This is a genomic window from Planobacterium oryzisoli (assembly GCF_015354315.1).
In the GTDB taxonomy this organism is placed as follows: Bacteria; Bacteroidota; Bacteroidia; order Flavobacteriales; family Weeksellaceae; genus Planobacterium_A; species Planobacterium_A oryzisoli.
On sequence record NZ_JADKYY010000006.1, the window covers coordinates 1 to 56,619 of the forward strand.

Consider the following 56,619-nt stretch of genomic DNA (forward strand, 5'->3'; position numbering starts at 1 on the left):
AACTGTCCTTTAATTGGTAGCTTGTTTTTGGAAATCAGTAAAAATTAAAAATTAATAAACTGATATGCAATAAGATAAAAAATAAATAATCTATAACTTAATGTTTATCGGACGAGGATGATTTCTTTTATAAAAAATAATTTCTGTCATTAGTAGTGTTAGAGCTACGAGTAAGCAAAAGAATAATGCATTCTTTAAATTGCCATAAAAAATATTTTCAACCATCACTTGATATTTTATTAATTAGTTTTTTAGATAAGTTTCAATTCCGGTATCATTTCGGCCGCTTCTTTCATTTTTGCATCTACAATTTTTGCATAAATAGCAGTGGTTCGTATCTCTCTGTGTCCAAGTCTTTTCGAAACTGTATAAATATCAGCTCCATTTTCTAATAATAAAACAGCATTGGTATGCCTTGCAGAGTGAAAAGTAATATGTTTAGGTACGCCAGCTCTATTACACCAGCGAACTAATTCGGTATTGTAAGTCATTCCGTATTTCAAACCTCTAAAAACTCGATCTTGAGGACGTTGTCGTTCTCCAAGCAATTCCCTCGCTTGTTTTGAAATATATAAATACTCAACTCCATTAGTTTTTTCTTGTCGAAAATTAACTTTGGTAAAATCTCCTTCATCTCGAACTTCACTCCATACCAATGTATTTATATCAGACCAACGAAGACCAGATAAACACGAAAAAATAAAAGCTGATTTTAGCATTGGATATTTACATTCCGCTTTTGCTAAAGATTGCAGTTCATCAAAAGTTAAATATTCTCTTTGACTTTCAGCTTGTTCAAAAGATTTTACTTTAGAGGCATAATTAACCGTGAGATAACCATCTTCAAAAGCTTTTCGGATGGACGCTTTAAATTTATTGAAATATGAATATTTCGAATTTTGTGATAATGGAAGATTGCTTTTAGTTAAGGCTTCACTTTCAAAATAATTTTTCACTCGCTTTATAAAATTTTCGTCAATTTCCTCAAAAGCAAAATTAGGTGAAACTATTTTTTTCAAATGTTGAAACGTAGAAAACCAGTTGCCGTAATTATTCGAAGACTCCTGCTTCATTTTTTCATCCGTTAATTCAGAAAAGAAAGCCAGAAAGGTTCGTTTAGATTTCGTTCTATTTTTTAAGTCAAACTTACCTTGTAAATATTCAGCTTTTCGTATTGCTAGCACACTTTCAGCAAAAGTAAATCCCTCTTTATTGTGCTTTTTCTCAGCTGGATTTTTGGGATCTGAAAAGAGATAGGTATCTAGGTTCTCAAAACTTCGTAAATGTCTTCTTTTACCTTCAGCATTAATTTCTGATCCACGATAGTATTCAATGGAAAGGCTTATTCTTCCATCTTTCAATTTTCTTTTATTAATTGAGATTTTCATAAGTTTGCATTTGTACTATTTTGTACTACTTTAACAGTATTTACAGTTTAAAGTAGTACATATTTGGTAACAAAAGTACAAACAAAGTCTTATAAACGAAAATAAAGTTTACATAAAATACTGTAAATCAAACAACGGAATACAAAAGAAACTAAAGGAAAACAAATTTATTTCCCGATACAAAACTTCGAAAATATATTTCCCAACACCTCATCATTTGTAAACTCTCCAGAAATTTCCCCCAAAGACTCAAGTGCATTTCGAAGCTCATACGCTAGTAGTTCCGTCGTCTGAGTTTCCTCGATAGACTCTCGTACAGATTTTACAGATAATAATGATTTCTGCAGTGATTCGTGATGCCTTTGACTTGTGATAACTACATTATCTTCATCACTTTTCAAATTATTAACATAAGCATCTAGGCTTCCTTTCAGAATATCTATTCCAGTCTTTTCTCTAGCAGATAATTTAATAATTTCAAAATCTGTTGAATCACCTATTAAATTCTTAACTGAATTGTCAAATATATCAGAATCATCACCCGTCAAATCAATCTTATTATGAAGTAAAATTATCTTTAAATCCTCCCGATAAACTTCCTTGACAAACTGTGCTATTTCCTCTGGAGTATTTTCTAATTCATCGTAGAGATAAAGAAGGATTCGGGCAGAAGCTATCTTTTCCTTTGCTTTTTTTACTCCTATCGCTTCAATAGTATCGGTAGTTTCTCTTAGGCCTGCAGTATCTATAAACCTAAATGCAGTGCCGTTTATATGAAGCACTTCCTCAATAGTATCTCTAGTAGTTCCAGCAATATCACTTACAATGGCGCGCTCTTCCTTTAAAAGTGCGTTTAGAAGCGTAGATTTACCCGCATTGGGTTTCCCGATAATTGCTACCTCTACTCCATTTTTAACTGCATTTCCGTAGGTGAAGCTCTCAATCAGATCCTTAAGTTTTGCTTCTATACGATCCAGTAGCATTAAGAGCGCTGTTCGGTCGGCAAACTCCACGTCCTCCTCGGCGAAATCCAGTTCCAATTCTACTAAGGAGGTGAAATTCAAAAGATCTGCTCTTAGCGCCTTAATCTCCATAGAGATTCCGCCTTTTAGTTGATTAAGCGCAAGTTTTCTAGAAGCCTCGTTTTCACTGGCAATAATGTCGGCGATTGCTTCAGCTTGCGAGAGATCAATACGGCCGTTAAGGAACGCGCGCATAGTAAACTCTCCGGCTTTGGCCATTCGGGCGCCGTTTTTTATTAGGACCTCTAAAATTTTCTTTGCAATGTGCGGGGAACCATGAAAAGATATCTCCACGGAATTCTCCGTAGTAAAGGTTCTGGGCGAATGGAACACACTTACCATTACTTCATCGATGGTTTCTACTCCGTCCATGATAAATCCATAGTGCACCGTATGGGAAGTGGCTTTCGAAAGGTTCGTCCCTTTAAATACCTTACCCACTACTTTGAAAGAGTTTTCTCCCGAAACACGTATAATTCCAATGGCACCGACCCCATTAGCGGTGGCAAGTGCGCAGATTGTATCTTGATTCATAGAAAGCAAAAGTACAAAATCTCTCTCTGGCTTTACCTCCCGTAATAAAAAAGGCAGGAACCTTAAAAAAAGATTCCTGCCTTGAAAAAAAAGTATTCTTCTAACTAGAAGATCTCTCTACCAGAAAAATGGAAAGAAGCCTCGATTGCTGCATTCTCATCGGAATCGGATCCGTGAACTGCATTTTCTCCAACGCTTCTTGCAAATTCCTTACGGATAGTACCTTCTGCAGCTTCCGCTGGATTAGTAGCACCGATGAGTTTTCTAAAGTCTTCCACTGCGTTCTCTTTCTCAAGCACAGCAGCTACGATTGGACCTGAAGACATGAACTCCACTAGTTCCCCGTAGAAAGGTCTCTCTGCATGTACTTCGTAGAATTTCTTAGCATCAGAAACCGTTAGCTGCGTAAGTTTCATAGCTTTGATTTTGAAACCTGCCCCAGAAATTTTTCCTATGATGGCTCCTATGTGTCCGTCCGCTACTGCGTCAGGCTTAATCATTGTGAATGTGATATTTGACATCTATTTAAATTTTAGAGCGGCAAAGTTACAAAAATCTCCCTATATTTGCCCCGTAAATTCAATGCATTGAGAGCGTTTCTGTTTTGGCACAGATGTTGTTAATTTAGATTCGATTCTCATGTTTAATTTGAGTTTTCATGGTTATTAGTTTTTACCCAGCTTCGGCTGGGTTTTTCTTTTTTACCATGCATTCTCCTCCTCGGCTTCTTCCATGAGCTTAAGGTAGGTAACGTACCGTGATTCCTCGATTTCGCCCTCATCAATGGCACCTAGTACTGCGCATTTGGGCTCGTTGATATGCATGCAGTTGTGGAACTTGCATTCCCTTCCTTTCTTAAAGATCTCTGGAAAATAATGCTGTAGTTCTTCTTTCTCCACATCAATCATTGCAAACTCCCTAACTCCAGGCGTATCTATAACGCTTCCTCCGAATTCCCAAAAATGCATCTGGGCAAACGTGGTGGTATGCTTTCCTTTTAGATGCGTCTGGGATATTTCTGCAGTCTTTAAATCGAGCGATGGTTGCAGGGCATTAACGAGCGTAGATTTTCCACTTCCGGAGTGTCCAAAGAATACGCTGGTCTTATCCTTAATCAGCAATTTAAGGGTCTCTAAATTAAGTCCGCTGTAGGAAGATATCTCCAGGGACTCATAGCCGATTTCAGCATAAATGGCTTTAATCTCTTCAATGATATCTATCTCCTCAGTGCTAAGCACATCCATCTTACTGAAAAGAATCACAGGAGTAATCCCATAGGCCTCACAACACGCTAAAAACCTATCCAAAAAACCCAGGGAAGTTTCCGGATGCTTCAGCGTAAAGATAAAACAGGCCAAATCAATATTGGAAGCTATGATATGGGCCTCCTTCGAGAGGTTTACTGATTTTCGGATCAGATAGTTTCGCCTGGGCTCAATCTTGGTAATCCAGGCGATATCGTCCTGCTCCAATTGAAACTCCACTCGGTCTCCCACGGCCAGAGGATTGGTGAGTCGGGTCTTTATAAGCTTAAATTTCCCTCGAATCCGCGCCTCGTACACCGTAAGAGACTCCTGCTCCTGCACCTGGTACCAGCTTCCCGTAGATTTTATTATAAGACCTTTGTTACTCAAGTTAAGATAGTAGTATTTACTTATTGATCATTACTCCGTTTTGAATCTCAATAGACTCTTCGTGTATAGCTTTGAACAGCTTCTCTACGAAATCACGATTCATTCCGGTTTCTGAGGCCTTCTGCGTAGCGTATTCCGTGATGGTCTTCCAGCGCTCAGGCTGAAAAATAGCCAGGTTGTTCTCCTTTTTCACCGCACCGATCTTCTCTGAGAGCTTCATGCGCTGGGAAAGCAGTTCAATAAGCTGCATATCGATATCGGAGATGACCCTCCGGTGGCTCTCCATAACTCCTTCATAGCCTTCGATTCCCGTAGTTCGGGTCTCGAGCTTGGCAATCATCTCGGCCAGGGTCTCCGGTGTGATCTGTTGGGCCGCATCGCTCCAAGCTTCGTCCGGATTCTCGTGCGTTTCAATCATTGCCCCGTGGTACCCCACATTTAGTGCTTCCTGCGCTACGGAAAAAAGACCCGTGCGGTTCCCACAGATATGGGAAGGATCCACAATCATCGGGATACTCGGATACTCATTCTTAAAGTCCAGGGCTATCTGCCAGTTAGGCGTGTTTCGGTATTTAGTTTTTTGGTAAGTTGAGAAACCACGGTGAATAACCCCGAGGTTTTCTATTCCCTGTCCTAAGAGCCTCTCGAGCGCTCCAATCCAAAGGGCAAGATCTGGATTCACCGGATTCTTCACCAGAACTATTTTCTTTGTGCCTTTTAGGGCCTCGGCAATCTCCTGTACGGTAAAAGGATTTACTGTGGAGCGCGCTCCAATCCATAGGATATCCACATCCGCCTCTAGGGCCGCCTGTACATGCAGCGCGTTAGCCACTTCAGTGGCCGTAAGAAACCCGTAGTTTTCCTTTACTTTCTTAAGCCATCCAAGGCCAATCACTCCTACCCCTTCAAAGCCGTTGGGTTTTGTCCTAGGCTTCCATATTCCGGCTCTAAATACCGGCACCGTGGCACCGGAATTCTTAATGCGCTCTGCGGTCTGGAGCATTTGGGTCTCACTTTCCGCAGAACAGGGTCCTGCGATAATCAGTGGACTCTCAAACTGCTGGATCCACTCGTTTTTTAATTCTTTCAGATTCATTGTCGTTGGGCCCTTAAAAAAGGGTCGTTATTGGCGTAAAGGTAAAATTTAGCTACAAATAAAGTTAATAATCACGAGAAATCAAACTTGAATGCCTCATGAAGCTTCAGAAGGGAAGGATTTATCTCAGCCATTTGCTCAAAGATTTTCCTGGAAGTAAGGATTTCCTGTTTAAGGGCAATATCCATACGGTACTCAATCTCTAGTTTAAAATGGTTCACTTTATGTCTAAAATGATTAAAGAACGTACCCTGCACCTTTTCAAACTCACTGCGCGCCGTCTCGGAAGGATAATGGATAAGAATCTCGTTCTCACCTTGTTTGACAAGTTTAAATCCGTTGATCGCATTATAGAGAAGTACGTTCTCCCCACGCTGCTGCTTTAAAAACAGTTCCCACTCGCGGTCCAGATCCGTCTGGGTAAAATGGCTCTGAGGAAGGGCCGAAGTATCTTCTTCTATCACTACTTCTTCCTCCTTCTCCTTCTGCTGCAAGGCCTCTGTGATACTGAACCTGCTTTTTCTTATGGGGGTACCAAGCGGCTTACTGGTGATGGGAAGTGGCGCTGGCTTTGGCTGATCAGGCTTTGCCGCGGTTTCCTTAGGTGCAGCAGGCGTAGCTTCAGTAATTGTAACGGAAGCAGCATTCTCATTAGTTGGCATGGAGGCCGGATCAGCCACTTCGCCCGAGCCTTTTTTAAGTGCTGAGGGTGGGAGTATTAAGAACTTTTTTTTTTAAGGGATGCTGCAGCACCCAGCGAGCATAACTGCATCAGAGCTATTTCCACCGTAAGACGTGGATTCTTGGAATTCTTATAGTTGATATCCGCCTGGTTGCAGATTTCAATGGCATCAATAAGTTGTTGCGGGCTCCACTGCGTACTCTGGTTCTCAAATTTCCCGCGGGTATTTTCCCCTACTTCAATTAAAGAAAGCGTGGAAGGGCTTTGCGCCATCATAAGATCGCGGAAATGATTGCCAAGACCTGCAATGAACAGGTGCGCATCGAACCCACGCTTGATGATTTCATTAAAGCCACTTAAAACTTCGCTCATCTTTCCTTTCTTAGCCTGATCGGCTATCTGAAGGTAGTATTCGTAGTCCAGAACATTAAGCACCTCGGCTGCTTTGGAAAGGGTAATGTTTTTTTGGGTAAAGGTACTTAAGCGGTCAAATATTGAAAGGGCATCCCTCAGGGCACCGTCCGCTTTCTGAGCAATAAGATACAGGGCATCGTCTTCGTAGGTGATTCCCTCCTTCTTAGCAATGCCGCGAAGATGGCTCTGGATGTCCTCAATGGAGATTCTCTTGAAATCGTAAATCTGGCACCGGGAGAGAATCGTAGGAATGATCTTGTGTTTCTCGGTGGTAGCCAAGATGAAGATGGCATGGGCCGGGGGCTCCTCCAGAGTCTTTAAAAACGCGTTGAAGGCGCTCGAAGAGAGCATATGCACCTCATCGATAATATATACCTTATAGGTTCCGGTTTGGGGGGCAAAACGTACCTGATCTATAAGAGCGCGGATATCGTCCACCGAATTGTTGGAAGCCGCATCGAGTTCATAGATATTATAGGAAAATCCGTCCTCTGAGGTAGATCCGTCCCGTTCGTTTATCTTTCGCGCCAGAATCCGTGCGCAGGTGGTTTTCCCTACGCCTCTGGGCCCGCAGAAAAGCAGCGCCTGGGCCAGTTGGTTATTGGAAATGGCATGTTCCAGCGTATCGGTTACATGGGCCTGTCCTACCACAGAGTCGAACTCCTGGGGGCGGTATTTCCTGGCCGATACAATGAAATTTTCCATAGCCCAAAAATAGACTTTTTACGCCAAAAAAAAAACTTTGCCTAGGAAATCTCTTCCCGGGCAAAGTCTTAATTATTTGAAAGAAGGTACGTCCTCTTTTAGAGCCTTAGCACGCGCACCTCAATCCTGCGGTTCATCGCCTTACACTCCTCGGTATCGTTTGCCTCACAAAGCGGATACTGCGATCCGTAGCCTTCCACTTCAATGCGGTCGGCAGCGATTCCCATTTCCAGAAGCTTAAGTTTTGCCATCTCGGCGCGAAGCTTGGAAAGATTCACGTTGTTCAGTTCGTTTCCGGTATTGTCCGTGTAGCCCCCTAGTTTAACCCTAAGGTTTGGATACGCATTCATAATCTCAGCCAGATTCACTAGACTCTGCTCGGAGCCCGGCTGTATGTCCGCGCTGGAGCTTCCGTAAAATACGTTTTCAAGAGTATACCATCTGCTCTCATCAAGCAAGGACTTGTCCTGAATGCGAATCTTATCGTAGAATTCTCTAAGCTGTGAATTTGCTCCCAGTGCAATTACTTTCTGGTTGGAAAGCTGAATTTCCTGTAGTTCTCCAGTCTCATAGACAAATTCTCCGTCTTCGTTAAGCGCTCCCACAACCTCTGTGGTATTGACCGGCATAGCGGCGTCATAAGATGGATTCAGTGGATCTACTACGATCGGAGTTCCCTGCATCTTTTCCGTTAAGGTTTGATAGTCCGCAGCGCGGTCCGCTGCAATCTTCTCGGCATGCATGGAAGCAAGGGTTGGTGCAATAACCAGTGATACGATACTCATAAGCTTAATGAGAATGTTCATGGATGGCCCCGAGGTATCCTTGAAAGGATCTCCCACAGTATCTCCCGTAACGGAGGCTTTGTGTGGCTCGGATCCTTTATAGAAAGTCTGCCCATTAATGTCCACTCCCTTTTCAAAGGATTTCTTGGCGTTGTCCCAAGCTCCTCCGGCATTGTTCTGGAACATTCCCATAAGTACCCCCGATACGGTAGCTCCAGCAAGGAATCCACCCAATACTTCCGGTCCCCAGATAAATCCAACCAGTAGCGGAGAAATTAGGGCTACGGCGCCAGGAAGAAGCATCTTTCTAATGGAGGCGTCGGTAGAGATCTCTACGCATTTTTCGTACTCCGGCTCAGCTTTTCCTTCCAGAATCCCTGGAATTTCACGGAACTGGCGGCGCACTTCCTCTACCATGGCCATCGCGGCCTCTCCTACCGCGCGAATGGCAAGAGAAGAAAAGATAAAAGGAATCATGGCTCCTACCAATAGACCTGCCAGTACATCGGCTTTATAGATATCAATACCGTCGATTCCTGCAATTCCTACAAAGGCCGCAAAAAGAGCTAGGGCTGTAAGGGCCGCCGAAGCGATGGCAAAACCTTTACCGGTTGCTGCCGTTGTGTTTCCAACCGCATCTAAAATGTCGGTACGTTCACGCACTTCCTTCGGAAGTTCACTCATCTCTGCGATCCCTCCCGCATTGTCTGCAATCGGACCAAAAGCGTCGATAGCGAGCTGCATGGCTGTGGTGGCCATCATACCGGCTGCTGCGATTGCTACACCATAGAGTCCTGCGCACAGGTACGATCCCCAGATACCTCCCGCCAAAACAAGGATAGGAAGAAGTGTGGATTCCATACCCATGGAAAGTCCCCCGATGATATTGGTGGCGTGTCCCGTGCTGGATTGCTTTACGATGCTTTTTACTGGACGCTTACCCATCGCGGTATAGTACTCGGTAATAATACTCATTAAAGTACCTACGACCAGTCCTACCATTACCGCCCCAAATACACCCATTTTGGTGAATTCAAATCCCCGGAGCACCATCGTGTCCGGTAGTAAGAAATTAGTTAAGAAATAAGTAACGATCGCGGTAAGTACTATACTTCCCCAATTACCGAAGTTCAGTGCATTCTGCACCTTATGGGTGGACTCTTCCCCGTCGTCGCTGATGCGCACAAAGAAGGTTCCTACAATGGAAAAAATGATTCCGATTCCGGCAATAAGCATTGGAAGAAGGATCGGTGCGTACCCACCGTACGCATCATTGGAAAGGGTTTCCCGTCCCAGGACCATCGTAGCAAGTACAGTAGCTACATAGGATCCGAAAAGGTCGGCGCCCATTCCGGCTACATCCCCCACGTTATCCCCCACGTTATCTGCAATGGTAGCAGGATTCCTTGGGTCGTCCTCAGGAATTCCGGCCTCGACCTTACCTACCAGGTCGGCCCCGACGTCAGCGGCCTTGGTATAGATACCTCCACCCACGCGCGCAAAAAGCGCAATGGACTCTGCTCCGAGGGAGAATCCAGTAAGGATTTCGAGCGTACGCTCCATCTCTACCGAGTCGGTAGCTGCGCCAGGGGCAAAGATTTGCTTTATTATAAGATAGATGGCGCCAAGACCCAGTACCGCAAGACCTGCTACGCCCATACCCATCACCGAGCCTCCTGCAAAGGATACATGCAGCGCTTTGGAAAGAGAAGTACGGGCCGCCTCTGCGGTCCGAACGTTGGCCTTGGTGGCGATCTTCATACCGATATACCCGGCCGCCGCACTAAAGATGGCTCCCGCAATGAAGGAAATCCCGATGCTCCAGTGGGATTTTTCATGACTGAAACCCATGATAGCCAAAAGGATGGCTACAATGACTACGAAGTACGCCAGAATACGGTATTCCGCCTTTAAGAAAGCCATAGCGCCGTCAGCGATGTGTCCGCTGATAGAGCGCATTTTTTCATTTCCTGCATCCTGCCTACTCACCCAGTTGCTCTGAACAAATGTGTAGACAAGTGCAATCACCCCAAAGAGGGGGACCAACATGAATAGATCCATAAAATCAAGTTTTTTTGTTAATTAAGTGTTAAATATAACAAAAAAGTCTTGGGATACAGGCTCTACTCTAAGAGTTTTTTTGACAAAAAAAAGACTTCCCTGAAAAGGAAGTCTAGTATACTATATAGCCGTGGGAGCGATTATCCGCCAAATTTACTAGCGTAATCCCTCTTGGAGGCTTCAATTACTTCGCGGGCATGCGCAGCTCCGTATACATCGTCGATGCGGCATTTTGCAGGCTCGTCCGGAAGGTTTTTATACGTTAGGAAATAATGCTTCAGACGCTTTACCTCTGCGTCCGGAAGCTCCGAAATATCCCGTACGTGTCCAAAGGCGTGGTCTCCTACCATTACCGCTACGATCTTATCGTCGGCCTCTCCCTTGTCGATCATCTTGAATCCCCCGATAGGAATAGCCTCCATCACAAGACCTCCTCCATGGATATTATGGGAAGAGAGCACCAGGATATCCAGGGGATCCAAATCTCCGGTCTCCACATCGGTGGAACCGTTGTCAATGGCCAGCTGCATCACCTCGTCGTGGCAGTAGGTACGTGGGATAAATCCGTAAAGTGCGGGGATGATATTGGAAAACTGCTGCGGACGGTCTACTTTCAGGTAGCCGCTCTTTTTGTCAATTTCGTATTTGATGGTATCGGAAGGTACTATTTCAATAAATACATTCACGACTTGTGGAGAGTTCTCTCCGGCAGAAATACCGTGCCAAGGATGCGCTTTAAAATTTGGAATCATTGCGTCTTTTATTTCGTTCTCTTGTTTAAGTTAGGTTCCTCTTTGTTAAAAACGAAACGAAAAAAGAAAATCCTTCCACCAGAGGAGAAAGACTTTTGAAGTGTCCCCTGCCAAAAAATAGCAAGGTGGTTGCTTTCGGTTTTAACCGTGCAAAATTACTAAATAATTGCAAGAAATCCCCTAAAAAGTTTTCTTTGAAATTTTGGGGGTTTTAGGACGGGTTCTGGGTTGGGATTTTTCGGGTATTCTCTTAATTCAATGGGCTCTTAAGCAAAAAGCTCCAAGCGCGGTATTAAAGAATAAGACCGTCTTTCATTACCAATTTGCGGTCGGTAATCTCTGCCAGCTTGGGGTTATGGGTCACGATCACAAAGGTCTGGTTGTACTTATCGCGCAAATCGAAAAACAGCTGGTGCAGATCGTCCGCATTCTTAGAATCTAGGTTTCCCGTAGGCTCATCGGCGTAGATGATTTTAGGCGAGTTGATAAGGGCTCTTGCTACGGCAGCCCTCTGGGCTTCTCCACCGGACATCTCGCTTGGTTTATGATGTATTCTTTCGGCAATATTAAGATCTTCAAACAGACGGTAGGCCTTCTCAAGGCTTTCCTTTTCGCTTTTGCCGGCAATCCGCGTAGGAAGAAGCACATTCTCCAGAGCCGTAAACTCGGGCAGTAGCTGGTGGTACTGGAACACAAATCCAATATTCTGGTTGCGGAACCTGGAAAGTTGCCTATCGTTCATGCTTAGAAACGACTGCCCGTCCAAAGCGATGGTGGTACCGTACTTACTGATTCCCGAAGGACGGTCCAGGGTACCTAAGATCTGAAGCAAAGTGGATTTACCGGCGCCGGATTCTCCGACAATCGATACTACTTCTCCTTCCTTAATATGTAGGTCTACCCCTTTGAGTACTTCCAAATCCCCATAGGACTTGTGGATATTGCTCGCTCTAATCATAGGTTCAAAAATATTAATATTTTTCTACATAGGAGATAAAAAAAAGACCCTTCCGCACTTTGGTAGCTGGGAAGGGTCCTAAAATATAATCTAAAGCACCTGCTTAGAGAAGTAGCGTTAGAGGCTGCTCTAGATAGGTTCTTAAAGTTTGTAGGAATTCTGCTCCGGTGGCTCCGTCAATCACCCTATGGTCACAGGCCATGGAGAGCTTCATGGTATTTCCAACCACGATCTGTCCGTCTTTTACAACCGGTTTCTCTACGATGGCCCCTACGGAGAGGATCGCGGAGTTTGGCTGGTTGATGATGGAAGTAAACGTCTCAATTCCAAACATCCCCAGGTTGGATATGGAGAATGTAGATCCTTCCATTTCGTTGGCTTTAAGACCTTTGGACTTGGCTCTAGAGGCCATATCCTTCACTGCTGCAGAAATCTGCGTGTATTTCATATAGTCCGTGTTCTTAAGTACCGGTACTACCAGACCGTCCGGAATGGCTACCGCCACGCCCACGTTGATGTCTCCGTGGTGGATGATCTTATCCCCTGCCCAGGAAGAATTCACCTGAGGGTGTTTTCTAAGGGCCATGGCAGTGGCTTTAATGATCATATCATTGAAAGACACCTTGGTATCAGGAAGGGAGTTTATCTCCTTGCGCGCTGCGATGGCTTTGTCCATATTTACCTCTACAATAAGATAGTAATGCGGCGCAGAGAATTTACTCTCAGAAAGGCGCTTGGCAATGATGTTACGCACCTGCGAGTTCGGAGTCTCGGTGGTTTCTCCACTTACTACGGCCTGAGCGAACTGCGCCGCCGATGGCGCTGCAGTAGTTTTGGCTTCTGCTCCAGAAGGGGATTTTGCCGCCGAAGGAGTAAATCCTTCAATATCTTTTCTTACGATGCGTCCGTTCTCTCCCGAGCCTTTCACCTGCGTAATATCGATTCCTTTCTCCTTGGCCATTTTGCGTGCCAATGGGGAAATTGCAATCCTTGCCTCGTTGGAGCTTTCGCCTTTTGATTCTTCAGCGGTTGCTGTAGGAGCCTGCTGCGAAGTGGATTCAGTAGGAGCTGCTGCTGGCGCTTTATTTTCCTGTTTTTTAGGTGCTCCAGAAGTAAGGCCCGAAACATCGGTTCCTTCCGGACCAATGATGGCAAGGACGGAATCCACTGCGGACCCTTCGCCTTCTTTCACGCCTTGGTAGAGAAGCGTCCCGTTTACCTCGGCTTCAAAATCCTGAACCGCCTTATCGGTCTCGATCTCTGCAAGAATGTCTCCTTCCTTTACGCTGTCGCCTACATTCTTATGCCATTTAGCTACCTTCCCCTCGGTCATTGTATCGGAAAGCCGCGGCATGGTAATTACCTCCACTCCTTTAGGAACTTCTACGCTGGAGGATTCTTTTTCTACGGGCTCTGTGGTTTCTACAGGGGTTACATTCCCTTCTGTTTTGGTTTCTTCAGGAAGACCTTCTGCAGCGCCTGTGGTTCCACCCGAAGTAAGGGAAGAAATATCTTCGCCTTCTTTTCCAATGATTGCTAGAATGGAATCTACCGGTGCGCCCTCACCTTCCGCTACGCCTACATACAGTAAGGTACCCTTCACTTCGGATTCAAAATCCTGAACGGCTTTATCGGTTTCAATTTCAGCGAGCACGTCTCCTTCGTTGACGGCATCCCCTACTTTCTTGTGCCATTTTGCCACTTTACCTTCCGTCATAGTATCGGACAGGCGGGGCATTGTAATTACTTCAGCCATATGTTTATTGTATTTGATTTAAAACAGGGTCCCTTATCCAAAGACCCCGAGATAAATGAAAGGTTTATCAATTAGTTATTTTCAAGCTTGTCCAGGAATGGATAGTCCTCCTGTGCGTACACATATTCATAGATTTTCTCTGGATCCGGGTACGGAGACTGCTCCATGAATTCCACGCACTCCTCCACAAAGTCTCTGGAAGCCTGGTCTTTTTGCTCCAGTTCTTCTTCACTTGCCCATCCGTTGGAAAGGATACGTTCTTTAAGGAGTTGGATCGGATCGTCCTGCTTGCGCATTTCCACCTCTTCCTTGGTTCTGTACGGTTCTGCATCCGACATAGAGTGTCCTCTATAACGGTAGGTACGCGCTTCGATGAAGGTTGGACCGTCGCCTCTTCGGGCGCGTTCTATGGCCTCGTAGGCAGCCTCGGCTACTTTCTCTGGATCCATGGCATCCACTGCAAGACAAGGCATCTCATATCCTAGTCCTAGTTTATAGATGTCTTCGTGGTTAGCGGTACGTTTCACGGAAGTACCCATTGCGTATTGGTTGTTTTCAACTACGAATACTACCGGAAGTTTCCAGTTCATGGCCATATTGAAGGTCTCGTGCAAAGAGCCCTGACGGGCAGCCCCGTCGCCAAAGAAACAGATGTTCACCGCTTTGCGGTCAAAATACTTATCTGCAAAGGCTATACCCGCACCTAGTGGAATCTGTCCACCGACAATACCGTGTCCACCGTAAAAACGGTGTTCCTTGGAGAATATGTGCATAGAGCCACCCATACCTCCGGAAGTTCCTGTGGCTTTACCGCAGAGTTCTGCCATGATACGTTTTGGGTCCACTCCCATAGCCATCGGATGGATATGGCAGCGGTACGCTGTAATCATGCTGTCCTTGGTCATGTCCATGGCATGCACAAAACCGGCGGGAATTGCTTCCTGCCCGTTGTATAAATGTAAAAAACCTCTGATCTTTTGTTTTAGGTAAAGGCTTCGGCACTTGTCCTCAAACCTTCTCCACATGGTCATGTCCGAATACCACTGCAGGTATACCTCTTTAGAAAATTCCTTCATTGTCGTTGAAATTATTAGGCAAAAATAGGAAAAATTCTTGGTGTAGGGAAAGATGAAGCGCCAATTTAAGGAACTAAAAGTCTAATAAAAATCATATTTTTGCTACCATACCTACTCCTATGGCCCAGAGCGTTCCAAGTGCCGATACTCTACTGATCCGGATATCGAAATTCATCTCGAATTTCTTTAATCCCTTTACCTCTCTGTTAGTTTATCTGCTTTATTACAACCTTACTACTTTTCCCTTTAAGGATGCCCTCTGGGAATTTGTACCCAAGATCCTGATTTTGGTGGTCCCCATTACGCTCTGGATCTACTGGAACGTACGCAAAGGGAATTACTCCAATATGGATGTCTCGAACCGGCAGGAGCGCAAGAGCCTTTATGTGTTCATCCTGGTATGCATGCTCGTGTACCTGCTCTTTAGCTACATGTTCCAGGAGTCCTTTGATCTGGTCATGCTCTTCCTTTTGGTGCTTATTATCCTTATGCAGGTGAGTAATTACTTTATAAAGAGCTCCATGCATACGGCCCTGAATGTGTATACGGCTGCCCTTTTCGCCGCTGTAAGTCCTCCTATAGGGATCCTGTGGATCCTTATTGCTGCCCTTGTGGGCGCCACGCGCGTTATACTAAAGCGCCACACCACCCGCGAGGTAGTAATGGGCGCACTCATTGCAGCAAGTATTTCTTTTATATACCTTTATATAGTAATCCAACACAACCAATAAATGAAGATAAGCCCCCTGACTTCCTCAGAGAAAGAGTTGATGCTGCTGCTCTGGAAACTGGAATCCGCATTCATGCGCGAGATCATGCAGGCGCACCAGGAGCCCCGGCCGCACCAAAACACCATATCCACGTATTTGAAGATTCTTGTCGACAAAGGCTTCTTACGGACCGAGAAACACGGACGCATCTTCCGCTATTCCCCAGCAATTGGAAAGCAGGACTATCTGCGCTATGAGCTGGAGCAGCTTCTAGGGGAATATTTCTCAGGCGATGGAAATGCCTTGGTTGCCTTTCTTCTGCAGCAGCGCATGATAGAGCCCATTGAAGAGACTTCTCCTACAGAGATTATTGAGATTGCAGAAAAACAAGTTCCCTCCCTGGAGGAAGAAAAAGGCGAAGCGCTTAAGGAAGAAATCGCGCAGTTTGTTCGCGAACTTGTAGAGAATACAAAACCTAATAAAAAGAAAAATTCCAAGAAAAAGAAGGCTGCCAAGTCTTCCAAAAAGCCTAAAGACTCTTCTAAAAATAAAAACAAAAAGAAAGGCTAGTCCTTTTACTCAGTTAGTTTAATCTTAACGCCCCTGCCATGAACGAAAAAGTACGCCCCGCCTTTGAAAAGACCATCGAGGTGGCTATGCGCTATCCAATGGTGCTCACCTCTGCCCTTATTGCTGCCCTTAGTCTGGTAACGGTTCTGGAACTGGAAAATTCCGACCGGTGGTTTACGGTCCTTAAACTTTTTTTTACCTCGGCCCTGGGCATCTCCCTATTCTTTGCGATTCATACCGCAACCGACCACCTTAGAACGCGCATGCTCTACCAACTGGTGGGCCTGGGCCTTTTAGGCACATTTTACCTCTCACTGCCCCGGGAGGAAAAATCCTTTACCGAGATGTACGCTTTTATTATCCTTCCCAGCTTTGTGCTCTCGCATCTTCTGGTCTCCTTTTTGGCGTTTGTTTCTGAGAAAAAAGAGCAGGGATTCTGGAATTTTAATAAGAATCTATTTATTAATGTGTTTCTTACGGGCGTTTTCACCGGTGTGCTGACCCTGGGAACCGTCCTTGCCATCTTGGCTGTAGATAAACTTTTTGACCTGGACCTAAGGGAAGAGATTTACCCGAAGACGGCCGCCTTCTTAGGAATCTTTGCCAGTACCTTTATATTTCTGTTCTTTTCTGGAAAGGGTCGAAAGGAGCTGGAAAAACCATCGGAATACCCCCAGATACTTAAATTTTTCACCCAGTTTGTGCTGATTCCACTGCTGCTTATCTACGTAGTGATTCTATACCTCTACGGACTTAAGATACTTATTAATTTTGAGCTTCCAAGAGGCTGGGTAAGTTACCTGGTTTTAGGATACGGACTGGTGGGCACCTTAGCGCTGCTACTGGTGCATCCCTTGCGCCACGAAAGCAAAGGATGGGTACGACTTTTCCGCCGTATTTTCTATCTGCTACTAATGCCGCTGCTGGTCCTTTTGTTTGTAGCCATCTTCTTTAGGATTCTTCAATATGGATTTACCGAAGCAAGGTATATAGTGCTTCTTCTCTCCGTATGGCTTACTACTATGGCACTTTATTTTTCCTTTTTCCGCGCGCCTACCATACGGATGGTTCCCATATCGCTGTTCCTTTTGGGCCTTGCAGGCCTTTGCCTTCCTTTTGTTAATATGTTTGATGTCTCTGCCTCGAGCCAGAAAAAGGAGCTTTTAAAGACGCTAAATAAAAACAGCATGCTTTCCGGAAGCACGGTGGATTTCAGCCGGAAGGTTTCGGATTCCACGGCAAGGGAAATAGCCGACAAGATGAACTACCTCTACGAGCGTAAACAGGCCGATTTTGTCCTCTCGCTGCTGGAGGAAAAAAAGCAGATCAGTCTTTCTAAGGTTCTCTCAAAGGAAACTTCGCCAAGTAATATATACCCTACCGTCATGAGCTGGTTCTCTACCCTTCCCACCCCTGCCAAAGCACCGGTGGTACTTCAGGACGCTAGTAAACTCATTGCCCTTTCAGGATACGACTACCTGGTGCATATCCCACTGCATGGAAGCAGCAGTTTCTCCATCGGAGAAGATACTTTTACTGTGCACAGCGCAGTGCAAGAGCAAACCCAAAGTCTTAGCCTAACGCTAAACGGTAAAGAAAAAGTGGAACTTCTACCGCTTCTTAAAACTATGTGGGACAAAGAAACAGGACAGGAACTTTCCGGGTCTTCCCGGATCGGTCCATACAGCATAAAGATCCAATTTCAAAGCATGGAGCGTTATGGAGAGGCTGGAAGAATAGGTTTTACCTCTGGAATTCTTTTATTAAAAAGAGACTGAAGTTGTACTTTATAGTAAAAGTACTGGAATTCGCCAAAGGGTTTGACTCCACAAGTTCTCGTGCTATAATAATGGTGAAAGTATTGAGAGAAAATACGTAATTTTGCCACTGCATAAAAAACACTATTTCTTATGATCCAAATTACTCTTCCAGACGGAAGCATTAAAGAATTCGAATCGGCTGTAACGCCTCTGGATGTTGCTAAAAGCATCTCCGAAGGCCTGGCACGTAATACCATCTCCGCGGTGGTGAACGGCTTGCAAGTGGAAACCACCACGCCTATAACAGAGAATTCCACGGTGCAACTTCTTACCTGGAACGACGATTTGGGAAAGAAAGCGTTCTGGCACTCCTCTGCCCACCTTTTAGCCCAGGCCATCATGGAATTTTATCCCGAGGCTAAACTCACCATTGGTCCAGCCATTGAGCAGGGCTTCTACTACGACGTGGATTTCGGAGAGGAGTCCTTAAGTGAAAAAGATTTTGAACGCATCGAAAAGAAGATGCTGGAGAACGCCAAGAAAAACTCCACCTTCTCGCTCTATGCCGTATCCAAGGAAAAAGCCCTGGAAACCTATAAAGACAACCCGTACAAGACCGAACTTATCTCGAATTTAAACGACGGGGAAATCACGTTTTGTACCCACGAGGATTTTACGGATCTGTGCCGTGGCGGACACATCCCTTCCACCGGGATTGTCAAAGCCGTAAAAGTGCTAAACGCCGCAGGGGCCTACTGGAGAGGAAACGAGAACAACCCACAGCTAACGCGCGTGTACGGTATTTCCTTCCCTAAACAAAAAGACCTTACCGAATATCTGGAAAGACTCGAAGAGGCCAAGCGCCGCGACCATCGTAAACTCGGTAAAGAACTCGGCATCTTTGCTTTTTCTGAGAAAGTAGGTGCGGGACTTCCCCTTTGGCTGCCTAAAGGTGCTGCACTAAGAAAGAAGCTCGAAAATTTCCTTTCGGATGCACAAAAAAAGGCAGGGTACGAGTTTGTAATGACCCCCCACATAGGTAATGTAGATCTTTATAAAACTTCCGGACACTTTCAAAAATACGGAGCCGACAGCTTCCAGACCATAAAGACACCGAACGAAGGCGAAGAGTTCATGCTTAAGCCTATGAACTGCCCGCACCACTGTGAGATCTACAAGGTAGGTCAGTGGTCGTACCGGGACCTTCCCAAGCGTTTTGCAGAATTTGGTACCGTATACCGCTACGAGCAATCGGGCGAGCTTCACGGCCTTACCCGAGTAAGAGGATTCACCCAGGACGATGCCCACCTGTTCTGTACGCCGGACCAGTTACTGAGCGAATTTGAAGGGGTGATCGATTTGGTATTATACGTATTTAGAAACCTGGGATTTGAAGACTTCATCACTCAGGTATCGCTTCGCGATCCTGAAAACAAGGAAAAATACATCGGTTCGGACGAGAACTGGAAAAAAGCCGAAGAGGCTATCATTACAGCTGCTGCCAACAAAAACCTAAAGACAGTGGTGGAATACGGAGAGGCGGCCTTCTACGGACCGAAGCTGGATTTCATGGTAAAAGACGCCCTGGGCCGGAGCTGGCAGCTGGGAACCATCCAGGTGGACTACAACCTTCCGGAGCGCTTCGACCTTACCTACATAGGTAACGACGGGGAGAAACACCGCCCGGTAATGATCCACCGCGCACCGTTTGGATCCATGGAACGCTTTATAGCCATCCTTTTGGAAAACACGGCGGGGGATTTTCCGCTTTGGCTTGCGCCAGAGCAGTTTATCGTGCTTCCTATTTCTGAAAAATACGTGGATTATGCAAAAAAAGTTTCACAATTCTTAGAAAATCACGATATTAGCGGCCTGATTGACGAAAGGAACGAAAAGACAGGTAAAAAAATCCGCGATGCGGAAATCAGTAAGTATCCTTTCATGCTCATCGTGGGTGAAAACGAAGCCCAAGAAGAGACAGTGTCGGTTAGAAAGCGTGGCGAGGGAGATCTGGGCACTATGAAACTCTCGGATTTTGCCCTTTATTTCAAGGATGCCGCAGCGCTGCACAGTGAATTTGGAGCGTAAGGCAACTAGAGAGCCATAAAATAAACAGTTAACTTAAAATTTAATACAATAGCACAGAAATTTCATTACAGAGGCAGAGGCCCACAGAGACGTCCCCAACAGGAGGACGCTCATCAGATTAACGAGAAGATCCGCGCAAGGGAAGTTCGTTTAGTGGGTGAAAACGTAGAACCGGGAGTCTATCCCCTACCCAAGGCACAACAGCTCGCCAAAGAGCTAGAGCTGGACTTGGTAGTTATTTCTGACAAGCAGGAGCCTTTTATTGCAAGGATACTGGACTATAAGAAATTCCTCTACGAGCAAAAGAAAAAACAGAAAGAACTCAAAGCCAAGCAGGTAAAAGTGGTGGTAAAAGAAGTTCGTTTCGGACCTCAAACCGACGACCACGACTACGAGTTCAAGAAAAAGCATGCGGAGAAATTCCTTGAAGAAGGATCCAAACTTAAGACGTATGTGTTTTTCAAAGGTCGTTCCATCATCTTCAAGGACCAAGGAGAAATCCTTCTTCTGCGTTTGGCGCAGGACCTGGAGCATGTAGGAAAAGTGGACCAACTTCCTAAGCTGGAAGGAAAAAGGATGATCATGATGATGAGTCCAAAGAAACCTGCCAAATAGATTGCATCTAAATCAAAATACAATGTGACCTGCCCTTAGGCAGGTCCTTTTTTTTATTCCAGAACGAAGAAGTCCTCCTCTAGAGTATAAACCAGATAGTACCCAGCGCCTTCTGGATAAAGTACCGCATCGCCATGCCAGGGTTCCAATAGGTCCTCGGTAGGAATCTGTCTCAAGTCTTTCCCTTGAAATTCCACCAGGACCGGATACCGGAAATAATAGAGATACATCCGATCTTCTAAGGAAGTTGCACTTTTCTTTACTTCTGATAAGAATTCTCCTATTGTAGAGGGTGGGTGTTGTAGCGGGGATCCGGCAGGAAGGTAGCGGAACGGAGTCTGGCTGGGATACTTTTCAAGTAAGCGGTTTATGGCTTCAATCTGCTGCGTACTAGTAAGAGCACTTAGACCATCGTCGTGGTATGGTGCGTTCTTTAAAGCAGCCTGGACTATTTCTATAGAAAACTCCCCTTGTAGCACCATTTCTTTAGGCGTAAAGGTAATTCCTTTTTTCTTCCACTCGGAAAAGAGCTCTATTTGCGGCTTAAAATCCGATTCAAGCAGCTCCTCAAGCTTTATTTTCTCTTGCAGTCGGGCCCTTTTTTCCTGCAGCAGTTCTTTTTTTTCCCTATCCATACCCTTGGAGTTTGGCTTAAAATTAATGCATTTAAATGATTCATACTAAAGCGTAAATGAATTCTTTTGGCGCACTCCATATAAAGTTAATGCCTGCCCAGTACTTTGAACCAAGTTTTAAGGCTACGCCTATACTCTTTTAAAAGAATTTTTTGTACTTTTGCAGACTTAATATTGATAACAACAAAAAAGCAAAACAATGCCAAAATTAAAAACGAAATCAGGTGCTAAGAAACGTTTTGCTCTGACCGGAACAGGAAAGATCAAAAGAAAAAACGCTTACAAAAGCCACATCTTGACTAAGAAAGAAACCAAGCAGAAGAGAAATCTAACGCAGACTTCTTACGTAGCTACTGTGGATGAGAAAAGCGTGAAACGTCAATTAGCCATCAAGTAGTTTTTATAAATCCCTACACCGGTTTATAAGAATTATCAAAATTCAGAATTTTTAACCCTGAATTCGAGCCCATAAGAATGCTGAAACAATGCATCGCTCAATTCAAAAAAACAACTTTTAAATTATGCCAAGATCAGTAAACGCGGTTGCTTCCAGAGCACGCAGAAAAAAAGTAATGAAGCTGGCTAAAGGTTTTTTCGGTAGAAGAAAGAACGTTTGGACAGTGGCTAAAAATGCCGTAGAGAAAGCAATGCAATATGCTTACCGCGGTAGAAAAGAGAAGAAAAGAAACTTCAGAGCACTTTGGATTACCAGAATTAACGCTGGAGCCAGAGAGCACGGAATGTCTTACTCTCAGTTTATGGGAGCTCTTAAGAAAAACAACATCGAACTAAACAGAAAGGTACTTGCAGATCTTGCAATGAACCATCCTGAAGCGTTCAAAGCTGTTGTGGACCAAGTAAAATAATGTAGAATTTTTGTTATCAATAGAAAAACCAGACCCTAGGGTCTGGTTTTTTGTTTTTTACTCCGATAGGGTTTCTAGGTACAATGCGTTCATCTCCCTAGCAATCACCTCGTCCTGGAAGCGCTCCACATATTCTCGCCCCATACGCTCGAGCCGAGCTCTCTGTTCAGGATGATCAAAAAGGAAACGTATCTTAGAGCGTACATCACTGAGGTTCTCAGGATCCACATACAAAGCGCCCGGACCAGCTGCCTCGGGAAGAGAGCTGCGGTTGGAAGTAATTACTGCAGTACCAGAAAAAAGCGCCTCGATCAGCGGAATCCCAAAGCCTTCGTAGCGGCTTATATAGATAAATACTGTACTTAAGGTATAAAGTACAGCAAGCTCCTCCATTCCTACGTCCTGAAGAAAGTGTACCTGCTCCTGCATCTTGTGCTTGGAAATAAACTGCTCTATTTTTCTTTTGTACTTGGTCTCTTTACCCACCACCACGAGGGGGATTCCGGTTCCCTCAAGCGCTTTTACTACAGTAAGGAGGTTCTTGCGCTCTTCAATGGTACCTACAGAGAGAATGAACTGCTTGGGGAGATTGTATTTTTCTCGTACGGCCTGTAGCTGCGCACTACTCCACTCCTTTTTAAAAACTTCATGACACCCTTGGTAGATAACCTTTATCTTCTGCTCCTCCACACCCAAGTATTTTATAATGTCGTCTTTAGTAGCCTTTGATATCGCTACAATCCTGTCGGCAGAATGAGCCGCAGCCTTAAACTTATAATAGTGTATCCACCGGTCAAAAAAGGAATAGTACTTGGGATAGCGCATGAAGATAAGGTCGTGTATAGTCACTAACTTCTTTATAGCGGTCTTATCCCATCGAAGCGGCAGCTCTCCGGAAAGTCCATGAAAGAGATCCGCTCCAAGCCTTTGGGCCTGCTTTCCCATTTGCAGCTGTCGGGCCAATGTACCCTTAAGAGGATGGTACGACACTCCTGGCAGTTTTAATAGAGATTTGCCCCGCTCGGAGGGCCGCTCTGCCAGAAGCAAAAAAGCGCTACCTTCCGTATATTGAGAAAGAATTCGTACCAAGTCACGGGAATAGTTTCCCAAACCCGACGCATTGTGAAAAAATCGTTTAGAATCAAAAGCTATTTTCATAGGCAAAGGCATGGTTTACTCTACAAAGAACGTAAAATCTTTCGCGTTTCTAAAGAGTTATTTACCTTCTGGAACTTAAGCCACGCACAACCCCTGAAATAAGCACGTAGAGAATTGTAGAGTAAAATACAAGTAAAACAATGGAAAGGGGACTAAATAACTGCTGCACCAAACTGAGCTCTTTGTAGTCGGAAGTAGGAAAACATACTGTTGGAGCGCTTACGATACCGTATAGGAGCATTCCCGCAGCAAGCGAAAGCGAAATTATAAGGGACAAATATCTGGATTTATTATTCATAGCACAAAGAAAAACCCGGCACTGGGCCGGGCTATATAGTGTCAAATTACAGACCGAAACTAGACTGCCACATTATTTTCCCTTAACGCATCGTTCAGGGATGTTTTCTTATCGGTCGATTCCTTTCTCTGTCCAATGATAAGGGCGCAAGGCACTTGGTACTCTCCTGCCGGATAGTGCTTGGTGTAGCTTCCTGGAATAACCACCGAGCGGGCCGGTACCCTACCTTTTATTTCAATAGGCTCATCGCCTGTCACGTCAATGATCTTGGTAGATCCGGTTAGCACTACATTGGCACCCAGTACGGCCTCCTTCTCCACATGTACCCCCTCTACCACAATACAGCGGGAACCTATGAAACAGTCGTCTTCAATAATTACAGGTGCAGCCTGCAGTGGCTCCAGTACGCCTCCAATGCCTACACCACCACTAAGGTGCACATTCTTTCCTATCTGCGCGCAGGAACCTACCGTAGCCCATGTATCGACCATAGTTCCTGAGTCCACATAGGCTCCGATATTTACATACGAAGGCATCATAATAACACCTGGCGCCACATAGGACCCCTCACGCGCTATGGCATGAGGTACCACGCGTACCCCTTTCTCGGCATATCCTCTCTTTAATGGAATCTTGTCATGGAATTCAAACGGTCCGACCTCAATGGTTTCCATGGTCTGTATCGGAAAATACATCACCACTGCTTTTTTCACCCATTCATTTACTTGCCATCCATTCCCAGTAGGTTCCGCTACGCGGAGCTCCCCTTTATCCAAAAGCGATATAACCTCGCGGATTGCACTTTTACTTTCCTCATTCTGCAGCAGGTCTTTGTTGTCCCAAAGATGCTCAATGGTCTGTTGTAGATTCATTACGACTTGTTTCTTTAAGAATTAATACCGCAAAAATACGTAAAGATGCCCAAATAAGCACCCCCTGCGCTCTCGATTGCGCTAATAGAGACAAACTTGTAGAGAAAGTTTATCCTTTTGCTAGAGAACACGCTGGGCGTGAAGAAATGCGCGGTTCCAATAGCGTTCATTAAGGGAGGAAATTATAACGCCTTTAGAGGTGGAGGCATGAATAAATTTGATTTCCCCGTCCCTTCCAATATCGTGTACGATGCCTACATGGGACACTCTGGAACCCCCGGCGGTAGCAAAGAAAAGAAGATCTCCAGGCTTTACCTCCTTAACATCAACAGGGTCTCCGGTCTGGGCCTGCTCCTCCGAGCGCCGAGGAAGTCGGTAGGTATTTTGTTCAAACACCGTAAGGGTAAATCCCGAGCAATCAAACCCTTCGGAACTGGCCCCTCCGTAGCGGTAGGGAGCACCTAGATACTTCTGGGCGTCTTTTAAGAGTTCTTCCGTATCCGAATCAATTGTACCGGAAAAGCGCGACTCCAGAGCTCTAAGACCACTTTCCCTCTCTACACTCTTTGTAGGCACCTCCCTCTCTATAGGCTTTAATGTGGAATTCTTAGTTCCCCGCGCAGCGCCGCAGGAAACGACTAGTGATAAAATAAGAACACCGAACAAAGAACCTCTTAATAGAGCGGTAAGGGAATATAGGGAGACTTTCATAGGCTTTGTTTTTGGAATGCAGTTCAAAAATAGAAAAAATTCTAGCTCTATACTAGAACTTTACTTTCATTATACTACAACATTTTTTCCTACCTTTACCTTCTTTAGCAAAAACAATGGCGAAAGTATCCTCCTTAGAAACCCTTCACGGAACCGTGGGCGATCTGGTCTACTACACTCTTAATGGCGTACAGGTAGTTCGGCGCAAAAGTGGATTCAATAAGAAAAGCTACGAAAACTCCGAATCGTATAAAGCCGTACGGGACAACTCCAGTGAATTTGGTCATTGCAGCAAACTGGGAAAAAACATCCGCTTGGCATTAGCGCCTTATACGCAAGTAGCACAGGACAAATACCTATACCAAAAGTTTGCGAAGATAATGACGCAGATAAAAGATCTAGATACTGAAAATACCAAGGGAAAAAGAACCGTACTAGAGGGATTGCAGACAGAGAAAGGAAAACAAGTGCTGCGCAGTTTTATTTTTGGTGAGATTCCACCCCTAAACGGATCTGTGGAGCTTCAAAACGATCTTTTTGGAATGCAGATAGCGACTCATAAGACGCCTGCCAAAACTCTCGAGTTATATGCCTTAACTCTTACAAAAGACTCTATGGAGATAAAGTGCCAAACTAGTTCCCATACGCTACCTACCTCTGCTATTCCGGTCGAGCAAGGAAATTCGCAGAATTTGACGATCTATTTTGCAGGACTTAAGAAGGGCGAAAAAATTCTAGCCGCAGGTTTTCTCTGATTCCTTATAAAAAACCACAACACCCCTACAGGGCATTGTGGCCAAAAAAAATGATTGAAAAAACGGTTAATTCATCTCACTTAGGGCTTTATTCCATAGTTCCTGCGGAATGGCGTCGCTGCAAGGATTGTTCCTGGCACTAACCATAATAGGAAGCAGCGCACGGGCAGACTGATAGGCATATTCGCGGTACTCCTCCTCGGTTTTCATGGCTCCGGCGTGGGCTGCCGCAGCGCAGAACGTCCAGGCCTGAACCTCGGGACTATCGTCCTGTGCAAGAGCCTTATACTTTTCTGCAATCTTGCTAAACTGCGCGTGGCGCTCTCCGGCTGCCGCTATGGCTTGGGCATTGGCACGCTTCATCACCGTGGTAGTGGAAGTATTCGAAGAAGTGAAATGCAATGTATTGGGATCAACAATATCTACATAATAGGTTTTATTAAATCCTTCGTGGTAGTACTTATAGCGGTTGGGTTTCTCCATTGTATAGGGCGTGGTTCGGTTGGGCTCAACCACCACAAGATTTCCTCCCTCCATCTTTACCTCAATGGTGTAGTTTCCACCTTCCATTTCAAACTGTCCCTTCGCTAAAGCTCCTTGCGAGAAACTCCAGCAAAAGCAGCTAAGAAATAGAAGTGTCATCAGCGGCCTCATGGGCACTGACTTTTAAGCTGGTTGGCCCGTGCAAAGTTATCTGCATCGTTACAGCCGTACGTTCGTGCGTAGTATTCCCAGTTTGCCTTACAACTTGCAGAGAGTCGGTTGGGAATAGGAACTGTGTAGGTTCTTCCCACGGCGCAAGTGAAGGAATAGTTGTAGGTGGAAGTATCTACTTCCTCTTCTTCCTCGTATCCGTTACCGGTAGTTCCGAAGATATCTTCCCAGCTGCAGCGCTCGGCAGTAGTTAGTAGCGCTGCGGCAAAAATCACGTTAAAAAGTAGCTTAATCATAGGGCAAAGAGTTTAGGTTGTTATGCGGTAAATAAGGCTTGTAGACGCATTTGTACGTATTTGAATGCGTCTTTCACAAAGCTACCTAAATTCACTAATGATATAAAATACCCATTTTTGGGTATTTTTTAATACAATTTTTGCTATTTTTATGAAAAATTAATACTATGGACTTTCAAAACCCAGAAAAGCCGCAAGGTCATGCCTTGAGTGAAGTTTGGGTGAATATGCCCGATTTCTTTGACCCGCGACCTGCAGAGCTCTCCGCTCCCTCCGTAGAAAAGCTCTTTGGCGATTTTTTCTCTATGGGCGAATACTACTACTACGTGCTGGAAGTCGCCACTGGAAAATTAAGCTCTATCCATCCCTCCATCCTACCCATGCACGGTCTCTCTAACTATCCCACCCATTTAGCAGAAATCATAGAACTGGTGCATCCTGAAGATCTGCCTTTCGTAATAGCCGCCGAGAAAATGTGCTATGATAAGATATCTGCTATTGGACGCGAGCACGTTATGAGTCTAAAATCCTCCTATTGCTTCCGGATGAAGACGGCACCGGGCAACTACGAGCTCTTCCATCATCAGGCCATCCACACGGCCTCCTCCCCAGAGGGCAAAATCCTGCAGGCGGTAAATATCCATACCAATATCCATCATATTACTACGCACAATAAGTACGTAGCTACGGTTTCGGGCTTTGGAGAGCGGAGCGATTTCTGTCAGATGAAATTCCAGCACGAACGGGTACTGCCTATCGAGAGATGCCTTACCAAGAGAGAGATTGAGCTTATCCATCTTTTGGCCAAAGGCCACAGCACGCAGGAGATTGCCTCCGCGCTAAATATCTCACGATTCACGGTAGATACGCACCGCAAGAACATACTCTCCAAAGCAGGCTGCAAGAATGCAACTGAGCTTATTAAGCGTGCATTTGAGGAAGGACTGCTATAGATTAGCGCCGGTAGACCTCTACGGAATCTACCTTTAATTTGGCTTTAAGCCACTTGCGAAGAAGCTCCTGCTGTGGGTTTTGTAAGGGCTCTGGGGATTCGTAAAGCGCTACTGGCACCACGTACGTACTGTCGCTGCCTGCCTGCAGAATGGGCCGGGAAAGTGCAAGGGACGAAATGCTCGGAACAATTGCCTTGGCCTCAGTATACACATTGGAAACATCAAACGTATGCGACTTTAATTGGGTGGAAAGTTCCGTAATTAAAGGCGAGGTGATGTCTTTCTCGTTCATAGGAAGTTTTTGGGAAGAAGCCTCGGCCAGAAATGCACTGTCCTGACGTATGACAAGCTCGGTGTTAGTTATGCCAAGCTGCGCCATTTTCTTATTCTCTGCTTCAATCTCTTTTTGCGTATAGCGCCGGTTTAGAAATGCCAGCTCCAGAGTCCGTTTACCGGTCGAGGAATACGATGTCTTTTGGTATACTATGGTAGCACCCTTTTTCTCAAAGTGTTCCGTCACATAGCGCGAAATTTTTTCCTGGAATCGCTGCTGCTGAATAAAACGGTAGGCAAAGAAGATACTGGGAAGGATCATCAGTAGTGTAATGACTGAAATCCAGTTACGTACCCTACGCTCTTTCCTAGCATCCACAAACCCTACCGGCGGATACTTCAAGACTTTGACAATGATGTAGGTGGCAATACAGATAAAAACGCAGTTGATGGTGTAAAGAAACAGAGCACCACCAAAAAAAGAAAGGTTTCCTGTGGCCAGTCCGTACCCTGCGGTACATAGTGGTGGCATTAGCGCTGTGGCAATAGCCACGCCGGGAATCGGATTGCCTTTCTCTACCCTGGTAATGGCAATAACACCCACCAACCCACCGGCAAAGGCAATGAGCACATCGTAGATATTTGGAGCGGTACGGGCTAGAATCTCTGATTGCGCTTCCTTATAGGGACTGAGCAGAAAATACAGAAACGAAAAACCAAGCCCAATGAGCGTGGAGATAAGCAGGTTTTTTAGGGATTTGCGCAGGAGCGCAAAATCGAACATGGCCAGGGCAAAACCCGCTCCCACTATAGGTGCCATGAGCGGAGAGATAAGCATGGCGCCAATGACCACAGCCGTGGAATTCACGTTCAGCCCTACCGAGGCAATAATGATAGCGCAGGCCAGAATCCAGATATTGGGCCCGGAGAACACAATGCTGGTGCGTACATTTTCAAGAACTTTGTCTTTTTGTTCCTCACCGGTATGTAAATTGAAATAGCTGTTCATGGTATCCTTGTACTTTCAATAGACAAAAATAAACTTTTCAGCCAACCGGCCAAGACAATGAGGGGATTGCTATAGTATATCTTATAGTTTAGCGCATCTTAAAGGTAGAAAATTTTGCTTTTTCGGAAATCATCTGATGGATGCTCAGGATTCCGAACCCCGGAATGCTACGGTCAACTAACGCCGTAATACCGGTATGAAATTTTCTGGTTTTCTTGTTTTTTAGTTGTTTGGTTTCTTTGTTCATATTCTTCTTTTTATTGTGTTCTGAGACGTTTTTAGTGTCCCCGTAATCTAAATTGGTTGGGGGTAGTACCCCGCACTTTCTTGAAATATTTTCCGAAATGGGATTTATCAGTGAATCCCAACTCGTAGGCTATCTCACTCACCGAAAGATCTGTATTTAGCAGAAGTCTTTCTGCTTCCAGTACCACCCTTCTCTGGATGTAACTCTCGGCGCTCGAACCTAAACGTTCTTTTATTACTGCATTAAGGTAGTTGGGTGAGAGTCCCATAAATTGCGCGTAGTCGGAGGTTCGCTTCCATTCCTTAAAACCCCTTCCCACACGGGTCTTAAATTCTTCCACATAACCCGCCTTTCTGCTGGTCTTAAGTGCCACGGCGCTCAAATCGCCGGATTTTCGCACCAGATTTAAAACCAGTGTCTTTAAATGCAGACAAAGAATTTCGCGCGAGAGCGTGGCCTCTCTATAGGCTTCTTTTTTTAAAAGCTCCAGATAACTGAAAAGCTCTGCACTCTCATTCTTTTTAAAATCCACCCTGGAGGGTATCATACCAAAGGCAGTGTCGCTCTGTATGCGGCTATTGGCTGTATATACCAAATTGTAGAACGCACGGGTAAAAAGTACCACCTCGCCTTCAATGGCCTGCTGCTCGGTGGAGAGTACCTGATGGTATTTAATAAACACTCCGGTGCCAGGTCTGAGTTCCAGCGGATGTCCGTCAATGCTTAGTGTGCTTTTACCCTTTCTAATTAAGATAATTCCAAAGAATAGACAGCGGACGGCTCCCTTCTGATGGATCATTTCAAGGAATGTGGAGAGTTCCTGCGTACTGAACTCACCTTGGTAAAAATCCCCCTGTTGTAGTTCTGCTATAGAAAGCGATCCAATGCTATGCATGTGGTCTGATTTACCACAATATACAAAAAATAAATTAAACCACTAACTTCTCTGCTTATCTCTGTATTTTCTTGTCGATATACTCGGAGTTCATTGCCCGAAGTGTGGAGAGATAATTAAGGGAAAATTCCATGGTATCCCCCACCTTCCATTCTTTTCCGTTGTCTCCTAAATCCAGAATGAGCATATCGGAGCTTCCTCCTAGAATCTCAATGCCCTTTTCTCGAGGCCTAATGGCTGCAAAATCTATATCCAAAAGTCCTATGTCCAGGATCGCGCGTGTGGAGGTACGGCCCTTAAGACTCTGATCGTATTCTACGGTATCCCCCACTAGATTTACACCGGCGGTTCCCGTCGGCACCATGGGTTTTTCATTAAGTTCAATGATCTCACCGGTGAGGACAAAAACATCGCTTACCATACCCTCGAGCATGGTCTGATGGTAGACATCGGTTCCAAAGAAAAGAGTCTCCCCCACCCTAAAATGGTTGATGGCTGGAGGCATAGCACCGGTAAAAAGCAGGGGTATGGTCACGGATGATCCTCCGGAAATGTAGGGAAGATCCACTGCAAACTGTTTCCTTATCGCTTCGCGGTAGGCCATAAGCTGGCGCATCTTATCCTGATCGGGAAGAATCCCGTTGAAACAGTTTAAATTCGCTCCAATACCTATGATGGAAATATGCTTTAAGTTGCGTACATTTTGAAAGAAGTCCATGAATTCCGCGCCCATAATTCCTTCCCGAAGTTCTCCTAGTTCGAGCATAAGGATAACTTTGTGTACTTTGTTTTGTCTGCCGGCTTCCAGGGAAAGAAGCTTAAGGGTTTCAATCTCTGTATTAAAGCTCACATCGGCGAAGGACACAATGCTCTTTGCAAGTCGCTTGGCAGGAGGCTTAATGTAGACCGTCTGGCGAGAAGGATCAATTTTCTTGATTTTCTTTAAGTTGCTGAGCCTGGAATCGCACACATCATTGGGTCCAAGTGAAAGCACTTCCTTTAAGAACTCGGTATGGCCACAAAGCATTTTCACCACCATGGCCCATTCTATTGCATGCCTGGAGAAAAGCCCGGAAAGAAACCGGTAGTTGTGCTCCAGTCTTGAGGTATGAAGGGTTATATGGGCCATGGTTATTTGCTTAGACGCATTTCCAGATACTTAGAAGTAAATCCTAGTTTCTCATAGAGTTTTCGGGCCGGATTATCCGGCTCACAGTGCAGCGCCATGGAACCTTTACTGGAAGCTATGGCCTCCTGCATGAGTTTTTTGCCAAGTCCCTGCCCCCGGTAATTATTGTGTGTTGCAATATAAACAAGAATATTTTCCGGTATGTACCCCTCCATTCCCGTCGCATTTACCACTACGGCGCCAATGATCTCACCTGTTTCTGAGTCTTTCCCTACAATAAGCCCCCCTCCGGGTTTGTTATTTTCCCCTAGGGCGTAGCTGATCGCAAGGGAAATCTGCTGTAGCGGATCTCCATACTGTTCCAAGTGCTTCTCGAGGAACTTGCCTACCTTCTCTCGGGTTAAGTCGTCGATTGGGTTCTGTTTTGTATAGGTATTTAGTTGCATTAATTTGTGTTTATTAAAGGTACGTATTAGGGTCCTGGCTGGGACGTGCAAAGAGCAGAGGTACCAGGGTGGCGTTTATCACTTTTTTAAAGAAATTCTCAGCCATGAAGGATTTCCAGGTGTCCTGGTCACTGGCGCTTAAAAGCACAAGATCGCTTTGATTCTCTTGGGCACTGCGGGCAATCACCTCAGCGGAATCCTGTGTGATGGAAATCTCCACTTCAAGCCGCTCACTATACTCCAGAAGAGGTTTAAGGGCCTGCTTGGCCGCTACGCGCAGCTCCGAGGCCGACCCCAAGTCGGATATTCCCAGTACATTGATAAAACTCCCATTCTTTTCCACTAGGCTTTTGGCAAGCAGCATCTTGTGCGTAAGGTGCTCTACATTACGGATAGGTAGTAAGATGCGCCCAAAACTGTACTTAGCGTGGAGTTCTGGTACCAGCAGCACCGAACAAAGTGCTGAAGAGATGGCATCGTAGGAGAAGGACCCGAGCAGAAATTTTTGGAAATTTTGCCGTCCATTACTGCCTACAACTATAAGATCTACGGCGTGGTCCTGAACGTACTGGTTGATTTCTTCCATAAAACCACCGGAGCGCAGCTCCGTTTTTACCTCTACCCCCGAGTGCCGCTCCTGCGCACTACTTTTGGCACTTTCTAAAAGCCGCTGGTAGTTGGCTTCATGCTCCGATACATCAACAGGTACTATAGCTTGTCCTCCACCTCCTGTAATGATGGCAGGTTGGTGGTATATATGCATTAGGGTGACTTTAGCCTCATGGCGTTGTGCCATTGCCATAGCCATCGCTGCCGCATTCTCACTTAATGGTGTGAAATCTACAGGTACTAGTATGTGTTTAAAGCTTAGGGACATAATTAACGTTTAATCGGTTGCAAAATTACGAATAAGAGCTGCAAACTTGTGGCAATCATTCACTGCATTGTGGTATCAATTACTACAATTAGACCTATTAAATAACACTTCAATAGCTGAATTAAAAATCCACTTTACAAATCGTAACTTTGCAGACCGCAATTTTATCCTATGCAGAGTGTACTTAATTATTTTGACCTCCACAGAAACACTAATTTCAAGACGGAAGTTCTGGCGGGACTCACCGTGGCCATGACCATGATTCCCGAATCCCTATCGTTTGCAATACTCGCGGGTCTTTCGCCTTTAGCGGGATTATACGCAGCTTTTCTGATGGGAATAGTTACCTCTCTCTTAGGGGGAAGGCCAGGAATGGTTTCGGGCGGTGCAGGAGCAACGGTAGTAGTGCTCATTGCTTTAGCGGCAGGCCATGGCACAGAGTACCTCTTTGCCGCTGTGGTGCTTGCAGGCCTTTTGCAGGTGCTTGTGGGGGTCTTTAAGCTGGGCAAGTTAGTGCGTCTCATTCCCCAGCCGGTCATGTACGGATTCTTAAATGGGTTGGCCATTATTATATTTATGTCCCAAGTCACGCAGTTCAGAATCTCTGCAGTAACAGACGCTCCATGGCTTTCCGGTACGCCACTTTATATTATGGCCGCTCTTACAGCCCTTACAATTGCCATTGTGGTAGGCCTTCCTAAACTAACGAAAGCCGTACCTTCTTCCCTGGTTGCCATTGCGGTGGTGTTCCTGTTGGTACAACTCCTTGGAATTCCTACCAAGCAGGTACAGGATATAGCATCGGTAAGCGGCTCTTTACCTTCTTTTCATATACCCTCCGTGCCTTTATCCTGGCAGACCCTTGAAATCATCTTTCCCTACGCTCTTGTAATGGCAGGTGTAGGACTTATAGAATCTCTTTTGACCCTCAATATGGTAGATGAGATCACCCAGTCCAAGGGGAGTTCCAACCGCGAAGCAGCCGCACAGGGCCTTGCAAATATCACCAATGGCTTCTTTGGGGGCATGGGAGGATGCGCCATGGTAGCGCAGACTTTAGTGAATATTGGTGCCGGTGCCCGCACCCGAATATCGTCTTTCGTGGGGGCACTTGCTGTATTAGCTGTCATTCTTTTTGCGGGACCCCTCATTGAAAAAATCCCAATGGCCGCGCTCGTGGGTGTCATGATGATGGTTGCCATCGGAACCTTCGAATGGGCATCCTTTAAGATGGCTCGTAGGATGCCTAAGAGCGACATCTTGGTGCTGGTTCTTGTCGCAGTCATCACTGTGGTTCTCCACAACTTAGCGCTTGCCGTGCTAATCGGCGTGGTTATTTCTGCGCTGGTTTTTGCCTGGGAAAGCGCCAAGCGCATCCGTGCCCGCAAATACACCGATGAGCAAGGCATAAAGCACTACGAAATCTACGGGCCGCTGTTCTTTGGTTCGGTGAGTAACTTTACTGAAAAATTTGATGTGCTCGGCGACCCTGAAGAGATTATAATAGATTTCAGGGAAAGCCGTGTGGCCGATATGTCTGCCATCGAAGCGCTTCACAAACTTACCCAGCGCTATAGCGCAGAAGGTAAGACAGTGCATCTTCGTCATTTAAGCCCGGACTGTAGGAGACTTCTTTCCAATGCCGCTTCCGTAATTGATGTCAATATCCTGGAAGATCCTTTCTACCTGGTGATGCCCGAAGACTAAATACCTACTTTTCTTTAATCGGGTACATACTCCAAAAGTTCTCCAGGCTGACAGTCCAGCGCCTTACAAAGTGACTCTAAAGTCGAGAAGCGCACGGCCTTAGCTTTTCCGGTTTTTAGGATGGAGAGATTGGCTAGTGTTAGGTCTACTTTCTGAGAGAGTTCTGTGAGAGATATTTTTCGCTTTGCCATCACCACATCTAAATTTACAACTATTGCCATACCTTACACCGTTAAATCGTTTTCATTCTGAAGCTCTACCCCTCTTCGGAAAATGATGCTAATGATGGTAAGCATTGCGCCCATCACAAGAAAGGCTGCCGGATCAATAAGATAGGTACCGACTTGGGGTGGTAGTACTGTCCACTTTTCAATTTGCCTAAGGTAATCTTTGGCTACATAACCTACGAGCGCAAGGCTCACTACGGAGGAGGTGATTTGTTGGAGCGTGCGTACTACCTTTTCAGAAAAAGGATGGGTTAGGTTGATGTGGTGCGTTAGCTGGGTTAACCGATAGAAAAGATAACTTTTACCTACTGCGAGGAAAAGCAGCAGGGAATACACTGCATAATAGTGAAAAGCACTGCCCTGCTTTAAATGCTGAAGGTCCATTTTCTCGTAAAGTAATCGAACATTTTCCGGCCCAAATACACTGAATACGAAATTAACTAATAGTCCCCCTGCTTCAATCGTAAGGCCAACAAAGAGAATCCAGGCAAGAATACGAAGTGCAATAAAGATGAATTGCTCCATTGAATTTTTCATGACGTTAATTATTTATCCAAATATAATAAATATTTATTGATATTCAATAAATAAAATTTTTTTTGCTACCGGCCATAAAAATATTGTGGTAAATCATGTAAGAGCACTTTTTCTGGCCTGTCTTACTTTTATACCAACCAAAAAACAAAACAGTATGGCAGATATGGATAACCAACCAAAAGAAAATTTAATGGCAGCGGATGCCGTAAAGAAAATCAAGGAAATGGCAGAAGGGGTGAACGCGTGTCTTTTACAGACTGGACTTAAAGAAATTTCAGTTAACATCATACCAATGTCTATTCAAGAGGTGGATCAGGACGGAGTGCTCTGGTTTATCTCTTCCTCGGAGAGTGAGCACAACCACAACATCGAAAAGGACCAGCACGTGATTGTAACAATCCAAAACGACAGTAAATTCCAATACCTCTCCCTAAACGGATACGCGCAGATTCATTCCGACAAGTCACTTATAGAGAAGTACTGGACCGACCTGGCTAATGCGTGGTTTGAAGGCAAGGACGACCCCCGCGTACGAGTGATCTCGGTACGTCCCAACTCTGGGCACTATTGGGATACAAAAAACGGAAAAATAGTCTCCGGCATCAAGATGCTCTTTTCAGCCATTACAGGCGCCGATGTAGACGACGGCGGCGTAGACGGGCAAATTATTCTTTAGAAAGAACCAAATCAATCATTATAGTTATGGCCATCTCTCCCTCATGGAGAGGTGGCTTTTGCATTTGGAAGCACCTGACGTTTTGTTAGAATCTCTAACAGAAACCCTTGTGCGATATTCGCCCATCCACAGTACATTTACCCCAATAAATAGAATCCCCAAAAACATAGAGCACAACCTCATACGAAGTTATAAACTCTAACATCCTACAGAATGAATTTTGAGAGAATCTCTGAAAAGCTGAATATCCTTGCCGACGCGGCCAAATACGATGTATCCTGTTCTTCTAGTGGAGGCAACCGAAAAAACACGCCCGGTGGACTGGGCAACTCCTCAGCCTCCGGCATCTGCCATACCTATACCGAGGACGGCAGGTGCGTCTCTCTTCTGAAGATCCTTCTAACCAACTACTGCATCTACGACTGCATCTACTGCGTATCGAGAAAAAGCAACGACATTAAACGCGCTGCCTTCACGGTAGAGGAAGTTGTAGACTTAACTATGAATTTCTACAAAAGAAACTATATTGAAGGACTGTTCTTAAGTTCCGGAATTTTCAAGGATGCGGATTTCACTATGGAGCGATTGGTCCGTATTGCCAAAGAGCTGCGTACCGTCCACCGGTTTAATGGCTACATCCATCTAAAAACCATTCCTGGAGCTTCCAGTGAACTGTTGCGTGAGGCAGGCCTCTACGCAGACCGTCTCAGTATCAACCTGGAAATCCCTACCGCCTCGGGACTAAAGCTTCTTGCTCCGGACAAAGACCACGAAGACATGAAAAAGCCAATGGACTACCTAAAAAAGGAAATCCAGCTCTATAAGGACGAGCGCAAAGTACTTAGGTCCACGCCCAAATTTGCGCCCGCCGGACAAAGTAGCCAGTTCATCGTAGGTGCAGCTGGAGAAAACGACATCCAGATCATCCGTTCGGCTGATTTTTTCTACAAGAACTATAACCTCAAACGAGTGTACTACTCAGGCTACGTACCCGTGACACAGGATGCGCGGCTGCCCTCACTGCAAACACCGGTGCCTCTGGTGCGCGAAAACCGTCTCTACCAGGCAGACTGGCTCATGCGTTTTTACGGTTTCGACGCCAGGGAAATACTTGATCCCCGGGCGCCGTACCTGGATCTGGAAATTGATCCCAAGCTGGCCTGGGCCCTTCGGAATCCTCAGGTATTTCCGGTGCCTGTCCAATCGGCCAGTCTGGAGATGCTTCTGCGTATTCCAGGGATTGGCAGAAAGACAGCTCGGAAAATCCTCTCCACAAGAAGGTTTGAAAAACTCACAATGGAGCATTTAAGGAAAATGGGAGCGGCTGTGAACCGGGCCAAATTCTTCGTAGATTTTTCCACGACCAATCCGTTTCTAAAGCATCTGGATTCACTCCAGCTGCGGCAGGTGGTTCTAAGCGGTACCACCTCTAAATACCAAGACCACTTCTCCCAGCAGCTTACCCTTTTCTGATGGTCTCTACCCTTCAATACGACGGAAGTTTTGATGGACTGCTTAGCGCCGTCTTTCACGCATACGAATACAAACTACCAGAGGTAGTTTTTTTAAGCAACGCTCAAGAGGTTCCCAGCCTGTTTGGCGCAGTCGAACAGGTACATACCTCACCAAAGAATGCCCTACGGATACTCTCTGCCGTAGAGAGACTGTGCGGAAAGAAAGGCGTATCGGTGCTACTTCGCACCTTCCTCTCCGAAGACTCCCGGCGTGAAGACCTTATTTACCGTTTCTTGAAATACTTGTTTCAGGAAAAGCGAAATATCCTTGGCAACTATGCGCATCCCGTGGTTTTGGACCTATCCAAACTCGTTAAATCCGTAGGGCGGGAAAAACACCGGATGGAAGCCTTCGTTCGTTTCCGAAAGTTAAAGGACGAGAGTTTTTATGCCCATATTGCTCCGGATTATGACGTTCTCCCTTTGATTGCTCCTCATTTTAAGAAACGCTATAGCGCGCAAAAATGGATTCTTTATGATCTAAAAAGGAGCTATGGATTATTTTATGATTTAAAAAAAGTCGAGCACTTCAATCCACCGGAGGAGATGCTGCCCGAACTTCGCCGTCCCACAGTACTATTGCACAGCGAAGAAAGTGCGTACGAATCTTTGTGGAGAGACTATTTTGCCAGTACCACTATATTGGAACGAAAGAACACCAAATTGCATGTGCAGCACGTGCCCAAAAGATATTGGAAGTACCTAACGGAAAAACAAAACTTATAGGCTGGGTTACTTTCGAACAAAGGTCCGGTTTCCTTCGGTGAAGGACTTTTTATCACTGCTCATGGTTAGAGTGGTTTCCCCTTCATTCACCCATCGTCCATTGTTAGGGTTTCCATCAGTGAATTTCCACTGAAAGCGATTTGCAGTCCATTTGTTGCCGCCTAGGTGGTTAATGGTGTTGTAAAACACATTGTGGCGAAGCTTTTGAGGATAGTTCTTGCTGATAAGTTCGTTGAGCGTGGCAGTATGTTCTTCTATCTTTAGAACATACAAACCTTTGTTCTCCCAGAATCCGTGAATATCCCCTTGAGAGAAGGAAGTTTGGGACTGTGCAGAGGCAAAGAGGGTTCCTAATAAAAAAGTAAAGGAAAAGAGAAATGCTTTCATGGGAATAAGTTTTCGTAAATATATCCAAAATTCAATGTACTTTGAAAACTAAATTTCGCATTTCGACATCGCAACGCATTGAGTAGTGTAGGGTTAGTATAGCCACTCGAAATCTATAGATATTAAATTCATTCCCTGATTATATTTTTCAATTGTCTTCCCATTCATCACTCTGCTCTAGAAGCAAATTTTCTTCATTAAGCTCAATTAATATTCGGTTTTGCTTGAATTTTATCATCAGTTTATACGCTACATCCTTAACGGCTTCATTGAAACTAAAGCCATCATCTACATTAACCGGCAAATTGACTATTCGGATTGCGATATGTTCCTCAGTATGTTCAAATAAGGTTAAGTCGTAATTGCTAACAGCTGCGAACAAACGTTTTCCGGTGTCGTTATATAGTTTTATTTGCCATTTCTGAAGAAAGTCAATTACAGTTTCTTTAGTATAATATTGACCACTGTAATATATTTGCAATCCCAGATGGATAGTGCAAAAATCTTTTTTAAATGTTATCTCTCTCGTATTTTAATTCATTTGCTACACTCCCTTATTAATAAGCTCCTTCAGATAGGCCACCTTTTCTCATTCAGGCTTTTCCTTAAGGTGGTCAAAGACTCTATTCCCCTTACCTTTACCTACATAAAAAACTTCATTTGTGCGTGGATCCGAATAGATATAAACGTAATTTTTTAATTTTTCGGTAATGTGCTGAGGAAATTTTTTCATTCTTTCTATGGTGTAAAATTAATTAAGGTCTAGTGCAGTATTTAGTTAGTTAGGAATCTCCACATAAAAATTTCTATTTCACTGCGTTTAACACCTGAATTTCTTTGCCTTTTTCAGGCGCTCCGTCTAGCAGTGGCATTGCACGCATAATAAGTTCTTTTACACCTGGGTATTGTAATGAATTGTCATGATCTTCTTTCGAGTGCCACAGTTCTGTCACGTATACCCCGTTGGCATCTTCTAGGGCCTTCCCTACCAGATAAAATTCGTTGCCCTCTACGTTTTCCATTAGTTTTGAGGCTTCTATTAGTATAGAGGCAAGCTCCTCCTGAGCCCCATCAACAGCAGTAAGTTTTCCTTGTAGTAAATACATATTTTATAATATTAGATTTGAATTTTAAGAAGATTTCAATAACGAAAGTATAACTTCTACACTCATCGTTGTGCTTAGACTGTACCTTACCGATCCCCACGGCCAATCTGCGAGCGTCGCCCTGCTATTTTTAACTTTATGTTTTGTCGTGATTTTAAAGATTTGATTTGGGGACCATCTTCCTTCAACGCCTTAACCCGGAATTCACCTTCCCTGGACATATCCAAGTTTTCATAGACAATGGAACCAAGTATCAGATTCACATCGCGCGAGTCTATAGGGTGCCCAAACGTGTCCAGTGATTTTGGATGATTTTCTCCTTTATAGCTCCAGCCCTTTAATTCAATTAGCATCCTTGGGCTATCAGAATTGTATCCGGCCTGGAAAAGTATGTACGCTAACTGTTTTGGCTTATTAAATTGGTACTGATTAAAATCCTTATATAGTTTGGTAAAAATAGAATCTGAAGGAGCACGGTACTCCACATTTTTCTCTCCCGATTTCATCTGATACAGATATACTGTCTTAATGGTAAGAAACAAATAATCCTCTTTCGAAATACCTAACTCGCTGAGAACAGATTGAAGTTCTGTGGGATTTGCCATTCTAATGCATTTTTATAATAATCTTTTAAATATACAGACTTTCGGATTAAACTAATGAGGGATCATTAATAAGAAGGAAAGAAAGAACCCTCCTTTCTATAAAAAGCATCTTTAATAGCTAATAAAAAAGCTCCGAACACGATAGTTCAGAGCTTCTAGGTGGAGAATACGGGATTCGAACCCGTGACCTTTTGACTGCCAGTCAAACGCGCTAGCCAACTGCGCCAATCCCCCGTATCTGTTATAATAACAGAGTGCAATGATAAGAAATTTCTTAAATAAAGCAAAGCAGAAATCCAATTTATTTCTGCTTTGCTTTTTCTTTATTTCCAACCCCCACCCAGAGCCCTGTAGAGCTCTACGCCGGACTGCATCTTTGCGTACTGTGCATTGGATATGGCAAGCTCGGTATTTAGCTGGTTTACCGAAGCGTTGAGCACTTCCAGATAATTGGCCATCCCGTAGTTGACCAGTTCCTGAGAAAAACCAACACTTTTTTCATACGATTCGAGTTCCTTGCGCTTTACCTGAATGAACGCATCCTGAGAGGTATACATCTTTACTGCATCGGAGACTTCCTTGCCGGCTGTAAGAACGGCCTTCTTAAAATTCAGAAGGGCGCGCTCCTGGTTGTAGAGACTCACCTCATACTGCGTACGGATCTGACGCTTATTCAGTACCGGTTGAAGAAGTCCTGCTGCTACGTTAGCAAAGATGGAATTAGCCGAGAACAGCTCATCGATATCCACCGACTGCAATCCGGAGCTTCCCGTGATTCGGAGCTGAGGATAGAACTGCGCTTTGGCAGCACGGGAAAGCTCAAAGGCATTTCTTAGATCGTACTCGGCCATCCGAACATCTGGCCTATTGGCAAGAAGCGCAGAAGGATAACCAAGGTCTACCTCAATTGGTAGATTCTGATTAAAAAGCGAGCCCCTTGCAATCGCACCCGAAGGCTCACCCTTCAAAAGGCTGATTGTATTTTCTAAAAGCTCAATCTGCACGTCCATACTTACTAGTAGGGCCTGGGCATTATATACCAACGCCTGACTTTGCTGTACAGCAACCTCGGTAAGTGTTCCGGCTTCTTTAAGCGCTTTAGTGGTCTCTAGGTTTTTGTTTCGAAGCTCTATGGTCTGTGTTATGATGCGTTTCTGCTCATCAAAGGTCAGTAGCTGATAGTAGGCACTGGCAATGGCTGCCACAAGATCGCTCTTGATGGCCTGGTGTCCTGAGACGGTTGAGAGGTAGGAGGCCAGCTGCGCGCGCTCCTGCGCAGCCATCTTGCCCCAAATATCCAGCTCCCAGTTGATGCTGCCCGTAGCGTCGTACTGGTTGATCTTTCGGCGCTCGCCAATGATTGCCCCAAACTGCGTGTTAAGACTCTGTGTACTAAAGGTATATCCCGGCCCTACATTAATTGTAGGCAGGTACGCATTTTTACTCTGCTTTAGGTAGGACTCTGCAGAGCCAATATTCTGCAGGGCCATGCGCACATCCAGGTTATTCTCAAGAGCCGTACTTATATGCTGTTGCAAAAGAGGGTCCGTAAAGAGCGATTTCCAAGGCATCATTCCTATCGAGACGCTGTCCTTAGGAAGCAGATCGGTGCGAAAAAGCGACTGGTCCACCACATCTTCCGGTGTCTCGTATTTACTCTGTGCTACGCACGATCCTAGAACCAAAAGAAGCAGGCCTGCAAGTACGAAGGATTTAATTGTATGTAATTGTGTCATTGCTGTGTGTTTAATACTATGGGAATCCGTCTTACTCATTGAGATGGATTTCCTTGGTTTTTAAAGGACTGATCTTTTCCTGCAGCCACTGGAAGATGGCAAAAAGCACTGGGATGGCCAAAAGACCAAAGAGTGTTCCTATAAGTAGTCCTGCTGCTGCGCCCGTACCAATGGAGCGGTTCCCAACCATTCCAATCCCACTGGCAAACACCAAAGGAAGCATTCCGAAAATAAAGGCAAAGGAGGTCATAAGAATAGGTCGTAGACGTGCCTTTGCTGCATTGATTGCAGACATGGCAATACTCTCCCCTCTTCTTCTTCTCTGCAAGGCAAATTCCACGATAAGGATTGCATTCTTGGCCAAAAGTCCAATGAGCATGATAATGGCAATCTGAAAGTAGATATTGTTTTCCAGCCCCATGATTCTCTGTCCGAAGAAGGCTCCTACTACACCAAGAGGTAGGGAAACGATCACCGCAAGAGGAAGTACATAACTCTCGTACTGCGCCGCAAGAATAAAATACACAAAAAGGAAACTCAGTAAAAAGACGAGATACGTCTGGGATCCTGCGGTCATTTCCTCTTTGGTAAGCCCTGTGAACTCCACTTCGTAGTCTACCGGAAGGGAGGAGGATGCCACCTCCTGGATGGCCTGGATCGCATCCCCGGTGGAATATCCCGGGTTGTTGGATCCACTCACCCCTACCGAGGTAAAGAGGTTGTATCTAGAGATGGACTGCGGCCCAAAGGTGCGTTCCAGAGTAACAAACTGGGAGAGTGGCGTCATTACTCCACTCTCGGTACGTACATAGAGTTTTCCAAGGTCTGCGGCCGAGGCGCGGTCCTGAGGCAATGCCTGGATCATCACACGGAACTGCTTGCCGTACTTAGTAAAGTCGGTCGAATAAATTCCCCCGATATACCCCTGCATGGCACTTAAAATACTGTTTACCGAAACGCCCACATCCTTTGCGCGCGGTACATTAATCACCATTTCGTACTGCGGATAATTCGTATTGAAGGAGGTAGAGGCAAACTGTATCTCCGGACGCTTCATAAGCTCTGCAGTAAAGGCCTGTGCAGTAGTATTGAGCTGGTTTAAGTCGCCACCCGACTTATCCAAAAGTTCGAAGTTAAACCCTTCGCTCTGTCCAAATCCTGGAACACTAGGCGGAGAGAAAAAAATGATTTTGGCATCGGGATATTTTGAGGCTAGTCCAAAGAGCTTACCGGTGATCACCTCTACGGTTTGCTCATCCCCGCGCTCATCAAACGGTTTAAGCTTGATGAAGGCCTGCCCTACGTTGGATCCGGAGCCAGACATAAATCCACGGCTTGCCGTAAAGGTGACGTTTAGTACCCCGTCGATGCCACGCGCCTCTTTTTGAAGGTCCTTCAATATCGCGTAGGTACGCTCCATGGAAGCTCCCGGAGGAAGCTGCACATCGGTAAATATGATTCCTCGGTCTTCCTTAGGAATGAAACCGGTAGGCATCGTTGCACTTGCCCACCAGAAGGTAAGGGCCCCGGCGGCAAAAATCACTAAAGTCACCCACTTATGGCGAAGAAGATATACAAAAGAGCGTCCGTAACGGTTGGTTGCCGTATGAAAGCCCGCGTTGAATTTGTAAAAGAATTTATCCTTAAAGTTCATCTCGCTGTACTGCTTTTGTGCATGGTGCGTTGGCTTTAAAAGCAGTGCGCAAAGCACCGGCGAGAGCGTAAGGGCATTAACGGCCGAGATAAGGATGGCTATAATCAGGGTGATACCGAACTGCTGATAGAATACCCCAGTAGGACCCTGCAGGAACGTAACGGGAATAAACACCGCAGCCATTACAAGCGTAATAGAGATAATTGCTCCTGTGATCTCATCCATAGCCTGAACGGTGGCTCTCTTGGCATCGTCAATACCGTGCTCTAATTTGGCATGGACCGCTTCGACCACCACGATGGCATCGTCCACCACAATCCCGATGGCAAGCACCAAAGCAAAGAGCGTGAGAAGGTTTAGGGAGTAGCCTAGAAGATTTAAAAAGAAAAAGGTCCCAATGATCGATACCGGAACGGCAATGGCAGGGATAAGGGTAGAGCGAAGGTCTTGGAGGAAAATAAAAACCACCAGAAACACCAGTATGAAGGCCTCGATAAGTGTAGTGATTACCTTACCTATGGAGGCAGTTAAGAATTCGTTGGTATCAAAGTTAATCGTATAGCCAATGCCTTCCGGGAAAGTACCTTGCGCCTCCTGGAGGTAGGTATTAATCTCTCCGATGATTTCCTGGGCGTTGGATCCCGGAGTCTGGAAGATACCCATGGAAATGGAGCGCCTTCCGTTGTTCTCTCCTATACCGGTATAGGAAAGCGCATCGAGATCCACCTTAGCAACGTCCTTGAGTCGCAGGTACTGACCCCCTCCAAGGCTACGGACAATGATGTTCTCGTACTCCTCTACCTCCTGGAATTTTCCTTTATAGGTGATTACATACTGAAAGGAAGTTCCGTCGTTCTGGCCCAGCTGCCCTGCAGCGGCCTCGCGGCTCTGCTCATTGATGGCTGCCGAGACCTCTGAAGGTTCCACCCCGTAGGAGGCCATCTTCTGAGGATCAAGCCATATACGCATCGCATAGGTCTTTCCTCCAAATGCCATGGCATCACCAACCCCATTGACCCTCTTAAGGGCAGGGATGACGTTGATATTGATATAGTTCTGAAGCCATACCTCATCCAAAGCGGGATTGTCGGTATAGAACGAGAGAAACATCAGGGCACTGGTTTGTTGTTTTTGCGTAACTACCCCCGCTCTGGTCACATCGGAAGGAAGCAGCGGCAGTGCCCGCTGTACCTTATTCTGAACGTTCACTGCGGCAATATCGGGATCGATGCCCTGCTTGAAGAAGATCTGTATGGAGGCCGATCCGTCGTTGCCGGCGGAGGAGCTGATGTAGTCCATGCCTTCCACCCCATTGACCTGTTCTTCAATTGGGATTACCACGGAGTTCATCACAGTCTGCGCATTGGCTCCGGTGTAATTGGCGGAAATCCGTACCGTTGGAGGCGCAATGTCGGGATATTGGGTTACCGGCAGAGCGAGAAGTCCCAGGATCCCCAAAATGACAATCATAATGGAAATCACGGTAGAGAGCACCGGCCGGTCAATAAATTTTTTAATCATAGTACACGGTTATTATCTGTAGATCCAGGACTTATGCAGCAGTCCTTTAAGGAGAAAAAAGCTTAGTTGTCAAACATCGGGGTGATTCCTTTCAAAATATCGTCAAAGCGTTTAGGCTGCGGTTTGACTGGGGTATTGGGTCTTAGTGTACCTACACCTTCGGCTACCACCGTCTCTCCTTTTTTTACTCCGCTTTCAATCACTGCCATGTTGGATACCCGGTCAATTATTTTCACTGCGGTATTGCGCGCCGTATCTTTCTCCACTTTATATACATAGGTCAGGCCCTGCTGCTCGTACGTAGCGGTCTCAGGTACTACCAGTACGCCACTGTAGAGCTTGGGAACGCGAATGGTTCCGGTATTTCCGTTCGAAAGCAGTTTTTGCGGATTAGGAAGCGATACGCGGAACTGAATGGTTCCCGTCGTTGCATCGATCTGACCCGTTACGGCCTTGATGGTTCCTTTCTCCCGGTAGACCTCCCCATTGGCAAGTACCAGTTCTACTGCAGGCATGTTCTTTAGCTTCTCGGCCAAAGTGGCTCCGTAGGAATTCTTAAGAAAGTCCAGGTACTCACTCTCGTTCATGGAAAAATAGGCATAGAGTTCCGAGGTGTCCGATACGGTGGTAATAGCCGTAGGATCGGAAGGTCCTACAAGGCTTCCCGTGCGCATGTTGATTTTTCCGACCACTCCGGAAATAGGAGCCCGAATGATTGAATAGTTGATATTTTCCTGTGCCCCCTGGTAATTTGCCTGGGCCTGGGAAACCCCTGCCTGGGCTTGGGCACGTGCGGCAACGGCCTGAGAAAGTTGCGCCTGAGCGCGCGATAGGTTGGCCTGAGCAGTTTGTAGCTGTACGGAGGAAATGATATTCTTCTCAACGAGCGGACGGAGTTTATCTACTTCTACCTGCGCAGCTGCAACGGCCGCTTGAGCGGCTTTCACATTGGCTTCTGCAGCGGAAACATTGGAACGGGCCGCTCCCACTCCTGCCCTTGCGGCAGAGGCCGACTGGCTCAGTGTATTGGTTTCCAGACGAAAAAGCGGTTGGCCGCGCTGTACATACTGTCCTTCATCTACAAGGACTTGGGTAATGTATCCCTGGATCTTGGCGCGGATATCGTTGTTTATTCTCCCCTCGATGGAGGCAGGAAATGAGGTATAACCTGTCACATTGCGGGTCTCTACCTTTACGGTCGACACGGTTTTGGGACCTTGAGGTGCTTCCTGCTGCTTTTTGCCACAGGAAAGTACCGTAAGGGAGGTCAGTGCTAAAATAAAAATCGGTTTACTCATCGTATAGCTGTCTTAGTGAATTTTCTATATTATTTAGGTTATTAGTCAATAGTTCTCGGTAGATCAGAAATTTTTGCTGACTGGCCCCGTCCTGCTCTCCGCGGAAGTCCGATAGGCGGTCTATCAGCGTTAGTTCTATCTGCAGGCGCCGGACAATCTCCTCAAAACGGATACGTATAAAACGGTCATTCGTGACAAAGTAGCGTTTACGCGAGGCACTGTCTTTTTCTGCTATGAGCCGGTGCTCGAGTAACAGTTGGAGGCTCGTGGATACGCTAGACTTGGAAGCCTTATAATAGTCCACCAGCTCCTCAAAGCTGATTCCCTTCCTTTCAAAATCAAAAATAAGCAGTGAATTAATCTTGGCGGCTAGTGGCGGAAGATGAAACACCTCTCCGTAGAAAGAGACCAGGTCCTGGTAGATGGAGGGCTCCACGGAAAAGGTAAGGTTATTCATTGCATACTATTTTTTTGAGAGTGTCAAAGATACAAAAATTGGTTCGGTAAATTCCGAACCAATCAATACGATAGATAAAAAAAATGACCTATTCTGGCAATCTATCCGTGTATAGTTCCTATGGTTAACCATGTCGTGGCTCATTTGAAGGTACACTACCTATGACCCGGCAAGGGTTTCCAACCGCGATGCTGTACGGAGCAATATCTTTAGTAACGACACTTCCAGCCCCGATAACGCTTCCCTTTCCAATCCGTACTCCGGGCACCACGTGCACCCCCCCACCTATCCATACATTATCTTCCACCACTATGGGAAGGGCATATTCCAAGCCCCTGGCTCGCTGCTCGTACTCCAGAGGATGGCCCGAGGTATAGAAGCCACACGAAGGGCCCACAAAGACGTTGTCTCCAAAATAGACCGGCGCGGCATCAAGAATAACCAAGTGGTGGTTGGAATAGAAATTTTTACCCAGATGGATGTTGTAGCCGTAATCGCAGTAAAAAGGCTGCTCGATGGTGGCTTCGCCCTTGCACGTTCCCACAATAAGTTCAAGTAGCCTGGAGCGCTCCCAAAGCCGGGAAGGAGAAAGCTGGTTGTATGCATGGCAATGCTCCTTGCACTGCTGTCTTTGCTCAAGAAGCATTCTATCCATGGGATCGTAAAGCAAGCCCTCAGTCAATTTTTCTTTCTCGGTCACAGCAGTGGTGTTTTAGTGAATACCTTTTCAAAGGCTCGGCGGGGCGAGCCCCGAAATTCTACCTCCCCGCAGTACCGGTAGCCTAAACTATCGAAGAGATGGAGCATAGGCAGGTTATCAAAATTAGTGTCTACCCGAATCGATACCGCGTCGTGCTGCTGAGAAATGCGCTCAGCTTCCTGAAGCATTCTTCGCGCATACCCTCTACCCAGATGCGCAGTTGCTACCGCCACGCGGTGTACCACGTAGAAGGGACCCGAGGTAAGCCATTTGCCTTCAATTAATTCGTAGGCGGGTTCGTAGTTGTAAATCAGAGCAAAGTACCCCACCGTTTCCTCCTCGGTGCAAAGTACAATGCCTTCCCTTTTGGCGATGTCCTCTTCTATGGATTCCTTTTTGGGGTATCCGTCTTGCCACTGCAAGGATCCCTCCGCCTTTCGGCGCTCCTTGGCCGCGCGAATAAGTTCCCAGATTGTTGGGGAATCGGAAGGTTCTGCCAAGCGGAAATAAAGAGAGGAGGAAGTATTCATGGTAGTAAAGTTACTAAGCCTTAGCACAATAATAAGCACTAGGCCCTAAATTTTAACACAAAAAAAAACGGAGCGCCCAAACGCTCCGGAGAAAAAAGTAGTAAAATTTAAAATTATGAAATATTTGGGTTAATGCTGTGTAGACCGGACCTCGGCGATCCAGGGGTCTATGATATCAAAGGCCTTCTGTTCCTCGCTAAGGGGTACCATAATCTTAAGCGTGGTAGCCGTAGGCGTAGTGGTAAAGGTCATGTACTTGTTCTCCACCGTATTATGTATACCTACCTCATCAAGTTTGGATTTCACTAGTTGAATTTCTTGGGGTATCTCACTTTCAAAAACGGATACTCTGGTTTTTCTGTCCATACTATTCCTGTTTTATTAGATACCAATATACAAAAAATATGTTAAATTTTGCCAATAACCCCAACCAAATGTTTGCTTTTTTTTCTAGTTTTCAGCTGCTTGCCTTTCGTATTTTTCCTTATACCGCTCGTAGAGCTCCTTCTGCTGGTTGTGCAGAATAATTTCTCTACCGTCAATGAAGGCATGGGTAAGCTGGTTGGTAAGCTGGTCGAGTGCATCCCCTTCCGAGAGAAATAACGTCGCGCTTTTACCCACTTCTATTGAGCCGTATTTTTTTTCTATGCCCAGCATTCGGGCCAGGTTGATAGTGATACTCTCCAAAGCCTTTTCCTTGTCGAGTCCGTAGGCCGCAGTAGTTCCTGCAAGGAAAGGAAGGTTCCTGGAATCCGAGAAGTCCTTCCGTGCGCTGTAGTCCAGTCCATGAAGAATCCCCTTGGAGGCTACCAGGGCAGCAAACTCGTAAGGAAGTCTTGGGGAATCGCTCTCTGAGGAAGGAAGTGAATGGGGATTAGTCACAATAAGGGGCAGTCCGCTCTTTTTGATCTCGTCCAGTACGGGCACTAGCCTTGAACCTCCAAGCAGAACCGTGTGCCTAATACCGTTTTGTTTGGCAAACTGGATGGCTTCCAGGGCTTCGTTCGGACCGGCTACATCAATAAAAAGCCGCTTTTCTCCAGAGAATACTGGTAGGATGGCTTCCAGCTTATAGTCCTTGATACCACTGCCCGGGCGGTACACCTTAGCGCGGGTAAAAAGGCTCTGGAGCTCTAAGAGATTGTCCCGACGCCTGTCGGAGAGTTCCTTACTTCGCTTTTCGTCGGCAAGGGTTCTTTGCTCCGGCCAGTTTAGATGCAAAACATTGTCCTTCGCCACGGCCGCATCCTCCCAATTCCAGCCGTCCAGATGCAGTACGGAGGAGGTGCCCTTCAAAAGACCACGCTCCATTACCGGTTGGGCCAGAAGCACGCCGTTGGTACGCACGGTAGGAATCACGTGGGAATCGGTATTAAAAGCAATGAGTGTCCGTACTTCGGGCATGAATTCATTGGTTTCCACAAAGTCCACGGTGGCTTTGGTGGAACTCACCTCCACCAGTCCCAGAGAATTATTAACCAGGATCAGTCCTGGATAGAGGTGCTTTCCTTTGGCCTCGATCACCCGAGCTCCTTTAGGAATACCCTGGTTGATGCCGGTAATAATGCCCTTGTCAAACACCAGAGTGGCGTTGGGAAGCACGCTTCCTGCAGCCGTATGGATGGTAGCACCCGTAATAGCGATCGCACCACTTTGCACAGGTGCGGGTTTGGGCCGCTGGGCCTGCAGAAAAGCCGCACTGAGCGATGTCAGTAGTAAAGTTAAAATAGTGTTATAGTGTTTCATCTTGCTTTTTTAGATTAATGGATTAATGGGAATGGCCCGCATGCGATTCACCTTCCAGGGTATCGCAGTGGTAGAGCACAGCAGTCTTTGGAGTAATGGCCTGGGTTTCTCCTTTCTTCTGGTCACTGGAAAAGAGCATCTTTTGAATAAGCCGGTTTTTCTCATCGCGCACTTTTTTGTCCTTTGCCTCTTGCTCCTTAGCATCAAAATACAGTGTGCCCTCTACCCAGGTTTTCTCTACCTTGGCATAGACGCTTAAAGGATTGTCGGTCCATAAAACCAGGTCCGCATCTTTGCCCGGTGCAATGGATCCTACCTTATGGTCTATCTGAAGCATTTTTGCGGGATTAAGCGTTACCATCTTCCATGCCTCTTCCATTGGCACCCCACCGTACTTGACCGTCTTTCCCGCTTCCTGATTGAGCCTTCGTGCCATTTCTGCATCGTCGGAGTTGATGGCGGTATTGACTCCCGCCTGCAGAAGAAGGGCTGCATTGTACGGTATGGCTTCGCGCACTTCTTCCTTATAGGCCCACCAGTCCGAAAAAGTGGAGGCATTGGCGCCATGGGCTTTCATCTTGTCGGCCACCTTATAGCCTTCGAGTATATGGGTGAACGTGTGCACGGTAAAGTCGAAGCGGTCGGCAACGTCCATCAGCATATTGATCTCACTCTGCACGTAGGAATGGCACGTGATGAAGCGCTGCGCATCAAGGATCTCCTGCATGGCCTCCAGCCGCAAATCTTTGCGGAAATTCTTATTGGTTTTTTTCTCCAGCTCGTACTCCTTGGCGCGGGTGAACCAAAAATCAAACGCCTGCTCCACGCCCGGCCTACTCTGTGGGAACCGGTTGGGATTGCCTCCCCAGTTGCTTTGTTTCACATTCTCTCCCAGCGCAAATTTGATATACCCCTTTGCACCTGGGAATTTCATTCCCTCTGCCGTCTCACCCCATTTGAATTTCACCATGGAACTCTGTCCTCCCACCGGGTTGGCCGAGCCGTGCAGTTGCTGCGCAGCGGTTACCCCACCGGCAAGTTGGCGGTAGAAATTCACATCGTCCGGATTGATGGCATCGGCCATTCGTACTTCAGCGGAATTGTTGGATCCGGCCTCATTCACTCCCCTGCTCAGTCCAATATGGGTATGTTCGTCAATGATCCCAGAGGTCAGGTGCATTCCTGTACCATCCACCAATTCGGCGCCCTGCGCAGAAAGATTCTCTCCTACTGCCACAATCTTACTACCTGCTACACGCACGTCCAGAGTACTGGAAATACCTTTCGAGGTATTGGTCCATACCGTAGCGCCGCGGATCAAATAGTCCTTCAGCTCCGGCCGGCTCTCACTTCCAAAGGCCGAAAATGGATACCAGATCGCACCCACCTGCTCCTTTTTACTCTCTTTTGATTCCATAGCAGCAGCGGTAAATTCCGCTGTACGTACCAGGGAAAAAGGTACGCTTACGCCCTGTTTGTTAAGGGCCTGTCCCTGATGGTTCCTGTGCTCTGATAAAGGAAGCATCAGACGGTAGTTCTGAAGAGAATCAGAGGGAAGGGTAAGTTCCATGGCCATCTTATAGTCTGAGGAAAGGAGCTTTACCTTGCCTTTCTTGTCTTGTTTTTTTATCTCTGCCTCGGGCTTGGAAGCCTTGCCTTTTACCTGGAGCTCGTAGGAATTCCCCGCGATATTCAGCGTATAGGTTCCCCGCACGTCGGTCTCCACCCTAGGCTCTATGATGTTGCGCTCTCCAAGGACCCAGTTCTCGTGCAGCACCGATTCCTTTTCAAACATATCGCCTGAGACTACCAGAAAATTCGCCAGCGCCCCAGAACGAAGATGTCCTAGTTGATCCACACCCAGCATTTGGGAAGGGACTGCCGTAAGGGACTCCAGGACCAGTTCCTTGGAAATGCCCTTGCGGTGCAGATCGCGCACCTTCTCTAGGAAAGTGTTTTTGTCCTTAAGCTTACTCATGGTAAGAGCAAAAGGCACCTTGGCATCGGAAAGGTACTTGGCATTATAAGGAGCCAATTCCCAATGCTTTAAATCTGCTACATCAAGAGCCTCTCCGTCTAAAGCGTCTTCCATCTTGTAGGCTTTGGGGTATTCCAAAGGGAGAATCACGGTTCCTCCCGTACTTTTTATCTCCTGTGCACGCTGGTATTCATTCCCCGAGCCCAAGAATACAAATTGAGTACCTGCCTCATCGCCAATGGCGTCGGCGCGAAGGATATCCCATTTTTCCGAAGTCTCTATGATGGTAGGTAGTTTCTTGAAACGGTTGAATGCCTCCAGGTTGGTGCTTTTAATCTCTTTTTGGCCTGGGGACTCGTACCATTTGGCGTCCAGATAGAGCTGGCGCAGAAGAGCGATGGATCCTACCAGGGACGAGGGATATGCCTGGCGGGAAGAACCCTTGTTAAACGAAAGCATTAGTGCTGCATCTTCCTTTAAGACACGCTCTCGGGCCGGTCCTTCACCCAGGGCAATAAGTACGGCAGAGCCCCGCACGATCCCGTCTTCATTGAAACTAACGGCCGCACCAAAACCTTGTTTGAGGTATGCCTCATAGTCCTTACTTTGATTTGTAAAATGACTTACGGCTCTAACGTCGGCTTTTACTGCATCGTTGTACGCCGCCGATGTGGCCTCTGAGGGAACATACATATTTCCGGGACTGTATTGCAGTCGCGGGGATTTTTCCACTCCCACCGAAGCGTACGGGTCTATGAAGGACGGATAGACAAATGCGCCTTTCCCATCGAGGACTACCGCATTTTTTGGTACGGATACTTTTCCAGAGGAAAGGATCTTGCCCTTAGAGAATACCACCACGGCGTTCTCCACTTTGGTTTTGTGGTCCTGGTAGAGCGTCACATTGGTTAAGGCGTAGACGCTTTGGTTCTTACCTTTGGTGTCGTTGGGCCAGTACCCTACCTGGGCACTAAGCAAAACGCCCGCCCCTAAGGACAGGACCGAGAAGATTCTCTTAATCATATTGGAATTAGTTTTTGATTATTTCTGATAGAAACTCCTCAAATTTATAAATAATTCCTAAAGTTCTGCCCCCAGAACATTAAAAAACCGCCCCGATGGGCGGTTTTGTGCAAAATACGGCAAAATGGCTTTTAAATCTGGCCAGCGCTTAAGACCTCGTCCATGAGATGAAGTACTCTTTCCAGCTCCTCACGCCGTACGTTCAGGTGCGGTCGGAAACGTATAGCCTGCTCCCCACAGCCCAAAATAATAACCTTCTTTTCAAAGAGCGCATCGCGCAGGGCATCCCTTTGCGCAGGGGAAGGCAAATTCACCGCGCACATCAGACCTTTACCCCGCGCCTGAGAGAGCAGTGTAGGGTATTTTTCCTGCAGGGACTGCAGTCCTTCCAAAAGCACTTTTCCCATCACGCGCGCATGCTGCACCAAGTTTTCCTCTTCAATGACTTCCAGAATCAGCTTCAGGCGCATCATGTCGATGAAATTTCCTCCGAAGGTGGAGTTAATTCGGGAGCTTTCTTTAAAGACATTATCGGGTACTAAATCGAACTTCTCTTTACTTGCCAGCACACCACAAACCTGGGTTTTCTTTCCGAACGAAATAATGTCGGGGGCTACCGAGAAATGCTCGTAGGCCCACATCTTACCGGTGAGACCAATACCGGTCTGTACCTCATCGAAGATAAGCAGTACCTCATTCTGGTCGCAAAGAGCCCGAAGTCCCTGGAAGAATTCGTCGCGGAAATGATGGTCGCCGCCTTCGGCCTGGATTGGTTCAATGATGATGGCCGCCACACGGTTAGGATTGGAAAGTATGGCTTCCTCGATGTTTAAAAGTGCAAGGTTTTCTTCCCGCTGTGTTTTCTCCAGCGACTCAGGCGTTAGAGGAAAGACCAGGTGGGGATTTAGGATCCGTGGCCAGTCGAATTTCGGGAAATACTGGTGCTTTCGTGGATCGGCAGTATTGGTAAGACTTAGCGTGTAGCCACTCCTTCCGTGGAAGGCCTGCTTGAAATGGATACAGATGTCTGCCTCGGTGTCGATACCCGCCTGGAAATTCCGTTTGGTCTTCCAGTCAAAACAAGCCTTCATGGCATTTTCAACCGCCAGGGTTCCCCCGGAAATAAAGAAAGCATACTGTAGTTCCTTGGGAATGGCTACGCGCTCGAAAACTTCCATGAACTCAGCGTATTCTTTAGGGTAGACGTCGGCCAAGGTGGGTTTATTGATCGCCATTTTACCCAGCCACTCAGTGTTCTTTACCAAATGAGGATGGTTGTATCCAATAGATGCGGAGGCAAACATAGAAAACATATCCAGGTACTCTGCACCGGTGAGCCGGTCGTAGATCCACGAGCCGTGGGATTTTTCAATATCCATCACAAAATCGAAGCCGTCGGCTAGGATATGACGCGAAAGGGTCTCTTTTACGGGATTTGTAGAAGTGCTGGAAGGTGCTATTGAATCGTTCATACTAACTTGTGTTAAAAATTATGGTGTTTAGGTTTTATAGATCGAACTTAATGCCCTGGGCCAGTGGGAGCTCAGGCGAATAATTAATAGTATTGGTCTGACGGCGCATATAGTATTTCCAAACATCGGAGCCGCTCTCGCGTCCTCCGCCCGTTTCCTTCTCGCCGCCAAAAGCACCGCCTATCTCTGCACCTGAGGTGCCTATATTCACGTTGGCAATACCGCAGTCTGAACCTTTATGCGAAAGAAACAGTTCGGCCTCCCTTAAGTTCTGCGTCATGATAGCAGAGGAAAGTCCCTGAGGAACATCGTTATGCATGGCGATCGCCTCAGAGAGTTCGCTGTATTTCATTACATAGAGAATCGGAGCAAACGTCTCGTGCTGGACGATCTCCATGTGGTTCTCCACCTTGGCAATGCAGGGCTTAACGTAGCATCCTGAACTGTATTTCTCCCCGGAAAGCACACCTCCTTCTACAATAAATTCTCCTCCCTGTGCTTTGCAGGCCTCAATGGCCTTGGTGTACTGCGCTACGGCATCAGTATCGATAAGTGGCCCTACATGGTTGCTTTCGTCCAGTGGATCTCCGATCTTAAGCTGTCCGTACGCCTTTACAAGCCGCTCTATCACCTGATCGTACACGTCCTGATGAATAATAAGCCTACGGGTCGAGGTGCAGCGCTGACCGCAGGTACCTACCGCTCCAAAGACCGCTCCAATAATGGCCATATCGATATCGGCCTGATTAGAAATAATGATGGCATTGTTTCCGCCTAATTCCAGAATGGATTTGCCAAAGCGACCTGCTACTTTCATGCCCACTTCCCTTCCCACGCGCGTAGACCCTGTAAAGGAAAGTAGTGCGCAGCGGGGATCTTCCACTAGTGCGGCCCCTACCTCATGACCCGCCACCAGTACGCTGGAAATCCCTTCGGGCATATTATTTTCTGAAAGGACCTCCTGGATTATTCTCTGGCACGCCAAGGCGCAAAGACCCACCTTTTCCGATGGTTTCCAGACGGTGACGTTTCCACAGATCCAGGCCAGGGCGGTATTCCAACTCCATACGGCCACCGGGAAATTGAATGCCGATATAATCCCCACCACTCCTAAAGGATGGTACTGCTCGTACATGCGGTGCAAAGGCCTTTCGGAATGCATGGTAAAACCGTGAAGCTGCCTGGAGAGCCCCACAGCAAAATCACAGATATCGATCATCTCCTGCACTTCTCCCAGCCCCTCCTGAAGACTCTTTCCCATCTCGTAGGAAACCAGCGTGCCCAGGTCCTGCTTTTTCTGGCGAAGTTTCAAACCAAACTGACGTACCAGCTCCCCACGCTTTGGGGCGGGCATCATCCGGAATTCCAGGAATGCCTCACGGGCCTTTTCCATGACCTCTTGGTAGTTTTCCATACTTGCGGTGCGTATACGCGCAATTGCAACGCCATCGACCGGGGAGTAGCTGGTTATTTCCTCTCCTGAGGCAAAGAAATCACCTCCGGTGCTCACACCCAAATTTTCAGGCTCAATCCCTAAGTTTTTAAGTACGTTTTTAATCGTTTCGCTTGGTTGTTTTTCACTCATCTTTAAGACTTTTCAATTGTTCTTAAATATAGAAAGTATCCTCTGATCTGCCAAAAAAAACGGTCCTATAAAGTATTTATCCTCTTTGCATCCACTTTTTGGAGAACCCGAAAGAGTATTTTCTCGCCCTTTGTATTATTCTAATTTTAAAATACTTACCCTTGTTTTCCTGTATACCTCTTAAAAATATTTACTATAGTAACAGACATTTTTTCTTTAGTATTTGCATAGTATTATAAAACTTTTTATACATTTGTGTTCTGAAACAAAACAGAACATGAATAATCTTACTGCATTACATCATCACCATCATCTCACCCCTAAGGCGAGTTGATAGGACTGTGCAGTTAAGTACAAACACTATAATAAACCGTCTTAGAGTCTAAGGCGGTTTTTTTGTGCCCATTCCAACATCAGTCCCCTATACTCTTAAGACGGTAGCAATTAAAAAAAATTAAAACACTACCCATGAGTAATTTAAAACTGGCCATTCAGAAAAAAGGCCGCCTGAACGAAAAATCCATAAGCCTCTTAAAGGAATGCGGCATTTCCTTTACAGACCTTTCCACGAGTCTAAAGACCACGGCACGCAATTTCCCATTAGAAGTGCTTTTACTTCGAGACGACGACATCCCACAGTATATCGAACAGGGTATAGCCGATATCGGTATCCTGGGCCTGAATGAAGTACTGGAAAAAAACCGCAACGTCACCATTGCAAAGAAACTCGGATTCGGACAGTGCCGACTTTCCC

The 56,619-nt window shown here is 46.1% G+C and carries 56 protein-coding genes and 1 tRNA gene (1 of these 57 only partly in view); 14 read left to right on the forward strand and 43 right to left on the reverse strand.

Features of this window, described 5'->3' with window-relative positions; all coding sequences use genetic code 11:
* Positions 1–251: 251 nt before the first annotated feature.
* From IC612_RS05700 to pdhA, 12 genes are all read right to left on the reverse strand, one after another.
* Complete coding sequence (locus tag IC612_RS05700) at positions 252–1,388, reverse strand: tyrosine-type recombinase/integrase (protein ID WP_194739221.1); 1,137 nt, start codon at positions 1,386–1,388, stop codon at positions 252–254.
* 167 nt (positions 1,389–1,555) lie between these two features.
* Entirely contained in the window at positions 1,556–2,944 is a 1,389-nt protein-coding gene (mnmE, locus tag IC612_RS05705; protein ID WP_194739222.1) for a tRNA uridine-5-carboxymethylaminomethyl(34) synthesis GTPase MnmE, read from the reverse strand.
* A 104-nt stretch (positions 2,945–3,048) separates the two neighbouring features.
* Positions 3,049–3,465, reverse strand: coding sequence for a nucleoside-diphosphate kinase (locus IC612_RS05710; RefSeq protein WP_194739223.1), 417 nt, complete (start codon positions 3,463–3,465; stop codon positions 3,049–3,051).
* A gap of 180 nt (positions 3,466–3,645) precedes the next feature.
* On the reverse strand, positions 3,646–4,578 hold the full coding sequence (gene rsgA / locus IC612_RS05715) for a ribosome small subunit-dependent GTPase A (protein ID WP_194739224.1): 933 nt from the start codon (positions 4,576–4,578) through the stop codon (positions 3,646–3,648).
* Positions 4,579–4,594: 16 nt separating this feature from the next.
* Positions 4,595–5,674: a chorismate mutase gene (locus IC612_RS05720; RefSeq protein WP_194739225.1), complete on the reverse strand. Its 1,080-nt coding sequence runs from the start codon at positions 5,672–5,674 to the stop codon at positions 4,595–4,597.
* Between the two features lie 71 nt (positions 5,675–5,745).
* On the reverse strand, positions 5,746–6,354 hold the full coding sequence (locus IC612_RS05725) for a hypothetical protein (RefSeq protein ID WP_194739226.1): 609 nt from the start codon (positions 6,352–6,354) through the stop codon (positions 5,746–5,748).
* Positions 6,355–6,392: 38 nt separating this feature from the next.
* A complete protein-coding gene (gene dnaX / locus IC612_RS05730; protein ID WP_194739227.1) occupies positions 6,393–7,475 on the reverse strand; it encodes a DNA polymerase III subunit gamma/tau in 1,083 nt (360 codons plus the stop codon).
* A 98-nt stretch (positions 7,476–7,573) separates the two neighbouring features.
* A complete protein-coding gene (locus tag IC612_RS05735; RefSeq protein WP_194739228.1) occupies positions 7,574–10,321 on the reverse strand; it encodes a sodium-translocating pyrophosphatase in 2,748 nt (915 codons plus the stop codon).
* 140 nt (positions 10,322–10,461) lie between these two features.
* Positions 10,462–11,073 (reverse strand): inorganic pyrophosphatase, encoded by a 612-nt coding sequence (locus IC612_RS05740; RefSeq protein WP_194739229.1) that lies wholly within the window; start codon positions 11,071–11,073, stop codon positions 10,462–10,464.
* 292 nt (positions 11,074–11,365) lie between these two features.
* On the reverse strand, positions 11,366–12,031 hold the full coding sequence (locus IC612_RS05745; protein ID WP_194739230.1) for an ABC transporter ATP-binding protein: 666 nt from the start codon (positions 12,029–12,031) through the stop codon (positions 11,366–11,368).
* A gap of 103 nt (positions 12,032–12,134) precedes the next feature.
* The gene (locus IC612_RS05750) at positions 12,135–13,787 is read right to left on the reverse strand and encodes a pyruvate dehydrogenase complex dihydrolipoamide acetyltransferase (RefSeq protein WP_194739231.1); all 1,653 of its coding nucleotides are present in this window, start codon (positions 13,785–13,787) and stop codon (positions 12,135–12,137) included.
* A 71-nt stretch (positions 13,788–13,858) separates the two neighbouring features.
* The gene (pdhA, locus tag IC612_RS05755) at positions 13,859–14,863 is read right to left on the reverse strand and encodes a pyruvate dehydrogenase (acetyl-transferring) E1 component subunit alpha (protein WP_194739232.1); all 1,005 of its coding nucleotides are present in this window, start codon (positions 14,861–14,863) and stop codon (positions 13,859–13,861) included.
* A 119-nt stretch (positions 14,864–14,982) separates the two neighbouring features.
* Here pdhA and IC612_RS05760 point away from each other — a divergent pair, with 119 nt between their 5' ends.
* The 5 genes from IC612_RS05760 (at position 14,983) to infC (ending at position 20,606) form a co-directional block, all read left to right on the forward strand.
* On the forward strand, positions 14,983–15,594 hold the full coding sequence (locus tag IC612_RS05760) for a phosphatase PAP2 family protein (RefSeq protein WP_194739233.1): 612 nt from the start codon (positions 14,983–14,985) through the stop codon (positions 15,592–15,594).
* Complete coding sequence (locus IC612_RS05765) at positions 15,595–16,143, forward strand: BlaI/MecI/CopY family transcriptional regulator (protein WP_194739234.1); 549 nt, start codon at positions 15,595–15,597, stop codon at positions 16,141–16,143.
* 38 nt (positions 16,144–16,181) lie between these two features.
* Positions 16,182–17,921, forward strand: a complete 1,740-nt coding sequence (locus tag IC612_RS05770; protein ID WP_194739235.1) for a DUF4153 domain-containing protein — start codon at positions 16,182–16,184, stop codon at positions 17,919–17,921.
* Between the two features lie 132 nt (positions 17,922–18,053).
* Positions 18,054–19,991: a threonine--tRNA ligase gene (thrS, locus tag IC612_RS05775; RefSeq protein ID WP_194739236.1), complete on the forward strand. Its 1,938-nt coding sequence runs from the start codon at positions 18,054–18,056 to the stop codon at positions 19,989–19,991.
* Positions 19,992–20,039: 48 nt separating this feature from the next.
* Positions 20,040–20,606 (forward strand): translation initiation factor IF-3, encoded by a 567-nt coding sequence (gene infC, locus IC612_RS05780; RefSeq protein WP_317173995.1) that lies wholly within the window; start codon positions 20,040–20,042, stop codon positions 20,604–20,606.
* A 53-nt stretch (positions 20,607–20,659) separates the two neighbouring features.
* On the opposite strand, the gene IC612_RS05785 is transcribed toward infC, so the two are convergent.
* Complete coding sequence (locus IC612_RS05785; RefSeq protein ID WP_194739237.1) at positions 20,660–21,241, reverse strand: hypothetical protein; 582 nt, start codon at positions 21,239–21,241, stop codon at positions 20,660–20,662.
* A gap of 199 nt (positions 21,242–21,440) precedes the next feature.
* Here IC612_RS05785 and rpmI point away from each other — a divergent pair, with 199 nt between their 5' ends.
* On the forward strand, positions 21,441–21,638 hold the full coding sequence (gene rpmI, locus IC612_RS05790) for a 50S ribosomal protein L35 (RefSeq protein WP_114304469.1): 198 nt from the start codon (positions 21,441–21,443) through the stop codon (positions 21,636–21,638).
* Between the two features lie 124 nt (positions 21,639–21,762).
* Entirely contained in the window at positions 21,763–22,107 is a 345-nt protein-coding gene (rplT, locus tag IC612_RS05795) for a 50S ribosomal protein L20 (protein ID WP_194739238.1), read from the forward strand.
* Between the two features lie 57 nt (positions 22,108–22,164).
* Here the strand turns inward: rplT and IC612_RS05800 are convergent, their stop codons facing one another.
* The 4 genes from IC612_RS05800 to IC612_RS05815 form a co-directional block, all read right to left on the reverse strand.
* Complete coding sequence (locus IC612_RS05800) at positions 22,165–23,265, reverse strand: glycosyltransferase family 4 protein (RefSeq protein ID WP_194739239.1); 1,101 nt, start codon at positions 23,263–23,265, stop codon at positions 22,165–22,167.
* Positions 23,266–23,326: 61 nt separating this feature from the next.
* Positions 23,327–23,563 carry a hypothetical protein gene (locus IC612_RS05805; RefSeq protein ID WP_194739240.1) on the reverse strand — a complete coding sequence of 79 codons (237 nt, stop codon included), beginning with the start codon at positions 23,561–23,563 and terminating at the stop codon, positions 23,327–23,329.
* A 59-nt stretch (positions 23,564–23,622) separates the two neighbouring features.
* Positions 23,623–24,435, reverse strand: coding sequence for a 2,3,4,5-tetrahydropyridine-2,6-dicarboxylate N-succinyltransferase (locus IC612_RS05810; RefSeq protein ID WP_194739241.1), 813 nt, complete (start codon positions 24,433–24,435; stop codon positions 23,623–23,625).
* Between the two features lie 120 nt (positions 24,436–24,555).
* Entirely contained in the window at positions 24,556–25,146 is a 591-nt protein-coding gene (locus tag IC612_RS05815) for a C40 family peptidase (RefSeq protein ID WP_194739242.1), read from the reverse strand.
* 116 nt (positions 25,147–25,262) lie between these two features.
* On the opposite strand from IC612_RS05815, the gene IC612_RS05820 reads away from it, so the two are divergent.
* Positions 25,263–25,901, forward strand: coding sequence for a hypothetical protein (locus tag IC612_RS05820; protein ID WP_194739243.1), 639 nt, complete (start codon positions 25,263–25,265; stop codon positions 25,899–25,901).
* A 66-nt stretch (positions 25,902–25,967) separates the two neighbouring features.
* On the opposite strand, the gene IC612_RS05825 is transcribed toward IC612_RS05820, so the two are convergent.
* Positions 25,968–26,555, reverse strand: coding sequence for a hypothetical protein (locus IC612_RS05825; RefSeq protein ID WP_194739244.1), 588 nt, complete (start codon positions 26,553–26,555; stop codon positions 25,968–25,970).
* A complete protein-coding gene (locus tag IC612_RS05830) occupies positions 26,552–26,851 on the reverse strand; it encodes a hypothetical protein (protein WP_194739245.1) in 300 nt (99 codons plus the stop codon). The genes IC612_RS05825 and IC612_RS05830 overlap by 4 nt, the downstream gene beginning before the upstream one ends.
* 167 nt (positions 26,852–27,018) lie before the next feature.
* Between IC612_RS05830 and IC612_RS05835 the strand changes: the two genes are divergently transcribed.
* Positions 27,019–27,804 carry a response regulator transcription factor gene (locus IC612_RS05835; protein WP_194739246.1) on the forward strand — a complete coding sequence of 262 codons (786 nt, stop codon included), beginning with the start codon at positions 27,019–27,021 and terminating at the stop codon, positions 27,802–27,804.
* A 1-nt stretch (position 27,805) separates the two neighbouring features.
* On the opposite strand, the gene IC612_RS05840 is transcribed toward IC612_RS05835, so the two are convergent.
* The 6 genes from IC612_RS05840 to IC612_RS05865 form a co-directional block, all read right to left on the reverse strand.
* Complete coding sequence (locus IC612_RS05840) at positions 27,806–29,086, reverse strand: DUF389 domain-containing protein (RefSeq protein ID WP_194739247.1); 1,281 nt, start codon at positions 29,084–29,086, stop codon at positions 27,806–27,808.
* 88 nt (positions 29,087–29,174) lie between these two features.
* On the reverse strand, positions 29,175–29,333 hold the full coding sequence (locus tag IC612_RS05845; RefSeq protein ID WP_194739248.1) for a hypothetical protein: 159 nt from the start codon (positions 29,331–29,333) through the stop codon (positions 29,175–29,177).
* Between the two features lie 31 nt (positions 29,334–29,364).
* Entirely contained in the window at positions 29,365–30,228 is an 864-nt protein-coding gene (locus IC612_RS05850; protein WP_194739249.1) for an AraC family transcriptional regulator, read from the reverse strand.
* Between the two features lie 55 nt (positions 30,229–30,283).
* Positions 30,284–31,357 carry an alanine racemase gene (locus tag IC612_RS05855; protein WP_194739250.1) on the reverse strand — a complete coding sequence of 358 codons (1,074 nt, stop codon included), beginning with the start codon at positions 31,355–31,357 and terminating at the stop codon, positions 30,284–30,286.
* 2 nt (positions 31,358–31,359) lie between these two features.
* The gene (locus IC612_RS05860; RefSeq protein WP_194739251.1) at positions 31,360–31,803 is read right to left on the reverse strand and encodes a GNAT family N-acetyltransferase; all 444 of its coding nucleotides are present in this window, start codon (positions 31,801–31,803) and stop codon (positions 31,360–31,362) included.
* A gap of 13 nt (positions 31,804–31,816) precedes the next feature.
* On the reverse strand, positions 31,817–32,680 hold the full coding sequence (locus IC612_RS05865) for a universal stress protein (RefSeq protein WP_194739252.1): 864 nt from the start codon (positions 32,678–32,680) through the stop codon (positions 31,817–31,819).
* Between the two features lie 171 nt (positions 32,681–32,851).
* On the opposite strand from IC612_RS05865, the gene IC612_RS05870 reads away from it, so the two are divergent.
* Entirely contained in the window at positions 32,852–34,387 is a 1,536-nt protein-coding gene (locus IC612_RS05870; RefSeq protein WP_194739253.1) for a SulP family inorganic anion transporter, read from the forward strand.
* Between the two features lie 14 nt (positions 34,388–34,401).
* On the opposite strand, the gene IC612_RS05875 is transcribed toward IC612_RS05870, so the two are convergent.
* Together IC612_RS05875 and IC612_RS05880 are read right to left on the reverse strand one after the other, a co-directional pair.
* The gene (locus IC612_RS05875) at positions 34,402–34,608 is read right to left on the reverse strand and encodes a helix-turn-helix domain-containing protein (protein WP_194739254.1); all 207 of its coding nucleotides are present in this window, start codon (positions 34,606–34,608) and stop codon (positions 34,402–34,404) included.
* Positions 34,609–34,611: 3 nt separating this feature from the next.
* On the reverse strand, positions 34,612–35,151 hold the full coding sequence (locus IC612_RS05880) for a DUF2975 domain-containing protein (protein ID WP_194739255.1): 540 nt from the start codon (positions 35,149–35,151) through the stop codon (positions 34,612–34,614).
* Between the two features lie 154 nt (positions 35,152–35,305).
* Between IC612_RS05880 and IC612_RS05885 the strand changes: the two genes are divergently transcribed.
* The 3 genes from IC612_RS05885 to IC612_RS05895 all read left to right on the forward strand — a co-directional run bounded on the left by IC612_RS05885 (position 35,306) and on the right by IC612_RS05895 (position 38,067).
* Positions 35,306–35,827, forward strand: a complete 522-nt coding sequence (locus IC612_RS05885; protein WP_194739256.1) for a pyridoxamine 5'-phosphate oxidase family protein — start codon at positions 35,306–35,308, stop codon at positions 35,825–35,827.
* A 213-nt stretch (positions 35,828–36,040) separates the two neighbouring features.
* Positions 36,041–37,300: a putative DNA modification/repair radical SAM protein gene (locus IC612_RS05890; RefSeq protein WP_194739257.1), complete on the forward strand. Its 1,260-nt coding sequence runs from the start codon at positions 36,041–36,043 to the stop codon at positions 37,298–37,300.
* On the forward strand, positions 37,300–38,067 hold the full coding sequence (locus IC612_RS05895; protein ID WP_194739258.1) for a TIGR03915 family putative DNA repair protein: 768 nt from the start codon (positions 37,300–37,302) through the stop codon (positions 38,065–38,067). Before IC612_RS05890 ends, IC612_RS05895 begins: the two co-directional genes overlap by 1 nt.
* 6 nt (positions 38,068–38,073) lie before the next feature.
* Here IC612_RS05895 and IC612_RS05900 read toward each other — a convergent pair whose 3' ends face one another.
* The 16 genes from IC612_RS05900 to amaB all read right to left on the reverse strand — a co-directional run bounded on the left by IC612_RS05900 (position 38,074) and on the right by amaB (position 55,865).
* On the reverse strand, positions 38,074–38,454 hold the full coding sequence (locus IC612_RS05900) for a hypothetical protein (protein ID WP_194739259.1): 381 nt from the start codon (positions 38,452–38,454) through the stop codon (positions 38,074–38,076).
* Positions 38,455–38,602: 148 nt separating this feature from the next.
* Entirely contained in the window at positions 38,603–38,836 is a 234-nt protein-coding gene (locus IC612_RS05905) for a hypothetical protein (RefSeq protein ID WP_194739260.1), read from the reverse strand.
* Positions 38,837–39,260: 424 nt separating this feature from the next.
* On the reverse strand, positions 39,261–39,560 hold the full coding sequence (locus IC612_RS05910; protein WP_194739261.1) for a putative quinol monooxygenase: 300 nt from the start codon (positions 39,558–39,560) through the stop codon (positions 39,261–39,263).
* Between the two features lie 86 nt (positions 39,561–39,646).
* Positions 39,647–40,165: a hypothetical protein gene (locus IC612_RS05915; protein ID WP_194739262.1), complete on the reverse strand. Its 519-nt coding sequence runs from the start codon at positions 40,163–40,165 to the stop codon at positions 39,647–39,649.
* Positions 40,166–40,325: 160 nt separating this feature from the next.
* Positions 40,326–40,399: transfer RNA gene (locus tag IC612_RS05920), tRNA-Ala, on the reverse strand.
* Between the two features lie 89 nt (positions 40,400–40,488).
* On the reverse strand, positions 40,489–41,901 hold the full coding sequence (locus tag IC612_RS05925; RefSeq protein WP_194739263.1) for a TolC family protein: 1,413 nt from the start codon (positions 41,899–41,901) through the stop codon (positions 40,489–40,491).
* A 31-nt stretch (positions 41,902–41,932) separates the two neighbouring features.
* Positions 41,933–45,076 (reverse strand): efflux RND transporter permease subunit, encoded by a 3,144-nt coding sequence (locus IC612_RS05930; RefSeq protein WP_194739264.1) that lies wholly within the window; start codon positions 45,074–45,076, stop codon positions 41,933–41,935.
* A 62-nt stretch (positions 45,077–45,138) separates the two neighbouring features.
* Positions 45,139–46,374: an efflux RND transporter periplasmic adaptor subunit gene (locus tag IC612_RS05935; RefSeq protein ID WP_194739265.1), complete on the reverse strand. Its 1,236-nt coding sequence runs from the start codon at positions 46,372–46,374 to the stop codon at positions 45,139–45,141.
* Entirely contained in the window at positions 46,367–46,831 is a 465-nt protein-coding gene (locus IC612_RS05940; RefSeq protein ID WP_194739266.1) for a helix-turn-helix domain-containing protein, read from the reverse strand. The genes IC612_RS05935 and IC612_RS05940 overlap by 8 nt, the downstream gene beginning before the upstream one ends.
* A 124-nt stretch (positions 46,832–46,955) precedes the next feature.
* On the reverse strand, positions 46,956–47,531 hold the full coding sequence (locus IC612_RS10065; RefSeq protein WP_194739267.1) for a sugar O-acetyltransferase: 576 nt from the start codon (positions 47,529–47,531) through the stop codon (positions 46,956–46,958).
* Positions 47,528–48,061, reverse strand: coding sequence for a GNAT family N-acetyltransferase (locus tag IC612_RS05950; protein ID WP_194739268.1), 534 nt, complete (start codon positions 48,059–48,061; stop codon positions 47,528–47,530). Before IC612_RS05950 ends, IC612_RS10065 begins: the two co-directional genes overlap by 4 nt.
* A gap of 129 nt (positions 48,062–48,190) precedes the next feature.
* Complete coding sequence (locus IC612_RS05955) at positions 48,191–48,427, reverse strand: DUF2007 domain-containing protein (RefSeq protein ID WP_194739269.1); 237 nt, start codon at positions 48,425–48,427, stop codon at positions 48,191–48,193.
* 84 nt (positions 48,428–48,511) lie between these two features.
* Positions 48,512–49,807, reverse strand: coding sequence for an amidohydrolase family protein (locus tag IC612_RS05960; protein WP_194739270.1), 1,296 nt, complete (start codon positions 49,805–49,807; stop codon positions 48,512–48,514).
* A 22-nt stretch (positions 49,808–49,829) separates the two neighbouring features.
* The gene (locus IC612_RS05965) at positions 49,830–52,808 is read right to left on the reverse strand and encodes an amidohydrolase family protein (RefSeq protein ID WP_194739271.1); all 2,979 of its coding nucleotides are present in this window, start codon (positions 52,806–52,808) and stop codon (positions 49,830–49,832) included.
* A 131-nt stretch (positions 52,809–52,939) separates the two neighbouring features.
* Positions 52,940–54,280, reverse strand: a complete 1,341-nt coding sequence (gene lat / locus IC612_RS05970; protein ID WP_194739272.1) for an L-lysine 6-transaminase — start codon at positions 54,278–54,280, stop codon at positions 52,940–52,942.
* 34 nt (positions 54,281–54,314) lie between these two features.
* Positions 54,315–55,865 (reverse strand): L-piperidine-6-carboxylate dehydrogenase, encoded by a 1,551-nt coding sequence (amaB, locus tag IC612_RS05975; protein ID WP_194739273.1) that lies wholly within the window; start codon positions 55,863–55,865, stop codon positions 54,315–54,317.
* A gap of 468 nt (positions 55,866–56,333) precedes the next feature.
* On the opposite strand from amaB, the gene hisG reads away from it, so the two are divergent.
* Positions 56,334–56,619, forward strand: the start of a protein-coding gene (gene hisG, locus IC612_RS05980; RefSeq protein ID WP_194739274.1) for an ATP phosphoribosyltransferase. Its footprint extends 572 nt past the window's final position; only the first 286 of its 858 coding nucleotides appear in the window; it begins with the start codon at positions 56,334–56,336; the stop codon falls past the right edge of the window.

What these genes read in the sequence shown, in the direction of transcription:
- IC612_RS05700 (WP_194739221.1), bottom strand. Translation starts at nt 1,388, where the DNA reads ATGAAAATCTCAATTAATAAAAGAAAATTGAAAGATGGAAGAATAAGC.
- mnmE (WP_194739222.1), bottom strand. Translation starts at nt 2,944, where the DNA reads ATGAATCAAGATACAATCTGCGCACTTGCCACCGCTAATGGGGTCGGT.
- IC612_RS05710 (WP_194739223.1), bottom strand. Translation starts at nt 3,465, where the DNA reads ATGTCAAATATCACATTCACAATGATTAAGCCTGACGCAGTAGCGGAC.
- IC612_RS05720 (WP_194739225.1), bottom strand. Translation starts at nt 5,674, where the DNA reads ATGAATCTGAAAGAATTAAAAAACGAGTGGATCCAGCAGTTTGAGAGT.
- dnaX (WP_194739227.1), bottom strand. Translation starts at nt 7,475, where the DNA reads ATGGAAAATTTCATTGTATCGGCCAGGAAATACCGCCCCCAGGAGTTC.
- IC612_RS05735 (WP_194739228.1), bottom strand. Translation starts at nt 10,321, where the DNA reads ATGGATCTATTCATGTTGGTCCCCCTCTTTGGGGTGATTGCACTTGTC.
- IC612_RS05740 (WP_194739229.1), bottom strand. Translation starts at nt 11,073, where the DNA reads ATGATTCCAAATTTTAAAGCGCATCCTTGGCACGGTATTTCTGCCGGA.
- IC612_RS05745 (WP_194739230.1), bottom strand. Translation starts at nt 12,031, where the DNA reads ATGATTAGAGCGAGCAATATCCACAAGTCCTATGGGGATTTGGAAGTA.
- IC612_RS05750 (WP_194739231.1), bottom strand. Translation starts at nt 13,787, where the DNA reads ATGGCTGAAGTAATTACAATGCCCCGCCTGTCCGATACTATGACGGAA.
- pdhA (WP_194739232.1), bottom strand. Translation starts at nt 14,863, where the DNA reads ATGAAGGAATTTTCTAAAGAGGTATACCTGCAGTGGTATTCGGACATG.
- IC612_RS05760 (WP_194739233.1), top strand. Translation starts at nt 14,983, where the DNA reads ATGGCCCAGAGCGTTCCAAGTGCCGATACTCTACTGATCCGGATATCG.
- IC612_RS05765 (WP_194739234.1), top strand. Translation starts at nt 15,595, where the DNA reads ATGAAGATAAGCCCCCTGACTTCCTCAGAGAAAGAGTTGATGCTGCTG.
- IC612_RS05770 (WP_194739235.1), top strand. Translation starts at nt 16,182, where the DNA reads ATGAACGAAAAAGTACGCCCCGCCTTTGAAAAGACCATCGAGGTGGCT.
- thrS (WP_194739236.1), top strand. Translation starts at nt 18,054, where the DNA reads ATGATCCAAATTACTCTTCCAGACGGAAGCATTAAAGAATTCGAATCG.
- IC612_RS05785 (WP_194739237.1), bottom strand. Translation starts at nt 21,241, where the DNA reads ATGGATAGGGAAAAAAAAGAACTGCTGCAGGAAAAAAGGGCCCGACTG.
- rpmI (WP_114304469.1), top strand. Translation starts at nt 21,441, where the DNA reads ATGCCAAAATTAAAAACGAAATCAGGTGCTAAGAAACGTTTTGCTCTG.
- rplT (WP_194739238.1), top strand. Translation starts at nt 21,763, where the DNA reads ATGCCAAGATCAGTAAACGCGGTTGCTTCCAGAGCACGCAGAAAAAAA.
- IC612_RS05800 (WP_194739239.1), bottom strand. Translation starts at nt 23,265, where the DNA reads ATGAAAATAGCTTTTGATTCTAAACGATTTTTTCACAATGCGTCGGGT.
- IC612_RS05805 (WP_194739240.1), bottom strand. Translation starts at nt 23,563, where the DNA reads ATGAATAATAAATCCAGATATTTGTCCCTTATAATTTCGCTTTCGCTT.
- IC612_RS05810 (WP_194739241.1), bottom strand. Translation starts at nt 24,435, where the DNA reads ATGAATCTACAACAGACCATTGAGCATCTTTGGGACAACAAAGACCTG.
- IC612_RS05815 (WP_194739242.1), bottom strand. Translation starts at nt 25,146, where the DNA reads ATGAAAGTCTCCCTATATTCCCTTACCGCTCTATTAAGAGGTTCTTTG.
- IC612_RS05820 (WP_194739243.1), top strand. Translation starts at nt 25,263, where the DNA reads ATGGCGAAAGTATCCTCCTTAGAAACCCTTCACGGAACCGTGGGCGAT.
- IC612_RS05825 (WP_194739244.1), bottom strand. Translation starts at nt 26,555, where the DNA reads ATGAGGCCGCTGATGACACTTCTATTTCTTAGCTGCTTTTGCTGGAGT.
- IC612_RS05830 (WP_194739245.1), bottom strand. Translation starts at nt 26,851, where the DNA reads ATGATTAAGCTACTTTTTAACGTGATTTTTGCCGCAGCGCTACTAACT.
- IC612_RS05835 (WP_194739246.1), top strand. Translation starts at nt 27,019, where the DNA reads ATGGACTTTCAAAACCCAGAAAAGCCGCAAGGTCATGCCTTGAGTGAA.
- IC612_RS05840 (WP_194739247.1), bottom strand. Translation starts at nt 29,086, where the DNA reads ATGAACAGCTATTTCAATTTACATACCGGTGAGGAACAAAAAGACAAA.
- IC612_RS05845 (WP_194739248.1), bottom strand. Translation starts at nt 29,333, where the DNA reads ATGAACAAAGAAACCAAACAACTAAAAAACAAGAAAACCAGAAAATTT.
- IC612_RS05850 (WP_194739249.1), bottom strand. Translation starts at nt 30,228, where the DNA reads ATGCATAGCATTGGATCGCTTTCTATAGCAGAACTACAACAGGGGGAT.
- IC612_RS05855 (WP_194739250.1), bottom strand. Translation starts at nt 31,357, where the DNA reads ATGGCCCATATAACCCTTCATACCTCAAGACTGGAGCACAACTACCGG.
- IC612_RS05860 (WP_194739251.1), bottom strand. Translation starts at nt 31,803, where the DNA reads ATGCAACTAAATACCTATACAAAACAGAACCCAATCGACGACTTAACC.
- IC612_RS05865 (WP_194739252.1), bottom strand. Translation starts at nt 32,680, where the DNA reads ATGTCCCTAAGCTTTAAACACATACTAGTACCTGTAGATTTCACACCA.
- IC612_RS05870 (WP_194739253.1), top strand. Translation starts at nt 32,852, where the DNA reads ATGCAGAGTGTACTTAATTATTTTGACCTCCACAGAAACACTAATTTC.
- IC612_RS05875 (WP_194739254.1), bottom strand. Translation starts at nt 34,608, where the DNA reads ATGGCAATAGTTGTAAATTTAGATGTGGTGATGGCAAAGCGAAAAATA.
- IC612_RS05880 (WP_194739255.1), bottom strand. Translation starts at nt 35,151, where the DNA reads ATGAAAAATTCAATGGAGCAATTCATCTTTATTGCACTTCGTATTCTT.
- IC612_RS05885 (WP_194739256.1), top strand. Translation starts at nt 35,306, where the DNA reads ATGGCAGATATGGATAACCAACCAAAAGAAAATTTAATGGCAGCGGAT.
- IC612_RS05890 (WP_194739257.1), top strand. Translation starts at nt 36,041, where the DNA reads ATGAATTTTGAGAGAATCTCTGAAAAGCTGAATATCCTTGCCGACGCG.
- IC612_RS05895 (WP_194739258.1), top strand. Translation starts at nt 37,300, where the DNA reads ATGGTCTCTACCCTTCAATACGACGGAAGTTTTGATGGACTGCTTAGC.
- IC612_RS05900 (WP_194739259.1), bottom strand. Translation starts at nt 38,454, where the DNA reads ATGAAAGCATTTCTCTTTTCCTTTACTTTTTTATTAGGAACCCTCTTT.
- IC612_RS05910 (WP_194739261.1), bottom strand. Translation starts at nt 39,560, where the DNA reads ATGTATTTACTACAAGGAAAACTTACTGCTGTTGATGGGGCTCAGGAG.
- IC612_RS05915 (WP_194739262.1), bottom strand. Translation starts at nt 40,165, where the DNA reads ATGGCAAATCCCACAGAACTTCAATCTGTTCTCAGCGAGTTAGGTATT.
- IC612_RS05925 (WP_194739263.1), bottom strand. Translation starts at nt 41,901, where the DNA reads ATGACACAATTACATACAATTAAATCCTTCGTACTTGCAGGCCTGCTT.
- IC612_RS05930 (WP_194739264.1), bottom strand. Translation starts at nt 45,076, where the DNA reads ATGATTAAAAAATTTATTGACCGGCCGGTGCTCTCTACCGTGATTTCC.
- IC612_RS05935 (WP_194739265.1), bottom strand. Translation starts at nt 46,374, where the DNA reads ATGAGTAAACCGATTTTTATTTTAGCACTGACCTCCCTTACGGTACTT.
- IC612_RS05940 (WP_194739266.1), bottom strand. Translation starts at nt 46,831, where the DNA reads ATGAATAACCTTACCTTTTCCGTGGAGCCCTCCATCTACCAGGACCTG.
- IC612_RS05950 (WP_194739268.1), bottom strand. Translation starts at nt 48,061, where the DNA reads ATGAATACTTCCTCCTCTCTTTATTTCCGCTTGGCAGAACCTTCCGAT.
- IC612_RS05955 (WP_194739269.1), bottom strand. Translation starts at nt 48,427, where the DNA reads ATGGACAGAAAAACCAGAGTATCCGTTTTTGAAAGTGAGATACCCCAA.
- IC612_RS05960 (WP_194739270.1), bottom strand. Translation starts at nt 49,807, where the DNA reads ATGAAACACTATAACACTATTTTAACTTTACTACTGACATCGCTCAGT.
- IC612_RS05965 (WP_194739271.1), bottom strand. Translation starts at nt 52,808, where the DNA reads ATGATTAAGAGAATCTTCTCGGTCCTGTCCTTAGGGGCGGGCGTTTTG.
- lat (WP_194739272.1), bottom strand. Translation starts at nt 54,280, where the DNA reads ATGAACGATTCAATAGCACCTTCCAGCACTTCTACAAATCCCGTAAAA.
- amaB (WP_194739273.1), bottom strand. Translation starts at nt 55,865, where the DNA reads ATGAGTGAAAAACAACCAAGCGAAACGATTAAAAACGTACTTAAAAAC.